Genomic DNA, 56,790 nt, shown 5'->3' on the forward strand with positions numbered 1-56,790 from the left:
ACCGAGGTCTGGTCACTGCTGCCGTTGGCGAGCAGCGCCTTGGTGGAGTCCTCGAACTGCTGGTTGAACGTGATGTTGAACTGGTCGACGTACTGGTGCCGCAGCGGGTCCGTCTTCGGGTCCCAGTTGGGGTTCTTGGTGAGCACCATCGACTTGCCGGACTTGAACGACTGGATCTTGTACGGGCCGCTCGTCACCGGCTTCTTGTCGTACTTCTCCTTGGTGTCGCCCTTCTGGGAGACCATCGCGTAGCCCACCATGCCGAGCGCGTAGGGCAGGTCGGGGTGCGCCGTCTTGAAGTGGAAGATGATGGTCTTGTCGTCGGGCGTCTCGAGGATGCTGTTGGGCAGGTGCTTGCCCTTGTAGGGGCCGTCCGGCAGCAGCTTGCGGTAGTCCGCGCCCGGCGTGTTCGCCAGCCACTGCTGCAGATAGGTCGGGCCGGTGTTGATGAAGGGCGCGAAGAGGCGCTCGACGGACTGCCGGACGTCCTTGGACGTGATCGGCGACCCGTCCTCCCACTTGATGTTGTCCTTCAGCGTGTACTTCCAGGTCTTGCCGCCGTCGGTGGTGGTGCCGGCATCGGTGGCGAGGTCACCGACGACCTCGTGCTGCTTGCCGTCGTTGCTGGTGGCTTTGAAGCCGGTGAGCCCTCTGTGGTAGAGCTGCGCTAGCTGGCTCTCGTTCGAGACGTAGATCTGGCCCGGGTCCAGGTGCGCGATGCTGTCGCGCTGCGGCACGGAGATCGTGCCGCCGCTCTTGGCGCCCGGCACCGCGGGCGCCGGCCCCTGGGAGTCGGCGGCGTCACCGAACTTGATGGTCGCCTGCTGCCGCTGGGCGTTCTCCTTGTCCTCTTTCTTGTTGCCGCCGGTGTCGCTGCCGCCCTTGCTGCAACCGGTCAGCACGAGTGCGCCGGCCGCAAGCACGGAGAGTGCGGCGTATGCGTGGCGTCCGCCCTTACTCATCACTCAGTTTCCACCCATCTGTGTGTCACCAGTGCGAAGGTGTGCCAGTCCGGTATCCGGGCGAGGACGCCCAATCCGTGGGTCAGCGCGCCGTCTTGGGGTCGAAGGCGTCCCTGACCGAGTCCCCGAGCAGGTTGAAGGCCACGATGAAGATGATCATCGAGATGCCCGGGAAGAACATGTAGGTGATGTCGTTCTGCATCACGAGTTCGGTCGACGCCTTGGAGAACATCTGGCCCCAGTCCGGCGTCGGTTCGACGATGCCCACGCCGAGGAAGGACAGACCGGCCTCCGCCGTCACGAAGTTGGGCAGCATGTAGGTGCCCTGGACGAGGATCGGCGTGACCACGTTCGGCAGGATCTCGCGGCGGATGATCCGCCAGGGGGGTGCGCCGCTGACCCGGGCCGCCTCGATGAACTCCCGTTCCCGCAGGGCGAGTGTGGTGCCGCGCAGAATGCGTCCGAGGCTCATCCAGCCCAGGAACCACTGCACCATGATCAGCGCGACCACCCGGACGTAGACCGGTGTCTCGTCCTTCGGGCTGACGAACAGTGAGACCACGACCGGCATGCTGGCGATGAAGAACAGCTGCGCCGGGAAGGCCAGCAGGAAGTCGATGACCCGGCTGATGAAGTAGTCCGCCCTGCCGCCGAGATAACCGGCCGTCACACCGAGCAGGATGCCGGTGAGCACGGTCGCGACCGTGACGGCAAGGGAGATCATCAGCGAGGTGCGGATGCCGTAGAGGAGCTTGGTGAACACGTCGTAGCCGTTGCCCGGTTCGAGGCCGAACCAGAAGTCGCCGCTGATGCCGCCGTTGGGCTGCACCGGCACGCCGGCACTGTCGAAGAGGTCGGGACGCTCGTCGGCGTAGACGGTGTACGGGTTCTTGCCGTACAGCTTCGCGATCAGCGGGGCGGCCGCGGCGATCAGGAAGAAGAAGATCACGATGCAGGCCGAAATCACGCCGGTGCGGTCGCGCTTGAAGCGGATCCACATCAACTGGCCGGGGGACCGGCCCTGAAGCTCCTTGGCCTCGGGTGTCGTCGTCGGCTGGATCGCACCGTCGACGACGACCGAGGTGCCACCGTCCTCGACGTCGATAGGACTTGTCACAGTTCGCCCATTTCACAGGTGTGGATGTGAGAGGTTCCCGGTACTGCGCCGGCGCGCGAACTCCCTGAGAGACGCGCGTAGCCAAAGGACCTGATCACACAGCTGGAAGCGGCGAGCCGAACCACCTTGTCTTCACGGCACCGCGCATGGGGCTCCTCCTCATGACTCCACGTGTTCACCAACAGGTGGGGGCACATGTCCGGCCTCCGACACCCCTGACGGATGGTCAGACACCCCCTGGCGCTCGCGATTCGGCGCTGTCCCCACAGCGCTGGACCCCGTTGACCCGAGCTACGCGGCTAACTATCTGCCATGAGCAGGGGGCCGACCACCCGCTGTAAATCTCAATTCAGTCACAGCTGACGCGTAGATCTTCCAAAACTCGGACAAACTGTTCGGGAGGAGAAGGCCACGAAACGGACGTGTTACATGGCTATCGGGCGTACCGGTCCGCATTCCGGACGACAACGGCCCGAAAACGGGTTGCAAAAAGCCCGGCCGCTCCCACACTTGGAGCGACCGGGCTTCAACCCGTTCGGGGTCAGCCGTGCTTGGCGCGGCTCGCGGCGCGGGCGCGCTCGCGCGCGTCCAGGTTGACCTTGCGGATCCGGACCGCCTCCGGGGTCACCTCGACGCACTCGTCGTCACGGCAGAACTCCAGCGACTGCTCCAGCGAAAGCCTGCGCGGCGGCACGATCGATTCGGCCACGTCGGCCGTCGAGGACCGCATGTTGGTGAGCTTCTTCTCCTTGGTGATGTTGACGTCCATGTCGTCGGCGCGGGAGTTCTCGCCGACGATCATGCCCTCGTACACCTCGGTGCCCGGCTCCACGAACAGCACGCCGCGCTCCTGCAGGTTCGTCATCGCGAACGCGGTGACCGAGCCCGAGCGGTCGGCCACGAGCGAGCCGTTGTTGCGCGTGGTCAGCGTGCCGAACCAGGGCTCGTGACCCTCGTGGATGGAGTGGCCGATGCCGGTGCCGCGGGTCTGCGTCAAAAACTCCGTACGGAAGCCGATCAGACCGCGCGAGGGCACCACGAACTCCATGCGCACCCAGCCCGAGCCGTGGTTGGACATGTTGTCCATCCGGCCCTTGCGCACGCCCATGAGCTGGGTGACCGCGCCCATGTGCTCCTCGGGCACGTCGATCGTCATGCGCTCGACCGGCTCGTAGACCTTGCCGTCGACGTCCTTGGTGACGACCTGGGGCTTGCCGACCGTGAGCTCGTAGCCCTCGCGGCGCATGGTCTCGACGAGGATGGCGAGCGCCAGCTCACCACGGCCCTGGACCTCCCAGGCGTCGGGACGCTCGGTGTCGAGGACACGCAGCGAGACGTTGCCGACCAGCTCGCGGTCGAGGCGGTCCTTGACCTGGCGGGCGGTGACCTTGCGGTCCTTGACGACCGCCTTCGCGTCGGCGCCCTTGCCGGAGCCGCCGCGGCCGACCATCGGGGAGGTGTTGGTGCCGATGACCATGGAGATGGCCGGCTCGTCCACCGTGATCAGCGGGAGCGGGATCGGGTTCTCGGTGTCGGCCAGGGTCTCGCCGATCATGATGTCCGGGATACCGGCGACGGCGCAGATGTCGCCCGGGCCTGCCTTCTCGGCGGGCTTGCGGGTCAGCGCCTCGGTCATCATCAGCTCGGAGATGCGCACGTTGGCGACGGTGCCGTCACGCTTGATCCAGGCCACGGTCTGGCCCTTGCGCAGCTCGCCCTGCTCGACACGCAGCAGCGCGATACGGCCGAGGAAGTTGTCCGCGTCCAGGTTGGTGACGTGGGCCTGCAGCGGCGCGCCCTCGTCGTAGGTCGGGGCCGGGATGTGCTGCAGGATCGTGGAGAAGAACGGCTCCAGGCTGCTGGAGTCGGCCGGGACCGTGCCGTCCTCCGGCTTGGTCAGCGAGGCGATGCCGTCACGGCCGCAGGCGTAGACGATCGGGAACTCGATCTGCTCCTCGTCCGCGTCCAGGTCGAGGAAGAGGTCGTAGGTCTCGTTGACCACCTCGTCGATGCGGGAGTCCGGGCGGTCCGTCTTGTTGATGCAGAGGATGACGGGCAGCCGCTGCTGGAGCGCCTTGCGCAGCACGAAGCGGGTCTGCGGCAGCGGGCCCTCGGAGGCGTCCACGAGCAGGACGACGCCGTCGACCATCGACAGACCGCGCTCGACCTCGCCGCCGAAGTCGGCGTGGCCGGGGGTGTCGATGATGTTGATCGTGATGACCTCCCCGCCGTCCTTGGGGTGGTACTTCACCGCCGTGTTCTTGGCGAGGATCGTGATGCCCTTCTCACGCTCCAGGTCGTTCGAGTCCATCATGCGGTCGTCGACGCCTTCGAGCTGGTGCGCGGCGAAGGCACCGGCCTGCTTCAGCATGCCGTCGACGATGGTCGTCTTCCCGTGGTCGACGTGGGCGACGATGGCGACGTTGCGGATGTCGTGGCGCGTGGCCATAGTGCGGCGTACTCCCGGAGCTTGAGGAAGGCCTGTGCGTGCGTCCGTGTGACGCGGGCCCTGCCGGGCTTGACACGCCACGGCCTTACCCCATGGTACGTGGCTCCGGGCGGGGCGGCCTCCGCAGGGCCGCCCGGCTCAGTCCCGGGAGGGGCTCGGCGAGGGCTTCGCGCCCTTCCTGAGGAAGCCCAGGTCCTCGTAGACCGGGGTCATGAGGCCGAACGACCCGGCGTTCACCAGGTTCTTCTTCGCGGCCGTCAGCTGGGGGCGCTGATAGAGCGGGATGGAGCCGGCGGTGGCCCAGATCCGGGAGTCGGCCTTGCGGATCAGGGAGCGGTTCTTGCCGCCGTCCAGGGTGGCGGATGCCTGGTCGAAGAGCTGGTCGATCCGGTCGGTGCCGACGCGGGTGTAGTTCTGCTGGACGTCGAGGGAGCCGTCCGCGGCCGGGACCGGCTTGGCGTAGACGGGCCGGGCGTCCGTGGCGGGGAAGGCGGAGGCGGGCCAGGAGTACAGGGCGAGGTCGAACTGCCCGGCCGCGATGTGGTCCTTGAAGTAGCTCTCGTCGGAGACCTTGGTGATCTGCGTGGTGATACCGACCCGCTCCAGCATGCGGCTGATCCGGTCGGCCACGGTGCGCAGCACGTCCGAGCCGGTTCCCGAGGGGAGCACGAAGCGCAGGGCGAGCGGTTTGCCGTCCTTGGCCAGCGCCCCGGCCCCGACGGCCGCCGGGGCGGCGGTGCCCTTGGGGGCGTAGGCGCCGGGGACACCGCGGTGCTGCTGCGCCTGGTCCTGCTTGCTCGTGTGGTCCCTGGCGTCCTTGCCGTCCCCGCGGCTGTCGCCGTTCTTGTCGTCCTTGTCGTCCGAGCCGACGATGTACGTCCCTTCGTCGCCGCCCTCGGACTCGTCGTCGGCCTTCCTGCCCTTGGCGCCGGCGGCCTTCTCGCCCTTCTTCTCCTGCTCCTTGACCGGTCCCCCGCGCACCCAGCCGGCGTCCGCGAGCAGCGCCTGCGCCTTCTCGGTGTCCTGGTGGCCGAGCGCGCCGCTGCTGTCGGCGTAGGCGGCCTGCCCGGACAGCGCGAGGTGGCTGCCGACGGGCACCGCGGGCAGCCCGAGCGGTTTGAGGACGGCCTGGGCGAGTGCCGTGCGGTCCAGGGCGCGGGCGACGGCCCGGCGTACGCGCTCGTCGGCGAGGGGGCCCGTGGAGCCGTTGAGGGCGAGCTGGGTGTAGGCGGGCTCCAGCGATCTGCGGACCGCGAAGTCCTGGAGGGCCTTGGCGGGGGTGCTCCGCCTGCCGGGGCCCATGAGCGGGGTGCTGGTGCCCTTGGCCCGGCCGGCCAGGGCGAAGCGGTCGGCGTCGGACGGGTCGATCTCGGCCAGGTCCAGCTTGCCGTCGGCCAGCGCCTCGGCCCGCTTGCCGAGCGGCACGGCCTTCAGGTCGATCTCGTCGAGCTTGGCGGGCCGGCCCCACCAGCGCCGGTTGCGGACCAGGACGACCTGGGCGTTCTTGGTGTCGACCTGCTTGAGGGCGAAGGGCCCGGCGGTGAGCTTGAGCTTCTTGCGCGCGCCGTCGTTGAAGGCGTCCGGCGTCCCCATGACCTCCTTGGGGTACAGCGGGGTGAACAGCGACTTCCAGTCGGCGTACGGCCGCGCGAAGGTGACCTTGACCTGGAGGTCGTTGGCGCCGCGCTCGACCTTCTCGATGCGGTCGTAGCCGGCGTTGCGGGCGGTCCAGTAGGAGCTGTCCTTGCCGGACAGGGCGCGCCACTGGGCGGCGAAGTCGGCGGCGCCGATCTCGCGGCCGTCGCTCCACACGGCCTGCTGGTTGAGCTTGTAGAGCACGACCTGCTTGGGCTTGGTGTCGACGACCTTGGCGGACTCCAGGTAGTCGGCGTTGCGCTGCGGCCGGCCCTTGGCGTCCATCCGGTACAGGGACGGCAGGACGGCCTGTGCGACGCGGCTCGTGACGGCGTCGGCGTCCGACTGGAAGGTGTTGAGGGTCTCCGGCACGTCGTCCACGGCCCACCGCAGCGTGCCGCCGTCGGCCATCTGGGCGCGGGCGGCGGGCGCGATGTCCGGCCCCGCGAGCGGCTTGCCCGCCGGGTCCTTCGAGCTGCACCCGGTCAGCGCGGACACCGCGAGCGCGCCCGCGACGAGGAAGGCGGCCGACCGCAGTGCAGCGCTGGGACGGACAGACATGGGTCCGACGCCGTCGTGGGACATCTCTTCCTACCTCCGAGCAGCCGCTCCGGCCGGAACACAAGTGGGGATCTGATCACATTTGGCGGTATTTTGGAGCTGATCAGATCTTTGGCCCCACTGAAGAGGAAAGGGTTCGCCTCTTTACGGCGACACGGCGGCGGGCGCGGGCAAGCTCACTCGTGTGGCGCAACGTACGCCGGGGGCGCATACAGAGCGCATGCGGGCGTGCACATGGAGGCTTGCAATCCGCCAATCGCTGCACATCCCTTCCCACCGGCAGGTGTGACGCGCAACACTCGCAGGCGCATGAACGTAGCCACCTGGGGCCCGACGGCCCATGGAAGTGAGGTCACGTCATGTCCGTGCAAGACGACCTGACGACAATGCAGCGCTGCCTGGACGAGCTGTCACGCTCCATGGGTCGCCTGGAGAAGCAGCTGGGCAGCGACGGGCTGGACATGCGCCGTGTCCGGACCGACGCGGATCACCTGCGGGAGAGTGTCGCGCTCCTGCGCACTGCGGCGGCGAGTCCGGCCGCGCCGCGCAAGCCCGAGCTGGTCACCATCCCCGACACCCCGTACGACCCCTCGTTGTGGATCGACACGGACGACGAAGGACTCGGCGCCCGCGACCGCCACGCCCCCTGAACCCGACCGGAGTCATGAGTTGGCCACTGGTACGGAACCACATCTGAACAGCGGCGGCGTACGGACCGGTACGCGCGCCGCGATCGACGCCCCGCATCTGCGCACCGACCGCTGGTGGCTGGCTCCCGCCGTCACCGCGGCCGGTCTGCTGGCCTTCATCGTGTATTCGACATGGCGGGCCTTCGCGAACGCGGACTACTACTCGGCGCCGTACGTCTCCCCGTTCTACTCGCCCTGTGTGGCGGAGAACTGCAAGAACATGCCCTCGGGCCCCAACGCCGACATCTTCGGCAGCTGGTGGGCGATCTCCCCGGCGATCATCATCCTGATCTTCCCGCTGGGCTTCCGCCTGACCTGCTACTACTACCGCAAGGCCTACTACCGGGGCTTCTGGGCCTCGCCCCCGGCCTGCGCGGTGGCCGAGCCGCACAAGAAGTACTCCGGTGAGACCCGCTTCCCGCTGATCCTGCAGAACATCCACCGGTACTTCTTCTACGCGGCGATCCTGGTCGCCCTGGTGCTGACGTACGACACGGTGCTGTCCTTCCGCGACACGGACGAGAACTGGGGCCACATGGGCCTCGGCACCGTCGTGTTTTTGATCAACATCGCGCTGATCTGGGCGTACACGATCTCCTGCCACTCCTGCCGGCACATCGTCGGCGGCAAGCTCAAGCACTTCTCCAAGCATCCTGTGCGCTACAAGGCATGGCAGTTCGTAGGGAAGCTGAATGCCCGTCACATGTTGCTCGCCTGGGCGTCGTTGGTGAGCGTCGCGGTCGCCGACTTCTACGTCTATCTGCTCGCCTCGGGCGCCTTCGACGATCCGCGGTTCTTCTGATGAGGGGTGCCAACTGATGTCCGTGGTCGACCGCCAGGAGTGGGACGTTGTCGTGGTCGGCGCCGGGGGCGCCGGACTGCGCGCGGCCATCGAGGCCCGCGAGCGAGGCGCCCGTACGGCAGTCATCTGCAAATCCCTGTTCGGCAAGGCCCACACCGTGATGGCCGAGGGCGGCATCGCGGCGTCGATGGGCAACGCCAACCCGCACGACAACTGGCAGGTCCACTTCCGCGACACCATGCGCGGCGGCAAGTTCCTCAACCAGTGGCGGATGGCCGAACTGCACGCCCAGGAGGCCCCGCAGCGGGTGTGGGAGCTGGAGACCTGGGGCGCCCTCTTCGACCGTACGAAGGACGGGAAGATCTCCCAGCGCAACTTCGGCGGCCACGAGTACCCGCGCCTCGCGCACGTCGGCGACCGCACGGGCCTGGAGTTGATCCGCACGCTGCAGCAGAAGATCGTCTCGCTGCAGCAGGAGGACAAGAAGGAGACCGGTGACTACGAGTCGCGCCTGAAGGTCTTTCAGGAGTGCACGGTCACAAGGATTTTGAAGGACGGCTCGCGCGTCTCGGGCGTCTTCGCCTACGAGCGTGAGACGGGCCGTTTCATGGTCCTGGAGGCCCCTTCCGTCGTCCTCGCGACCGGCGGCATCGGCAAGTCCTTCAAGGTGACGTCCAACTCGTGGGAGTACACCGGCGACGGGCACGCGCTCGCGCTGCTGGCCGGGGCGCCGCTGCTGAACATGGAGTTCGTGCAGTTCCACCCGACGGGCATGGTCTGGCCGCCGTCGGTGAAGGGCATCCTCGTCACGGAGTCCGTGCGCGGCGACGGAGGGGTGCTGCGCAACTCCGAGGACAAGCGGTTCATGTTCGACTACATCCCCGACGTCTTCAAGGAGAAGTACGCGGAGTCGGAGGAGGAGGCGGACCGCTGGTACGAGGACCCCGAGAACAACCGGCGTCCTCCCGAGCTGCTCCCCCGCGACGAGGTCGCCCGCGCGATCAACTCCGAGGTGAAGGCGGGCCGCGGTTCCCCGCACGGCGGGGTCTTCCTCGACGTGTCGACGCGTATGCCCGCCGAGATCATCAAGCGTCGACTGCCGTCCATGTACCACCAGTTCAAGGAGCTGGCGGACGTGGACATCACGGCGGAGGCGATGGAGGTCGGGCCGACCTGCCACTACGTGATGGGCGGCATCGCCGTCGACTCCGACTCGGCGGCGGCGCGCGGGGTGCCGGGGCTGTTCGCGGCCGGGGAGGTCGCGGGCGGCATGCACGGCTCCAACCGCCTGGGCGGCAACTCCCTTTCCGACCTGCTGGTGTTCGGACGCCGGGCGGGTTGGCACGCGGCCGAGTACGCGACCGGGCTGACGGACGCCCGCCCGCAGGTCGACGAGGTCGAGGTCGACACGGCCGCGGCGGAGGCCCTGCGGCCCTTCTCCGCGGAGGGACCGGCCCCCGGCGAGGACGACGCACGCCCGCCGGAGAACCCGTACAGCGTGCACCAGGAGCTCCAGCAGACCATGAACGACCTGGTCGGCATCATCCGCCGCGAGGGCGAGATGGAGCAGGCCCTGGAAAAGCTGGCGGACCTTCGCGTACGGGCGCGCAGGGCGGGCGTCGAGGGGCACCGGCAGTTCAACCCCGGCTGGCATCTCGCCCTCGACCTGCGCAACATGCTGCTGGTCAGCGAGTGTGTGGCGCGGGCCGCGCTGGAGCGCACCGAGTCGCGCGGCGGCCACACCCGCGAGGACCATCCGACGATGGAACGCAAGTGGCGCAACATCAACCTGCTGTGCCGGCTGACCGACCCCACGGGCGGGCTGGCGGCCACGGACCCGGTCCGCGGCCAGATCGCCCTGACCCGGGAGACCACCGAACCCATCCGCGCCGACCTGCTCGCTCTCTTCGAGAAGGAGGAGCTGGTCAAGTACCTCGCCGAAGAGGAGCTGTACGAGTGAGCAGCTACAAGGCCCGCTTCAAGGTGTGGCGGGGCGATGTCAAGGGCGGCGGCCTGGAGGACTTCGAAGTCGAGGTCAACGACGGTGAAGTGGTGCTGGACATCATCCACCGGCTCCAGGCCACCCAGGCCCCCGATCTCGCCGTGCGCTGGAACTGCAAGGCGGGCAAGTGCGGTTCGTGCTCGGCGGAGATCAACGGCCGCCCGCGGCTGATGTGCATGACGCGCATGTCGGTCTTCACGCGGGAGGAGACGATCACGGTCACCCCGCTGCGCGCCTTCCCGGTCGTGCGCGACCTCGTCACCGACGTCGGCTTCAACTACCAGAAGGCGCGCGAGGTCCCGGCCTTCGTGCCGCCGGCCGAACTCGCCCCGGGCGAGTACCGGATGATGCAGGAGGACGTGGACCGCTCGCAGGAGTTCCGCAAGTGCATCGAGTGCTTCCTGTGCCAGGACACCTGCCACGTGGTGCGCGACCACGAGGAGAACAAGCCGGCCTTCGCAGGGCCGCGCTTCCTCATGCGCGTCGCCGAACTCGACATGCACCCCCTGGACGCGGCCTCCGACAGCGGCCTCGACCGCAAGAAGACCGCCCAGGACGAACACGGCCTCGGCTACTGCAACATCACCAAGTGCTGCACCGAGGTCTGCCCCGAGGGCATCAAGATCACGGACAACGCCCTGATCCCGCTGAAGGAACGGGCGGTCGACCGGAAGTACGACCCGTTGGTGTGGTTGGGGTCGAAGATCAGGAGGAGGTCTTCATAGTTGGCCCTGGGCGTCTGCCGGCGGGCCGAGGTCGTCAGCGCACCCAGCCGTCCTGATAGGCCCGCCAGTCCTTCTCCGTGGCCGCGAAGTCGACGTACAGGGCGACGCCGAAGTGTGCGCGGCCGGGGTCGGTGCGGGACAGGCCGAGGCGGACTCCGTGGATTGCGGCGGAGGCCGTCTCGGCGTGGGCCCAGTGGCCGAAGCGGTTCTCGTGGAAGAAGGGCAGGCCCATCAGGAGGTCCGTGGACTTCGGGGTGACCTCCAGGGCGAGGCTGGTCTGCTCGGCGACGTACCCGCCGTAGAGGCTCTGCAGCGGCTGCATGGTGTCGTACGACATCACGGCGATCTGGTCGACCCGGCGGGCCACCTGGCCGAAGTATGCCTGGGACCACCACTTGGGGTGGCCCGTGAGCGTGCCCCAGACCGAGTGGAAGGCGGGCAGCGGGTCGATCTGGTAGGCGGCGACGGAGAGCGGGACGCCGGCGGCCGCGGTGACCTTGTGCAGGGCGTCCAGGAGCGCGAGGTAGTGACGGTCGCCCGAGTGAAGGGGTTCCAGGTCGAAGTGGGCGCCGTCGAAGCCCGCGGCGAGGATCTGGCGGGTGGAGGCGACCACGGCGGCCCTCGTCGCGGCCCGATCCAGACGCAGGCCCACGGGGCCCTCGGTGGCGAGCACGTCGCCCAGCCACGCCTGCACCCGGACGCCGGGGGCCGCACGGTGCACGGCGCCGATGAACCGGCGCGCCTTCGGATACGCCGACTTCGGAAGGGTCCCGTCGTGCTCCAACGGGCCCGCGTGCACGTACAGGTCGTGGATTCCGGTCTTCTTCAGCCGCTCGGCGAGCGCGGTGACGTCCGTGTCCGTCTTACGTCCGTCGATCCAGGCGTGGCCCAGCCAGATGGCGTCACGGTTCCTGGTGTACGTGCCCTTCGCCGGGTCGCCGGTGTAGTTCAGGCGCAGCGCGGTCTCGGCGGCGAGAAGGGGGACGAGGAGGACGAGGACCAGGGCCAGGGCGGTGCGTCTGAGGCGGCGGGGCCATCTGCGTCTCGCGGGCGAGCCGACGCTCGTGCCCTCGCCGGTCGCCGGCTCACCGGACTCCACGCCCTTCCCGTTCTCCGCGTTCTCCGCGTTCTCCGCATCCGTCACCGGTTCGGCGGTCGGCTGGTCCATGTGCGCTCCCCCTCGGCCTTCTTCGTCCGTGCCCATCCGACCCCCTGTGTCACCCCGGCCCCACGCGGGACGTATCCCGGTCGCGCGCCCGCATTCCTGCTCATACGCTCCGAAATGTGACGTCATCCTCGATCCGGAGCCGGCCGCGGCGGGCCACCTCCCACATATGGGTGCGATTGGCGCACACCCTGGTGGGTGCCGTCGCCGGCGTGGTGTGGCTGGTGCTGCCGTGGATGACGATCAACAACGACGTGCCGGTTCCGGCCACCCGTGCGACCCCGCAGGGCGCGAGCGCTGCCGCGGCGGCCCGGGACGAGACGTCGGCGAGCGATCTGGTGCTGCCGCTGGCGGTGGTGGTCGTGGTGGTGGTGCTCGCGGGATACGGCTATGTGCGGCGCACGCGGCGGGCCCGGACGCGTACGACGCCGGGCGGCACCGTCGCCCTCGCACCTCCGGCCGCGGGGCCGCTCTCCGAGGACGACGAGCGCGCGCGGGCGGCGCTGGTGGAGGCCGACGACTGTGTACGTACCAGCCGTGAGGAGCTGGGCTTCGCCGAGGCGCAGTGCGGGGCCGACGCCGTGGAGCCCTTCGCGCTGGCCGTGCGGGACGCCGCGTCCGAACTGTCGGCGGCTTTCCGGATGCGGCAGCAGTACGACGAGGGGGTACCCGCGGACGAGACGTCCCGTCGGCACGCGCTCGCGGGGATCGTCGGGCGGTGCCGGGAGGCGGGGCGACGGCTGGACACGGAGGCCCCGGCCTTCGACCTCCTGCGCACACCGCTGCACGGCAGTCTGAACGAGGCGCTGCAGCCGGCCGAGGCCCGCTTCCGTGACCTGACGGCACGCACCGCGGCGGCGCAGACAACGCTGGCCGACGCCGTCGAGCGATACGGCCACGCCGCAACCGCCGCCGTCACCGGCCACCTGGAACAGGCCAAGGACCGCCTGGTCTTCGCCACGGTCAACTTCAACCAGGCCCGCCAACGAGCCGACGCGGGCGACGCGGAGGGCGCGGCCCGTCACCTCCGCGCCGCCGAGGGCGCGACTGCCCAGGCGGGGGTGCTCGTGTCCTGCGTCGAACGACTCTCGGCAGATCTGACAGCGGCTGCCGAGCTGGTGCCGGATGTGCTGAGCGCTGCGGAGGGGGAGCTTGCGGGGGTGGAGGGGGTGGGTGTGCGGGGCGCGGGGGCGAGTGCGCAGGGGGTGGGTGCGCAGGGCGCGGGCGGGCAGGGCGCGGGTGCGAAGGCGACGGGCGGCCAGGGCTCGGGCGGGCAAGGCCCGGGAGTGCAGGAGGCCGGCACGCAAGGCCCGGGCGAGCAAGCCGCGGGCGCACAGGAGGCAGGCGGACAGGGCGCGGATGCGCAAGGCACGGGCTGGCGGGAGGCCGGCGCGCGGGGCTTGGGCGTGCAGGAGGCCGCTCAACACGCGGGCGCGCAGGGCGCGGGCGATCGAGGCGCGGACGCGCAGGGCTCGGGTGCGCAACGCGATGGGCAGGAGCCGGGCGCGCGAGGTTCGAGCGGGCAAGGGACGGGCTGGCAGGACTCGGGCGTACGGGACCTGGGCGCACCAGGCGCGGACGCACAAGACGCTGGCCGGCGGGCGGCTGCCGTTCAGGGCGCGGATGGGCAGGACGCTCAGGGGGCGGCCCCCGGTCTCACCCCCGGTGAGCTGCACTCCCTCGCTGCTCACGCCGGGATCGTCCTGGCCGCCGTGCGAGAGGAGGTGGCCCTTGGGGCGTACGACCCGCTCGACGCTGTGCGGAAGATCACGCAGGCGCTCGCGCCGGTGGCGGCGGGGCGGGGTGGAGCGCTGTCGGTGGGCGCGCTGCTGGCCGCGCGCAGTGCCGTTGCTCTCGCGGACGGCTTCGTCGCGGCGCACCGGGGCGCCCTGGGCAGTACCGCGCGCACCCGGCTGGCGGAGGCCGAGCGGCTGCTCGCCGCGGAGCCGCCCGATCCGCACACGGCCGACGCCCTGGCCCGCCAGGCCCTCGCGCTCGCCGAACAGGACGTCCGGATGTACGGCAACCCCATCGCCGGCGCAGCCGAGCACGCGAGCGGAGCCGCCGGAGCCGTCGTCGGCGGCATCCTCCTGGGCGGCGGCCCCGACGGCGGCCCGCCCGCCTCGTTCGGCGGCCCCCGCACCCGCGCCCGCCGCGGAAAACCACCAGGCTGAGGCCCGCCAAAGGCGCTCAGAACAGGCTGAGCAACGCCTCCGCCGGATCCGCCAGCCCCGTTTCCCCGTCCGGTAGGGGGAGTTCGAACCAGACTGTCTTGCCGCGTGGGGTGCGGCGGGAGCCCCAGGCTGCGCTGAGGAGGCCGACGAGTTGGAGGCCTCGGCCGCCCTCGTCGGTGTCGCGGGCGCGGCGGCGGCGGGGCTGTACGAGGCCGGAGTCCCAGACCTCGCAGACCAGGGTGCGGTCGAGGAGCAGGCGGAGCCTTATCTCGCCCTCGCCGTAGCGCAACGCGTTGGTGACCAGTTCGCTGACCAGCAACTCCGTGGTGTCGACCAGGGGTTCGAGGCCCCAGGAGAGCAACTGGCCGCGGGCGTACTCGCGGGCCCGCCCCACGCTGCGCGGTTCGCGCGGCAGCGTCCAGTCGCCGACGGAGTCGACGGGCAGGCCCTGGACGCGGGCCATCAGCAGCGCGATGTCGTCCTCGCCGTGATGGGTGTCGAGGGTGTTCAGGACGTGGTCGCAGACGTCCTCCAGTGGGAGGGTCGGGTCCGTGAGGGCTCCGACGAAGGCCTGCAAACCCTCGTCGAGGGGGTGATCGCGGCTTTCGACCAGTCCATCCGTGTAGAGCGCGAGCAGGGCGCCTTCGGGTAGTTCGACCTCCACCTCCTCGAAGGGCTCCCCGCCGACGCCGAGCGGCATCCCCGGCGGCACGTCCAGCATCAGCGCGTCCTCACCGGGTTCGACCAGGACGGGCGGCAGATGGCCCGCGTTGGCGAACGTACAGCGGCGCGTGACGGAGTCGTAGACCGCGTAGACGCAGGTCGCGAGGTACACCTCGGAGAGGTCCGCCTCGCGGGGGCGGCGGGCGGCGCGGGTCGCCTGCTGGACTCCTCCGGGGGCGCCGAGTCCGCGCGCGATCTCGTCCAACGCGCTGAGCACCTCGGCCGGTTCGAGGTCCAGGAGGGCAAGTGTCCTGACGGCCGAGCGCAGTTCACCCATCGCCACGGCCGCGCGCAGACCGCGGCCCATGACGTCCCCGACCACCAACGCCGTACGGTGTCCCGGCAGTTCGATGACGTCGAACCAGTCGCCGCCGACCTCGCTGGGGCGGTCGGCGGAGGAGTTGCCCGGCAGATAGCGGCAGGCGATGTCCAGGCCGGAGGCGACCGGGTCGCCGGGCGGCAGCAGCGATCGCTGCAGTATCAGGGCGCGTTCGTGCTCACGGCGGTACAGGCGCGCGTTGTCGATGCAGACAGCCGCCCGCGCCGCGAGCTCCACCGCCAGGTCCCGGTCCCGGTCCCCGAACGGCTCGCTGCCCTTGGTCCGGGCGAACTGCGCGAGTCCTACGACGGTGTCGTGCGCGACCATCGGCACGGCCAGCGTGGACTGGACGAGGCCGCCCTCCTCGGCGGGGACGAGCTGGGGGCGGGCGGTGCGCAGGGCGTCCGCACAGGGGGAGTTGAAGGGGTAGTGGTGGACGGCGCCCACGGCGACGGGCGCGCCGCCACCGACGAACGGCGCGTCGGAGACCGCGCTGGCGAAGGCGACCCGGCGGAGCTCCGCGCTGCCGTCGGCGAGCCCGGGCGGGGCCTCGTCGCCCGCGAGCAGGCCCCGGTAGAGGTCGACCGTGGCGAGGTCGCAGAAGCCGGGGACGACGACGTCGAGGAGTTCGCGGGCCGTGGTCTCCAGGTCGAGGGAGTTGCCGATCCGGGCGCCGGCCTCGTTGAGAAGGGCGAGATTGCGCCGCGCCGCGGCGGCCTCACGGGCGGCGGCGCGCCGGGACGTGATGTCGGTTCCCAGCCATGCGATGCCGATGGGGCGACCGGAGCCGCTGTGCACGCGGTAGAGGTTGATGGACCAGTGACGGCGCTCCTGCGAACCCGGCACGAAGCCCGTGACGTGCATGTCCGTGATGGAGTCGCCGGTCTCCAGGACCCGGCGCAGGGTCGCCGAGACCCGCTCGGCCTCGGGGCTGCGCAGATAGTCGTGGACGCCGCGGCCGCGATGGTCGTCGGGCGTGCCGCCGAAGGTGCTGGCGAACTGCTGGTTGGCGCGGCGGATCCGCAGTTCGGGGTCGATCAGCAGGAAGCCGAAAGGAGATTGACCGAAAATGGACTGCGAGGCGGCGAGGTCGGTCTCGATACGGCGCAGGGTGCGGACGTCGACGACGATGCAGACGGCGGCCTTCTCGCCCTCCTCGGTCCGCGTCGGCATGACGTAGACCTCGGCGAGGGCCTCGCTGCCGCCCTCCTCCTTCGCCGTCTCGGGCTTGCGGAAGGGGACGACGCCGGTCCACTCCCGGCCGTCGAGGATCTCGGCCATCTTGCGCTGGCCCTGCTCATGCAGGCCGGGGTCGACGAACGCCTCGATGGGGTCCATGCCGACCGCCCGCTCGGCGGGGATCCCGAGGAGCTGCTCGGCACGCAGGCTCCACTGGTCGACGAGCCCGTCGGGGCCGATGGAGAAGGACGCGACCTGGATGTAGTCGTACATGGAGCCGGGCGGGCTGCTCTGCCAGATGGCGTCACCGGCGGGCACGTCGTCGCCGAGGCCGGTGTCCCGGCTGCCCGCGCGCGCCGAGGAGAACTCCTCACGGGCGGACGGGTCCGCCCCCGTCGTCCCGCTCGTCGCGTCGGCCACGGCACCACCCGCGGCCTCCGCCCTCGCGCCGTCCGACGGGTCCTCGGACTCCGTGGCCTTCGCTGGTATCTCGCTCACGCGAACCGTCCCCTCCAGCTCACCGCGTCCGGCATCGGTCACCGGGGGCGGCTGCCCGCAGTATCCAGCACTACGGCGCCGCACAACACGGTGTTCACGATCACAGCACGGTCCCGACGGTTTTCGGTCCCGGCTGCGACAACACTTCCAGTCTTCTAACCAGCCAACACCTCGTCGAATCACGCCTGTCCCACACTTCCACTGGCCTGAACCAGCGGGTCGACAGTGCGGGAGCCCTCGTACAGGCTCCGCGGACAGATCCGAACCGGCCGTAAAGCACCCGGATCGCGCCGCCCCGGCTACCGCACTTGCCGGACCGGACCCGGGCCGGGTTCGCCCGGCACCGCGAGTTCGAACCACACCGTCTTGCCCGCCGCTCCGGGCCGGGTACCCCATCGGCGCGAGGAGAGGGCGACCAGTTGCAGTCCGCGTCCGCCCTCGTCCTCGGCACGGGCGATGCGTTCGCGCGGAGGGTCGGGGAGCGGATCGGATACCTCCACCAGCAGGACGTCGGCCAGGCCGTGGGGGCGTACGAGGCGTACGCCGATGGGTCCGGTGGCGTGCCGCAGGGAGTTGGTGACCAGTTCGCTGACCAGCAGGGCGGTGAGATCGCCGAGGACGTCGAGCTGCCAGTGGTGCAACTGGCCGCGGACGGCGGCGCGCGCGTTGCGGACGGCGCCCGGTTCCGCGGGAAAGCTCCACTCGGCGCAGTCGCCTTCGGAGTCGATCACGCCGATCACTTCCCAGGCCAGAAGCCCACCCATGTCCGGTTTCGTGGGGTTAATGGGCACATACCCGATATCCGGTTCCCAGTACCGTCCGCGGCGGCGCGCCGTGGCACGAACGGCGCAGGAGTGCTCAGCGGGTTTCGCTGCCGGGCAGTGCGCTCAACTCGCGCACCGCGGCCACGTCCTGGTCGAGCCAGTCGACCTCCCAGATCTCGTCCGCGGCCAGCCAGCGCAGTTCGTCGTGGTCCTGGAGGGGCTTGGGGTCGGCGGAGCCGGGGCGCAGCCGGGCGGTCCACGCCTGCAGAACGTACGGCGGCTTCAGGGGCCACTCCCCCGGTACGCGCGCCACGACCTCGGCGTCCACGCCGAGTTCCTCGCGCAGCTCGCGCACGAGCGCGGCCTCGGGGCCCTCGCCCGGCTCGACCTTGCCACCGGGGAGTTCCCAGCGGCCGGCCAGCTCGGGCGGTGCGCTGCGGCGCGCGGCGAGCAGGCGGCCGGCGTCGAACAGGGCGGCCCCCACCACCACGATCCGTTCCGTCATGGGCGGGAGACTACGGGACCTCGGGGGGCGGGTCGGATGCCGACCGTCAGTTGCGGACGGCGTCCCCGCTCTGCCCGAGTCGCTCGACCCAGTACAGCTGCTTGTGACCTCGGTCGCCGAGGCTGTCCGCGATCTTCTGGGCCTCCGCCCGGGTCGCGTACCGGCCCACGCGGTAGCGGTTGCCGTTGTCGTCCTGCCGTATGACGAGCCAGGGAAGAGTGATCGTGCCGTCGTTCATCACGCCCCACCCCTTCTTCCCGTCCCGGCCCGACCGCCATCCACCCGCGGTTCGTGCCCCGCCCAGCCCGCCAACGAAACCGCAATCCGCATATGCCCGAGCCTACGCCTAACCTTTACGCAGCGAATACGACTTTTCACAAAGAGGTACGCAACCGGCCAGGCCGAAGGGGGCGCATGACCTTGGATGCGCCCCGCGCGGGCAGCGACGCATCCGGTCAGCGGCCTGACGGACACCACTCATAGCGACCTGCGAGAACGGCCAGATTCAACCGGCGCGCGGGCCGGATCCGAGGGCGCACGACGGGGGCCGCTGCGCCGAGGCGCGGGCCCTGTCGTCGTAAAGGTGTGCGCTATTTCACTGGGAGGTGGTACGCAGCGCGGTAGCGGTCGGCGGGGATGACGACGTCGGCGGTCTCCACCGGGCGGCCGGACGCGAAGAACGTGCGCTGGATGACCAGGACGACATGGCCGGGGACGCCGCCCAGGGCCTGCAGTTCCTCCGCGAGGCCGGGGCGGGCGCCGACCTCCTCGGTGACGTTGTCCACGATCACGTCGATCGCCGCCATGCGCTCGACGACGCCCATGCCGCCGAGCGGGCCCTCCTCGGGGAGCATCACGGGGGTGCGGCCGGTGACCGCGAGGGGCTCCCAGGAGGTGGAGAGCATCATCGCCTCGCCGGCCTCCCTGAAGACGTACCGCGTGCACATCACGCGGTCGCCGGGCTTGATGGCGAGCCGCTCGGCGACGGAGGCACTCGCCCCGGTCTGTGCGCTGCTCGACTCCCAGGTGCCGCGGCCGTCGCCGTCGGCCTGCTCCTGGCGGAAGGGGGTGGCCCCGCCGATCGGGCGGAACCCGGAGCGGGCCACGCTGCGGGGCACCGCACGCTCGCGGACGTAGGTCCCCGACCCGGAACGGCCCTCGACCAGGCCCTCCGCCATCAGCACCTTGCGCGCCTCCAGGGCCACGGTGTCCGAGACGCCGTACTCCTCGCGGATCCTGGCCTGGGAGGGGAGGCGGGTGTGCGGGGGCAGCGAACCATTGATGATCTTCTGACGAAGATCACCCGCGACGCGCAGGTAGGCCGGCTGCTCACCGAAAGTCACGGGCCGCTCCCATCAGGTTGTACAGACAGCAACAGCCTGGCAACCGTGGGTTGGCCGGTGCAAGTAAAGGCCAGAGAATCACTCGATGTGATGACTTGTGCTGGTGGAAGCCTTTACGCAGGCACTTTCTCCCCGCTATGGCGGTCCTCACACCTCAATTCCGGAGTCAGCTCCTCCGCAGCCTCCTCGGTCCCTGCCGCCTCCCGGCCGTAGGTCGGTACGCGGCGGGGCCCAGAGCTTCGCGTGCGGTGACCGGGGGGCGGAGACTGGCCAGGACGCGGCCTAGTCGTCGATCGCGGTGGCCCGAGTGCGCTTCTCCCAGGCGGCGATCTCCGTGCGCACCTGGTCGAGCTTGCCGAGGACGGCCTCGACGCCGTCCTCGCCGAGCGGCAGGTGCAGGGGCGTCTGCTCGGCCTCCAGGGCGGCGAGGACCAGGGCCGCCGCCTTGGCCGGGTCGCCCGCCTGGGTGCCGTCGCCGCCCGCGACGGTCTCACGGGTCCGGCTGACACCGGCGTACACCCCGCTGTCCGCGCTGACTCCCGCGCGGCTGCTGTCGAACAGGGCCGTCCGGAAGGAACCCGGCTCCACGATCAGCACCTTGATGCCGAAGTCGCGCACCTCGTCGGCGAGGCCCTCGGACAGGCCCTCCAGTGCGAACTTGGTCCCGCTGTACGCCGAGAACCCCGCGAAGGACATCTGCCCGCCCATGCTGCTCATCTGCACGATCGCGCCCGAGCGCCGCTCACGCATGTGCGGCAGCACCGCGCGCGTGAGGGCGGCGGGGCCGAAGACATGCACGTCGAACAGTTCGCGCAGTTCGGCGTCGGTGGTCTCCTCGAAGGCGCCGACATGGGTACGGCCCGCGTTGTTGACGAGGACGTCGATCCGCCCGTGCCGTGCGATCACGTCCCGTACGGCCGGTTCGGCGGCGGTGACGTCGGAGACGTCCAGCCGCAGTGCCTCCACCTGGTCGGGGTGGGCGGCCACGAGGTCGTCCAGCCCCTCGGGCCGGCGCGCGGCACCCACCACGACATCGCCCGCGGCGACGGCCGCCTCCGCGATGGCCCGCCCGAATCCGCTGCTGGCACCGGTGATCAGCCACACCTTGTTCATGACACACCCTCCGTAAAGAGCACTCGAAGCACCGTTGCGGGCACTCGGAGCGGCTCTCCTCGTCCGCTCCTGGCGCTCGTCGACCAGGCTGCTCCCCTGGCCCGTGGCCCGTCCAAGACCTACGGTGACAACCGATGGCTATGACGACGGACGTCCATGTGCGGGACCTGCGCTACTTCGTGACGGTCGCCGAGGAACTGCACTTCACGCGCGCGGCGGAGCGGCTGTATGTCTCACAGCCCGCGCTGAGCAAGCAGATCCGGGCGCTGGAGCGGCAGTTGGGGGTCGAGCTGCTGCGCCGCGACCGGCACAGCGTGGCGCTCACCGCGGCGGGCACGGCGCTGCTGCCGCACGCCCGGCAAGTGCTGGAGGCGTGGGCACGGGGCGCGGCGGCGATGGAGCAGGCGCGGGCCGCGCAGCGCAGCACCCTGGTGGTGGGCATGAGCACCAGCCCCGGGCGCGGCGGACTGCTGCCCGCGATCCGCTCCCGCTTCACGTCCGCGCATCCCGAGGCAGCGGTCCGGCTGCGCCAGGTGAGCTGGGAGGACCCGAGCGCGGGTCTGGCGGACGGCGACGCGGACGTGGCCTACGTCTGGCTGCCGCTGCCGGACCAGGAGCGCTACGCCTGGATCGTGGTCGCCGAGGAACCCCGCCACGTCGCCCTCCCGGAGTCCCACCCGCTCGCCGCCCGCTCCGAGGTCGACTTCACGGACCTGGCCGACGAACCCTTCCTCGCCCTCCCCGAGAGCGCGGGACCCCTGCGCGACTACTGGCTCGCCCTCGACGAGCGCGCCGGCCGCCCGCCCCGGATCGGCGCAGAGATCGCGAGCACGGAGGAGACGTACGAGGCCCTCGTCGCGGGCCTCGGCGTCTGCCTGGTGGCCGCGGGCAACGTCCCGCTCCTCACCCTCGGCGGCGTGGTGACCCGCCCGGTCCACGGAGTCGACCCCAGCCGGTACGCCCTGGCCTGGCGCAAGGCTGACCACAGCCCCCTCGTGCGGGCCTACGCGCAGGCGTGCCGACCCGCGGCCGTGTGAGGGGCGCCTCGCGGAGGCCTGTCGGTGGCCCGCCGTCCTCCGGCCGGACCCTGTCGCCCCCGGCCGGTCCCAGTCGTACGCGGTCAGTGCCGGTCGTACACCAGAAGGCCGTCGTCGCGCAGCCGCGCGCCGGGCGCGGGCTCGTGTTCGGTGAGCCGCCCGTCGTGAGCCAGGTGCAGCACAGAGGTCCGGCGGGCGAGGACCGCGAAGTCGGCGATGATCCGCCGGTGGCAGCGCCACCACACCGTCTCGGCGCACATCACGGCGGTCCGTACGTCCGCGACCTGCCGCAGGAGGTCGTCCATCGCGGCCACGAACCGCGGGTCGCGGGTGTATCCGGCGTAGCCGCGGAAGGAGGCGTTCTCCCAGTACGTGTCGAGTGAGTCCGGTGCGGGCCTGCGGAAGCCTCCGAGCCGCTGTTCCCACCGGTAGGCGATGCCCTCACGGGGCAGCCATCGCGCCAGGGCGTCCTTGCCGGCGTCGGGGTTGCGGCGGCTTCCCGGGGCGGTGCGGACGTCGACCACGGCCAGCACACCGGCGCCGTGGAGGAGGGCGGCCAACTCCTTGCGGGCGGCGGTGCCGTGGCCGAAGGTGAGCAGTGGCGTGGAGCCGTCCGCGCGGGTCACCGCGGTCCCCGTCCGGGGTGCCGGCTGCTGCGGCTGTTCGTGGGCTGCACGTCAGGCCTGTTCGGCGACGGTGAGCAGTACGGCCGCGTCTGCGAGTGCCTGGAGGCTGTGGCGGGCCGGGGGATGGCGATGAAGTCACCGGTATGTCCGTCCCAGGGCGTGTCGCCGCTGATGAGCCGTACGCCTCCGCGCAGCACCAGCAGCGTCGCCTCGCCGGGACTGTCGTGTTCGGCCGGCGAGGCACCGGCGGTCAGGGCGAGGGGGGTCTGGCGCAGGGTGTGTTCGTGGCCGCCGTAGACGGTCGTGGCGCTGCGCCCGGTGGAGGCCGGCGCGGCGCGTTCCAGGTGCTCGCGGGCCTCGGCGTCGAGAGAGGGCTTCTGCATGGTTGCGGTCTCCGGGAAGGTGGGTGGCGGCCTGTGCCGCACCCTGCGGTCCGATCGGTAGCGCACGCCGATACTCGGGCGGGGCGAAGGGTTCCAGCCCCACCTTCCCGCGGCGGGCCCTCGGCGGCGAGCCTGCGCAGCATGTCCCGGTCGCGCAGTGCCTGGCGCAGCAGCTCAAGACCGGACTGGCAGCGCAGCAGGACCCGTCGGCCGGGTTCGGCCGCGAGCGAGGCAAGCTCCAGCGGCAGGAAGTCGGGCAGCGCGGACTCGGGCGGCTCGTGGCCTGTGACGGGTTCCACCGGCCGCGGTGCGTCGATGAGGGCCGGCTGAGCGTCGAGGTGGATCGTCCAGGCGGTACCGGTGGCCCGGCGGATGCCGCGGGAGGGGAAACGGTCCGGGGACTGACTCCGTGTAGTGCTCCCGGTCCGGGATCGCCGCGTGCATCCCGTGCCCGTCGCCCGGGCAGGCACAACCGGCCGCCCCGCTCTCAACCGCACCCATCCGTCCCGCAACCGGCCGGTCACGCAAATCCTGGCGCCGCAGATGGGCCTCATCCCACAGGGCCTCGCCCGCGACATCCCGCTCTCCCCCTTCGCCCGCAACGCCCGCCTCGCGGGGCTCCCGCTCGGCTTTGCCGGCCGTTCGGCGCTACGGATCGGCAAACGGCTTCTCGGCCGACCGGCCGACGCCGTCGCCGGGGAACTCCAGCGCCGCACACGGTGTGCGCCAGCCGCTCCTGCAGGGGCACCACCCAGGTCTCGTCCGTCTTTTCCAGGCACAGGACGTTGCGGGTCAGCAGCCGCAGCGCGTGCCGCGACTCGGCGAGCCGGGACAGGCCGAGGGAGTCCACGACGAGGTAGGGGTTCTCCAGGCGGGCGAAGCATTCGAGCAGTTCGCCGGTCTCCATGCCGAAGGAGAGCAGGGCGGGCAGCGCGCCGATCTTGCCGAGGCCGCACATCACACCCTCGACCTCGATGTGGTTGCGCTGGACCACGGCCACGACATCCCCGCGGCGGATCCCCGCCGCCCAGAAGCGGTCGGCGTAGTCGTCGACGGCCCGGGCGAAGTCGGCGAAGTCGCGGACCGGATGGTCGTAGGTGCGCCACGGCGTGTCCGACAGGAACGGGGTGTCGGGGTGCTTCTCCGCCGCGACGGCAGGCAGGACTCCGAGCGACGCGGTGGGCTCGGGTATCACGTCGAGATTGAGTGCGGACACGTCGGGCATGCGAATTCCCTCTGCTCGGCCTGGCGATTGCTGGGTCTGACAACTGCTGTGGGCAGCACAGTTCTGGGCGGCTGCTGTGGGCAGCACAAACGCGCCCTGCTGCGGGCAATGCGTGCGGGGGGAGTGGTGCGGATGCTCACGCCAATGACCGGAAGCATCCGACACCTAGGAAGAGGCGATATCCCGCCGGATCACTCCATCGAGTTTCAGGAATTCTTCGAGGCGCCCGTGAGTCCTCGGATGCGAGGGGCCGTCGAGGCCTTGGGCCCCTGCTTCAGCCGCCGCGGGCGAACAGCTCGCGCGCGGTCTTCGCCACCAGGTCGGGACGCTCCTCGTGCAGGTAGTGCCCGCAGTCGGCCACGACCTCCACGCTCAGGTCGTCCGCGTGGCCGCCTGCGCCGAAGAGCACGCCGGGCGGCAGCATGAAGTCACGCTCCCCCGCAAGGACCACGGTCGGCGTGGTGAGGCGCAGCTTCTTGTAGCGGCCCAGGAGCAGCTTGGCGATGTCCCGCAGCGCGAAGGCGCGGTGCAGTGCCTCCCCGGCCCGCGCCCGGTCGGGTTCCTGGCTGGAGCGGACGAATTCGTTCATGGCGGCCGGTGTCCACACCGCCTTCTCGACCACGCCCTTGCGCATCAGATAGCGGGTGAATCCGGGCCTGTTGCGCAGCAACCAGCGGCCGAGCAGGGGCTGTTCGAGCAGCGCGGTGTACCAGAAGCGCCAGGACTGCGGCATCAGCCGGCGGTGCAGCGGCCAGGGGTGCAGCATGTTCAGGGCCAGGAAGTGGGTGATCCGCTCGGGGGCCCGCAGGCACAGGTGGAACCCGGTCCAGGCGCCCCAGTCGTGCCCGATCAGCCGGGCTTTGTCCAGGCCGAGTCCGTCCATCAGCGCGAGGACGTCGGCCACCCTGCTGTCGGTGTCGTAGCCCTTGGCCGGTGCGTCGGACCATCCGAAGCCGCGCTGGTCCACACAGATCAGCCGGTATTCGCCGGACAGCAGCGGGAGGAGCCGCCGCCAGCCGTACCAGTGCTGGGGGAAGCCGTGCAGCAGCACCACCGGTTCCCCCTCCCCTGCCTCCGCGACGTGCAGCCGCATGCCTCGTACCTCGACGTAGCCGTGCCGTACGGCCTTCAGCTCGGGCATGGGCGGCGTGTGGTTCTCCACGAGAACTCCCGGGGCTCGACGTGTCTGTCGGCCTGTCAGGAGGAAGCCTTCGGCGCAAAGGTTCCGCGCAACTCGTCGGAACGTTTGCCGCACTCCCCTCCTCCTGACCCTGCGGCGGCTCTACGGAGCCGATCCGGGCCCGATCCAGAAGACGGGCCCTCGCCCTCACCGGAGGAGTAGACCGTGAAACGCAGGGATGGCCTCGCCGAGGCCGCTGGGCGCTGGAGCGCCACGCATCGAGGGGCGGCGGTGCTGCTCTGGCTGACGTTCGTCGTCGCCGCCACCGTCCTGGGCGGTTTCGTCACGCAAGCGGAGCCGACCCCGGCCGAGCTGACCAACGGCGAGGCCCGGCACGCGGAGCACATCCTGGAGCGGTCCGGGCTCGAACTCCCGGCGCACGAGGTGGTGTTCATCCGCGCCGACGCGTCCGCGGTGGACTCCGCGGCGTTCCGGGCGACCGTCACCGACACGGTGAAGCGGGTCAAGGCCACCGGGAAGGTACGGGACGTTGTCTCGCCGCTCGACCCGGCGGGCAGAGCGGCTGTCTCGGCGGACCGGCACGCGGTGCTGGTGCAGTTCGACATGGCGGGCGACGCCGTCGAGGCCAAGGGGGAGGTACAGCCGGTCCTCGACGCCGTCGCGAGGGCGGGCCGGGCCCATCCCGGCTTCCTGGTCGAGCAGTTCGGAGAGGCCTCCTTCGCGCACAAGTACGACGAGAAGCTGCACACCGACTACACGAACGCGGAGTACCTGTCCTTCCCGGTGACGCTCGGCATTCTGCTGGTGGCGTTCGGGGCACTGGTCGCTGCCCTGCTGCCGGTGGTGCTGGCGCTCACCGCCGTGGTCGCCGCGGGCGGACTGCTCACCCTGAGCAGCCATCTGGTGCACATCGACCAGAACGGCAGCTCCGTCATGTCGCTGATCGGCATCGCCGTAGGCGTCGACTACTCGCTGTTCTACCTCCGCCGGGTGCGCGAGGAACGGGCACGCGGCGCGACGACGCGGGCCGCCGTGAACGCCGCGGCCGCCACCTCCGGGCGGTCGGTCATCGTCTCCGGCATCACCGTGATCGTCTCGCTGGCCGGTCTCTACCTCTCGGGCAACGGGATCTTCCTCGGCATGGCGACCGCGACGATCATCGTGGTGGCGGTCGCGGTCCTCGGCTCGGTGACCGTGCTGCCCGCACTGCTCTCCCTGCTGGGCGACCGGACGGACAAGGGCCGGATACCGCTGCTGCCGCGTCCGCGCGCCGAGGAGCCCGGTGACCGGTCCCGCCGCGGCGCACTGGGAGCGCTCCTCGCCGCGGTGCTGCGCCGCCCCGCGATCTCGCTCGTGGTGTGCGCCGGAGCGCTGGTGGCGCTGGTCGTGCCGGCCTTCTCGCTGCACACCTCGGACCCCGGGGTGAGCGACCTGCCGTCCAGGAGTCTGCCGGTGCTTCAGACGTACGAGCGCATCCAGCAGACCTTCCCCGGTTCGTCCACCCCGGCCAAGGTCGTGGTCGCGGCCGACTCCCTGGACGGGCCCGCGGGCGAGGCCGCGCTGCGGGGTTTCCGCGCCGCGAGCACGTCCACGCCGGGGCTGAGCGGGCCGGTGACGTTCCGGGTGTCCAACGACGGCAAGGTCGGCGTCGCCACGATCGGCCTGGTCGGCACGGGCACGGACGAGCGGTCCGTGCAAGCGCTGCGGACGCTGCGCGAGAAGGTCGTACCGGAGACCTTCGGGCGCGTCCCCGGTGCCGACGTCGCCGTCGGCGGGGCCACCGCGGCGTCGGTCGACACCAACGGCCATCTGTCGGGCTCCGCCCCCTGGGTCGCGGGCTTCGTGCTGCTGTTCACCTTCCTGGTGATGCTGTTCTCGTTCCGCTCGCTCGTGATGGCCGGGCTCACGCTGGTGCTCAACCTGCTGTCGGTGGGAGCCGCCTACGGGATCGTGGTCCTCGTCTTCCAGCGCGGCTGGGGCGAGGGACCGCTCGGCTTCACCAGCACCGGTGGCATCGCGTCGTGGGTGCCGCTGTTCCTGTTCGTCTTCCTCTTCGGGCTCTCGATGGACTACCACGTCTTCGTCGTCAGCCGGATCCGCGAGGGCCACGACCGGGGGCTGTCCAACGGCCAGGCGGTCGAGCGCGGCATCAGGTCCACGGCGGGCGTGGTCACCAGCGCGGCCGTGGTGATGGTCGCGGTGGCCGGGGTGTTCGGCATGCTGCCCCAGTTGTCCATGAAGGAGTCGGGCGTCGGCATGGCGACGGCCGTCCTGGTCGACGCGACACTGGTCCGTGTGGTGCTGCTGCCGGCCGCGATGAAGCTGCTGGGCGAGCGGAACTGGTACGTACCCCGCTGGCTCTCCTGGCTCCCGGCCGGCTTCACGGAGTCCGCGCCCGGTTCCGCCACCGACGACGCCGCGGCCACGGACCAGCCGGACGGGACGGACAGGGAGATCGTCCGCAGCGGAGCCTGAAACCCGGCTCAGCCGTGGGGCCTGCACCCCCGCACGCCGATGCCGCCGAACCCCTCGGGTCCGGCGGCATCGGCATACTCGGGGCCGTGGCCGCGACCGGCTCTCAGCCCTGGGCGCACAATCCCGCGGTCAGCGAAGCGAGTTCGGCTGTCTGCGCCCCGTTCAGGCGCGGGTCGCAGGCCGTTTCGTAGCGCAGCGGCACATCGTCCTCGGCGATTCCCGCGAGACCCCCCACGCACTCGGTGACATCGGCCGGGGTGGCCTCCAGGTGGATGCCGCCGGGCCGGCCCCGGGCGGCGCGGACCGCCGCGAAGAAGCCGCGGATCTCGGCCGCCACCGTGTCGACGTGGCGGGTCTTGTGGCCGGTGGCGCCGGTGTACGTATTGCCGTGCACGGGATCGCAGAGCCACACCACCGGGTGGCCGAGCCGGGCCACCTTCTCGACCAGCGGAGGGAGCGCCTCCGCCACGTTGTCCGCCCCCATCCGGGAGATGAGGACCAGGCGCCCCGGCTGCTGGTCCGGGTCGAGCCGGGCGCACAGCTCGGCGAGGCGTTCCGTGTTCGTGCCGGGGCCGACCTTCACGCCGACCGGGTTGCTCACCCCGGAGAGGAACCGCACATGCGCCCCGTCCGGTTCGCAGGTGCGCGCGCCGATCCAGGGCAGGTGAGTGGACGTCAGACACACCGCCCCGCTCAGCGGATCGCGCCGGACCAGCGGCTCCTCGTAGTCGAGCAGCAGGGCCTCATGGCTGGTCCACAAGGCGGGGGCGCCGTCGGCAGTCGAGTCGGGCAGCGGCATGCCCGACTCGGCGAGTTCGCGCAGCAGGGCGAGTACGTCACGGGCGTGCGCGTGCCCTTCGAGCAGCCGCATGGCGTCGGGGACGCGGGCGGCGGCGTCGTGCTCCGGGCTGTTCACCAAGTGGCCGCGGAACGAAGGGAGAAGGACGCCGCCGACCCGCTCGGTGGGCGAGGAACGGGGCTTGGCGTACTGGCCCGCGATGCGCCCGATGGGGATCACGGGCCGCCCCAGGGCGCGGCCGATCGTCCTGGCCGTGCTGTGCAGCAGGTCGACGCGCGCCGCGATCCCGGCGAACGTCGGCATGTCGAACGTCTCGGCGCAGTCGCCGAGTTGGACGACGAACGCCTCGCCGTGCGCGGCCTGGGCGAGCGCCGGGCGCAGGTCGAGGATCTCGCGGGGCCGTACGAGCGGTGCGGTGCCCGCCAGCCGCGCGCGGACCCGGCGCAGCAGCGCGGGGTCCGGCCAGTCGGGCTGCTGCGCGGCCGGGTGACCGCGCCAGTCCGATGGCGTCCACCGCGCCGGCCGGGTCGGTGCGAGCAGAGGGGGTGAGTGCATGGCGAATCGGCCTCCGTCATGAGGTGTTCGGTGCAGAGGGAAGTGGGGGCGAGGGGGGGTGCGGGTGCGGTGCGCGTGCTCAGCCCTGCGGAACGGCCCAGCAGAGGACGCCCTGCGGCAGCTGCCGCGTACTCACGTGCAGGAGTGGTCCGGGCCGGCGCGTGGCTTGCGCGAGATAACCGTCTGCGGATGCCTCCAAGCGGATGTCGCGCAGCCCGAGCAGCTCGGGGCCGATGACCGGGCTGAGGGCCTTGAAGGCTGCCTCCTTGGCCGAGTACAGGGTGAGCAGGCGCTGCGCCGCGGCGTCGGGTGCCCCGCGCAGCAGCCGTGTCTCGGGCCCGCGCAGCACCAGATGGGCGGCTTCCTGAGGGAGGCCGCCCAGTTCGAGGTCGACGCCCAGAGTGCGGAACTGCTCGGAAGGGCCGGCCACGGCCACGGCGACCCCGCCGGAGTGGCTGATCGACGCCGAGATGCCCTCGGGCAGCAGCGGTCGGGGCCCGTCGCACAGTACGGCGCCCGCGGCGAGCCCGGCGACCCGCAGGGCACGGTGCAGCGCGCTGCGGCCGGTCAGGAAGTCGGCCCTGCGCCGTGGCGGCATCGTCAGGGACAGCCGGCGCTCCGCCTCCTCGACCGCGACCGGCGGTCCTTCGTGGACGGACGCGGTCGCAAAGCCGACGCCAGGTATCCGCGGCCCGGATCGGCAAAGAGCGCGCGGCAGCGTGAGAACTGTCCCACTGGAATGCACAGTGTTTCTTTCCCCGTTCATGAGTATTGCCGTTCGGCTATTCCCTCAGGGCGGCAGTCGGCGCCGACATCAAACCGTCGGCGGTTCCCGAGCCCGCCCCCCTCATGGATTTAGAGGCCCCGCGACAGTGCAACACTCCCCCGCGCACGGACGAGTCTTGCGTTCCCTTTCCAGACCCCGACTCGCCTTTCGCGAGTGGTCCCGCCATTTCCTTCACCGGCATTTGACCGGCGCTTGACTGCGCAAGGCAACGATGCAACTCTCTCCGCATCACACAGAGGGAGCACCAGCAATGACCGACGCTGCGAACCCCAGCTGGCCGACGGTCGAACTCGATCCCGTACGGCGGCTGAAGGTCATCGCGTCCGCCACGAAGCACCCGACCTTCGCCGAACGGCACTTCGGTGCGGCGTTCGATGAACTGTGGTCCGTCGCCTCGGATCTGGAGCACGAACTCCCCCATCTCGTCCCAGGGCTGCGCTCCTTCACCATCACGTCGTCCGAGGGCGACCGGCTGTCCGGACGGGCGGTCGGCGCCCTCGGCCGCCGCGAGCACTTCGACGTGGTGCTGCGCCCCGGCTGGTGCCTGATGCAGAGCAAGATCCTGACCAGCGGTATGGCCGCGATGCCCGACGGGGACGGAAGCCGCTTCGCCTTCTTCAGCAGCCTGCGCCTCCCCGGCGGCCGGGCGCTCGACCGGGTGCGCCGCACAAGGTCGGCACAGCGGCACGAGGAGCTTCTCGATCGTCTGGGGCAGCGGGTGGAGATCCGGTCGGTCCCGGACGACGCTGAATGACTGTCAGCACCCGGACGAGACCGAACGACCGTCGGTCCCCAGCGCCGCCGAACGACCGTCAGTCCCAGGCGGCGCGGAACGACCGTCGAGCCCGGAAGAGCCGGGACCTGACCGTCCCCACGGGTACCGCCAGAAGTCCGGCGACCTCCTGCTCGCTCATCCCCTCGACATGACGCAGGGTCAGCACGACCCGGTGCTCAGGCGCGAGCCTCTCCATCGCGTCGGCGATGTCGGAGGCGAGTTGCACATCCCCCGCGATGGGCTTGTCCTCCATTCCACGGGCACGGTGTTGCGCCGCTGACGCTGCTTGGCGAACTTCACCGCCTCACGGACCGCGATCGCCCGCACCCAACCGAGCAACGCCGCGGGCGTCTTCAGCTGGCGCAGGTTGCGAAAGACGGCGATGAGCGCCTCCTGTGCGGCATCCGCCCCGTCCTGCAGGGCCACGGGGCCGCAGATCCGGCCGACGTACGGGGCGAGGATGCCGAGCAGTTCGTCCATCGCCAGGGCGTCGCCAATCTGCGCCCCCTCCACCAGGCGGGCCAGCACCTCGGGATCCCATCTGGCCGCGCTCGCTCCGCCCGCCCCGGTCACCGCGCCTCCGACGCCGACGGGACCGTACGCAGAACGGAAACGGAATTACACCTTCCCATTTCGCGAGGAGAACCCTGAAACACGAATAACCGACCCCCGTCGATGTCGAATTGGATTCCCGCACGCCCGGCGCAACCCTAGCACCGCATGCAAAATTTCGGACAGCCGCGCGAGAAAACCCCATCGGGCACGACCTTCGCTTCTCCGTACCGGCGCGCATATGCACCTGTCAGCCCCCGTCACCTCCCGCTATTTTTCGTTGAATACCGAAAGACTTTGCGCGGGAAGAACTGACACCACCGCCGCAAGCCGTGCGAGACGGCTCGTCAGGAACGGGAAACTAAATCAGGTCGAGCACTCCGAATCGCCGCTTCTCCCAAAGCGCTCGGGATTCTGCCACCGGGTCCCCGAGCACGGCGTCCGCACTGTCGTAGACCTGCGTCCTCCTGGCGTCGAGACCGTAGGCGGGCCAGCCGGGATCGCCCGTCGCCGCGAAGGCCGTCCACGCCGAGCGCATGCGGACCGACAGCTCGACCGCCTCCCGCGGCGGTCGCTCCCCCAGCAGCTGCCGGGCGAGCGGGGCCTCCAGGGTGCCGAACACCAGCGGCACGTCGAGGCCGTGACAGGAGCCGAGGAGGCCCCCGGACACGGGCGTCGGCCAGCGCAGTTCATAGGCGTGGGCACTTCCGCCCGCCCGGGCCTGCGCGTCCAGCAGCTGCACGGTCGGGATCCGGCACAGCCAGTCGGACGCGACACGCTCGTAGAGCTGCTCCGTGCCGGCGTCCGGGTAGGCGCGGCCGTAGGCGCGCTCGCTGTCCGCGTCGGCGCCGAACACCCGGTGCGCCAGCGCCGCCCGCTCGGCGCTCACCGCACCGAACTCGCCGCGCTTCGCCATGAAGAGCCGGTACTCGTCCCGGTTGTGGCCGAGCAGCAGATCGACACCCCGGGCCGCGCCGCGCTCCACGGCGTCCCAGGGAGAGCAGGGCAGCGTCACACCGTCGACGACCGGGGAGAAAAGGGTTTCCGCGTACGCGACGACGCCCCACCGCTCCGCGCGCCGGACCATGGTCGCGGCGGTCCTGGCCGCCGCCCGAACGAGCGCATACGGATCACTGACGTGCAGCTCGTCCGCCGTGGCGGCCAGACCCAGGCGGCCCATGACGGCCGACGCGATGTCCGCGGCGAGCCCGGCCGAGAAGAACGAACCGGGCACGCTCTGCGCCACCGCACGCGTAAAGAGCCCGGCCGCCGCGTCCATGGCGAGCAGCGCCGCGATCGATCCGGCCCCCGCCGACTCGCCGAAGACGGTCACCCGCGACGGGTCGCCGCCGAACGCCGCGATGTTCTCCCGGACCCACCGCAGCGCGGCGACCTGATCGAGAAGCCCCCTGTTGGACGGCGCCCCGGCGATCTCGGCGAACCCCTCCATGCCCACCCGGTAGTTGAACGTCACGACGACAACACCCCGAGAGGCGAGCCGCGCTCCGTCGTAGACGGGATCGCCGGCCTGCCCGAAGGCGTAGGCACCACCGTGGAACCAGACCATGACCGGCAGCCGGGCCGCGCCCGGGTCCGGGGACCAGACGTTGACGGTCAGACAGTCCGGAGCCGCGTCGGCCCCGGGACCTGTGAAGACGGCCGGGTTCATGCGGTCGTGCTGCGGCGGTGGAGGCCCGAAGTCGAAGGCGGGACGGATCCCGTGCCAGACCTCGGCCGGCTCGGGGGCGGCGAAGCGCAGGGCCCCGAACGGCGGCTTCGCGAACGGGATCCCGCGGAACACGGCGATCGTCTCGTGCACACCCTCGGCCTGTCCACGCACCGTGCCTCGGTCGGTCCGCACATCGAGGCGCCTCTCCCTCTGCACGTGCTTCGCCCCCCATGTCCCGTGAGTGTCGCGGCGGCCCGATGGCAGACCGCCGCGACGGCATCGTCGACGTAGAGGAAGAGGCCGTTCGGGGCCGGAACACTCCCTGGAGTTCTCCATCGGTTCCGGCCAGTTGCGCAATCCCGGGAGTACGTGCCCGAAAGCGCCCCTCTGTCCCTGTGTAGCTCCACCGACGCAACCCCCGATGCGTGTGGAGCGTCGACCTGTGGGGGAGGAGAGCGGCGCATGAACAAAGCCAACACAGGCTTTCTGCGGCCCAGACTTGGTGCCCGGCAACCGGCGGAGGAGGACCCGTGGGCCAAGGCGGCCCTGCTCGTACGGGCCGCCCAGTCCGGTGACGCCCTGGCCCTCAACGACCTCCTGGACCTGCTGACGCCGTACGTCAGCCGCCTGTGCCGCCCGATCGCCCTGGCCGAGAGCCCCGATGCGGTCCAGGAGGCGCTCATCGCGGTCTTCCAGGGGTTGCCCAGGCTGAAGGACCCGCGCGCCCTGTACGCGTGGGTGCGCACGATCACCGTGCGCGAGGCCGTGCGCGTGGCGCGGCGCGCCGAACACGAGACCCCGGTGGGCGAGTTCGACGACGTCCCCTCGTCACACAGCGCCGAGGTGGCCGCGGACGTGCGTGACGTACTGCGCCGGATGTCGGCCGAACACCGCGCGGTCCTGGTGCTGCGTGAACTCGAAGGACTCGACGAGCGATCGGCGGGCCAACTCCTGAACATCTCCTGCGGCACGGTGAAGTCGCGTCTGCACCGGGCCCGACACAGCTTCCGAAAGGCGTGGGCGCGATGAGCGTTGACTGGCCGACCACCGAGCTCGACCCCGTGCGGCGGCTGCGCGTCATGGCCGCGGGCCTGAACGCCGTCATGTACGCGGACGCCCACCTCGACATCCCGTTCGCCGATGTCTGGGCGGTGGCGAGCGACCTGGAGGGCGAACTGCCGCACCTGGTACCGACGCTGCGGGCCTTCGTCACGTCGCCGGCCTCCGGCACCCGGCAACACGCCTGGGCCTACGGTCCCTTCGGGCATCGCGCCCGGTTCGACGTCGTGCTGCAACCGGGCTGGTGCCTCATGCAGAGCCGGTATGTGGTCGGCGGGATGGCAGCCGTCCCGGAGGGATGCGGGACACGGTTCGCGGTACTCGGCGGCCTCCGCCAGACATGGCCCGCCCAAACCCTGACGGCACTTCGCCCCCTCGGCCACACCCGAGGCCGGCGCATGATCGGCCGCGCCCGGCAGCGAGCCACCGCACGCCGCACGCCATAACTGCCCCCAGGGCCCGTGACCGGGGTCCGCGCGGACGACCTGGCTCGCCGACGCAAACCCACCCTGAGCGTCAGCGACCGACAAGACCCCCTCCGACCTGTACACACACAGATCGAAGGGGGTCTCCGGTCGACGGATTCACACGTTGAAGCGGAACTCCACCACGTCCCCGTCCTGCATGACGTAGTCCTTGCCCTCCATCCGCGCCTTGCCCTTCGCGCGGGCCTCGGCGACCGAGCCGGTCTCGACCAGGTCCTCGAAGGAGATGACCTCCGCCTTGATGAAGCCCTTCTGGAAGTCGGTGTGGATGACGCCGGCGGCCTCGGGGGCGGTGGCGCCCTTCTTGATGGTCCAGGCGCGGGATTCCTTGGGGCCTGCCGTGAGGTAGGTCTGCAGGCCGAGGGTGCGGAAGCCCACGTGGGCGAGGGTGGCGAGGCCGGGCTCGTCCTGGCCGACGGACTGGAGGAGCTCGAGCGCCTCGTCCTCGTCGAGTTCGGCGAGGTCGGCCTCCAGCTTGGCGTTGAGGAAGATCGCCTCGGCGGGGGCGACCAGGGCGCGCTGCTCGCTCTTGAAGTCGTCGTCGACCAGTTCGTCCTCGTCGACGTTGAAGACGTAGAGGAAAGGCTTCATGGTGAGCAGGTGCAGGTCGTGCAGGAGTTCCGCGCGCTCGCCGCCCTGGACGATGCCCGCGGAGAAGAGCGTGTCGCCCTTCTCCAAGATCTCCTTGGCCTCCTCGACCGCCTTGACCTTGGGCGCGATGTCCTTCTTGATCCGCGACTCCTTCTGCAGCCGCGGCAGGACCTTCTCGATGGTCTGCAGGTCGGCGAGGATCAGCTCGGTGTTGATCGTCTCGATGTCGTCCTTGGGTGAGACCTTGCCGTCGACGTGCACGACGTTCTCGTCCTTGAAGGCGCGGATGACCTGGCAGATCGCGTCGGACTCACGGATGTTCGCGAGGAACTTGTTGCCCAGGCCCTCGCCCTCGGAGGCGCCGCGCACGATGCCCGCGATGTCCACGAAGTCGACGGTCGCCGGGAGGATGCGCTGCGAGCCGAAGATTTCGGCCAACTTGGTGAGCCGGGGGTCGGGGACGCCGACCACGCCCACGTTGGGCTCGATCGTGGCGAACGGGTAGTTGGCCGCGAGCACGTCGTTCTTGGTCAGGGCGTTGAACAGGGTCGACTTGCCGACATTCGGCAGACCGACGATTCCGATCGTGAGCGACACGTTGCGACTTCCCGTACGTGAGAGACATCAGGGGACTGGGGGCTGCGGGCCCGGTCCTTCTGCGGTGCGGGGGCGGGCCGATCCACCAGTCTACGGCGTACCACCGCAGCTCCCCGCGCCCCGTCGAACGCATGGCCAAGCTCTTCCCATCGGCGTGTCCGAGGCGCGATCGGGCACATAAGCGCACCTAAGTTGGTCCGGTGGAGCAACACAGGACGCCACCCCCGCGCAACGGAACGCAACGCGGCAGGCCCCCGCTGCCCCCACAGGCGAAGCGCGGGGGCGGCAGCGGAGCGGCGGCCGGCGGCACCGGCGCGGTCGCGCGCCCCGCCGTACAGCGCTCCCAGGCCGCCCGCCCCGGCGACCGCCCGGCGGGCCTACGACCATCCGGTCCGCCGCTTGCCGAGGCGGTACGGCGGTTGCGCCGGGCGGTGCGGACGCGGCGGATGCCCGAGCCGCGGCTGACCGGGCTCGGCGGCGGCCTGTTCTGCGGGACGCTGATGTTCGTGCTCGGCTGCCTCGACCGGATGCTGTTCGAGGCCTCACCGACGGTGTACGGCGTGCTGTTCCTGCCCGTGTGCCTGCTGACCGCGCTCTGGGTGCGCGGAGGCGACCTGGCGGCGCCGCCCGTCGTCGTGCCGATCGCCTACGCCGTGGGCCTGCTGCCCGTGGCCGACGGCAGCGGCGGGCTGTCGGGCCGGCTGATGGGGATGGCGACGGCGCTCGCGACACAGGCCGGGTGGCTGTACGGGGGGACGCTCGTCGCCGGGGTGATCGCGACCGTGCGGAAGGTCGGCCTGATGCGCAGGCGGGCCGACAAGCGCCGCCCGCCCGCGCCCTGACCGGGAGAGTCAGCTCTCCGCCGCGTGCATCGCCGCCCCCACGATGCCCGCGTTGTTCTGCAGCTGTGCGGGGACGATCTCCGCCTGGATGCCCTCGATGAAGGGCAGGAACTTCTGGGCCTTGCGGCTGACACCGCCGCCGATGACGATCAGCTCCGGCGAGAACAGCATCTCGACATGGGCGAGGTACTTCTGCACGCGGTGCGCCCAGTGCTCCCACGTCAGCTCGCCGTCGTCCTTGGCCTTGCTGGAGGCGCGCTTCTCCGCGTCGTGGCCGTGCAGCTCCAGGTGGCCCAGCTCGGTGTTGGGGACGAGCTTGCCGTCGATGAACAGGGCGCTGCCGATGCCGGTGCCGAAGGTCAGCAGGATGACGGTGCCCATGCGGTCCTTGCCCGCACCGAAGCGCATCTCGGCGACGCCCGCCGCGTCCGCGTCGTTGACCACCGTCGCCGGCAGGCCGCCGAGGCGCTCGCTGAACAGGGCGCGCGCGTCTGTGTCGACCCAGTCCTTGTCCACGTTGGCCGCCGTGCGCACGGTGGAGCCGCCGGTGATCACACCGGGGAAGGTGAGGCCGACCGGGCCCGTCCAGCCGAAGTGCTCGACGACCTGCCGTACGCCGTCCGCCACGCTGTCGGGGGTCGACGGGTGCGGAGTGAGCACCTTGAAGCGCTCAGCGGCCAGATCGCCCTTGTCCAGGTCCACCGGGGCACCCTTGATCCCGGATCCACCGATGTCCACGCCGAAGATCTGCATGGCCCTACGTTACGACGGACGACTGACGGTCACTCCCGCGAGGAGCCCGTCCGCTCGGCGATCAGCGCCGCCGCCTCGTCGCGGAGGTCCCGGCGCAGCTCCTTGGGCAGCGAGAACGTGATGGACTCCTCGGCCGCCTTGACGATCTCGACGTCCTCGAAGCCGCGTCCGGCGAGCCACTCGAGCACCTGCTCGACCAGCACCTCCGGGACGGAGGCGCCGGAGGTGACGCCGACCGTGGTCACGCCCTCCAGCCAGGCCTCGTCGATCTCGTCGGCGAAGTCCACCAGATACGCCTCGCGCGCGCCCGCGAGCTTGGCGACCTCGACGAGCCGCTTGGAGTTGGAGGAGTTGCGGGAGCCGACGACGATCACCAGCTCCGCGTCGGCGCCCATCTGCTTGACCGCGAGCTGACGGTTCTGCGTGGCGTAGCAGATGTCGTCGCTGGGCGGGGAGATCAGCTGGGGGAACTTCTCCTTGAGGGCGTCCACGGTCTCCATGGTCTCGTCGACGGAGAGCGTGGTCTGCGACAGCCATACGACCTTGGAGGGGTCGCGGACCTCGACCTTGGCGGCGTCCTCGGGGCCGTCGACCAGCGTGATGTGCTCGGGGGCCTCGCCGGAGGTGCCGATGACCTCCTCGTGACCCTCGTGCCCGATCAGGAGGATGTCGTAGTCGTCGCCTGCGAACCGGACGGCTTCCTTGTGCACCTTGGTGACCAGCGGGCAGGTCGCGTCGATGGTGGCGAGGCGGCCGCGCTCGGCCTCCTCGTGGACGACGGGGGCGACGCCGTGCGCGGAGAACATCACGATGTTCCCCTCGGGGACCTCCTCGGTCCGCTCGACGAAGATCGCGCCCTTCTTCTCCAGGGTCTGCACGACGTACTTGTTGTGGACGATCTCGTGCCGGACGTAGATCGGAGCGCCGTACTGCTCCAGGGCTTTCTCGACGGCGATCACGGCGCGGTCCACACCCGCGCAGTAGCCCCGGGGGGCGGCGAGCAGGACACGGCGGCCAGACGAAGCAGTCATGGATCCATCGTAGGGCCACGTCCGGCGGGTCAGAGGTCGCGCTTCGGGTGACCGGCCCTGGAGCAACCATGACCAGCGTTGTCAGCGGCGGCCGTTACCCTCGCGGCATGGCTCTCAACACGTCCGCGCAAACCCCTCTGCCCGTCGGTGAGGTCTCGCGGCTCATCGGGGGGTGGATCGACCGGCTGGGAGCCGTGTGGGTCGAGGGGCAGATCACCCAGCTGTCGCGGCGGCCCGGTGCCGGGGTGGTCTTCCTGACGCTGCGCGACCCCTCGCACGACATCTCGATCAGCGTCACCTGCTATCGCCAGGTGTTCGACGCGGTGGCCGACGTCGTCAGCGAGGGCGCGCGGGTGGTCGTCCACGCGAAGCCGGAGTGGTACGCGCCGCGGGGCCAGCTCTCCCTGCGCGCCACCGAGATAAGGCCCGTGGGCATCGGTGAACTCCTCGCGCGCCTTGAGCAGTTGAAGAAGTCGCTGGCCGCCGAGGGGCTGTTCGCACCCGAGCGCAAGAAGGCCCTGCCGTTCCTGCCCCAGCTGATCGGCCTGGTCTGCGGGCGCGCGTCGGCCGCCGAGCGGGACGTGCTGGAGAACGCCCGGCACCGCTGGCCCGCCGTCCGCTTCGAGGTGCGCAACGTCGCCGTGCAGGGCGTGCACGCCGTCCCGCAGGTCGTGCAGGCCGTGAAGGAGCTGGACGAGCTCGGCGAGGTGGACGTGATCATCGTCGCGCGCGGCGGCGGCAGCGTGGAGGACTTGCTGCCCTTCTCCGACGAGCAGCTGGTGCGCGCCGTGGCCGAGTGCCGCACCCCGGTGGTCTCGGCGATCGGGCACGAGCCCGACAACCCCCTCCTCGACCATGTCGCCGACCTGCGCGCCTCCACCCCCACCGACGCCGCCAAAAAGGTCGTACCGGACGTGGGTGAGGAGTACGAGCGCGTGCGGTTGCTGCGGGACCGTGCCCGGCGGTGCGTGGAGGCGCTCGTCGAGCGGGAGGAGCGCGGGCTGGCCCATGCGCTCGCCCGGCCGTCGATAGAGGATCCGCACCGGATGATCGACGAGCGGGCCGATCATGTCGCCTCGCTGACCGACCGGTCGCGGCGCACGCTGAGGCATCTGCTCGACCGCGCCGACTCCGAATTGACGCACACGCACGCGCGCGTGGTGGCCCTCTCCCCCGCCGCCACCCTCAAGCGCGGGTACGCCGTGCTGCAGAAGGAGGACGGCCACGCGGTGCGGGACCCGGCCGAGGTCACGGCCCAGGAGACGCTGCGGGCACGGGTCTCCGAGGGCGAGTTCTCCGTACGAGTCGATGCATAGGGTGGGGCGATGACCAGCAAGGTGGCGGACAAGGTGGCCGAAGAGGCGCTCGGTTACGAGCAGGCGCGGGACGAGCTGATCGAGGTCGTACGACGTCTGGAGGCGGGCGGCACGACGCTCGAGGAGTCCCTCGCGCTCTGGGAGCGCGGCGAGGAGCTGGCCAAGGTGTGCCGGCGCTGGCTGGACGGGGCCCGCGCGCGGCTGGACGCGGCGCTGGCCGAGGAGGAAGAGGGCTCCGAAGCGGGCGGCGAGTAGCGCCCCGCAAAAGCCGCACCAGAACGTGGTTCGCTGTGAAGCGGATCACTACACCCCGGTTTTTGTTGAAGCTTGAACTTCATTGTCGTACGGTCATGCTCGTCAGCTTAACCGGACCGCGGTCCGGTTGGGGACCGGACACCGTTACCGAGGAAGTTCAGCCATGTCTCTCGTTCTTGACTCCGCCGCCCAGGACCTGCTGTTCCGCGAGGCCCGCACCGCCAACACCTTCACCGACGAGCCGGTGACCGACGAGCAGGTGCAGGCGATCTACGACCTCGTCAAGTACGGGCCGACCTCGATGAACCAGTCGCCGCTGCGCATCACGCTGGTCCGCTCGGCGGAGGCCCGTGAGCGCCTGGTGCAGCACATGGCCGAGGGCAACCAGAAGAAGACCGCCGCCGCCCCGCTGGTCGCGATCCTCTCCGCGGACAACGAGTTCCACGAGGAGCTGCCGGAGCTCTTCCCGCACTTCCCGCAGGCCAAGGACGCCGTCTTCGGCGACCGCGTGATCCGCGAGGGCAGCGCCGCCCTGAACGCCACCCTGCAGGCCGCGTACTTCATCATCGGCGTCCGCGCCGCCGGTCTCGCGGCCGGCCCGATGACCGGCCTCGACTTCGCGGGCGTCCAGAAGGAGTTCCTGGACGGCGACCACACCCCGCTGATGGTGGTCAACATCGGCAGGCCCGGCGAGGACGCCTGGTTCCCGCGCTCCCCGCGCCTGGGCTACGAGCAGGTCGTCACCACGGTCTGAGCAACCCCCGCGCACGCACGAGGGCCCCCGGCGATGTGCTGCCGGGGGCCCTCGTGCGTGCGCATACGGCTACGACATCTTCAGCGCCGCGGCCATCTCGGTCAGCTGCTTGAAGGAGCCGGTGCCCGCGACCACCGTGGTCGAGCCCTTGCCCGGCAGCACCAGGGCGTCGTAGCGGCCGCCGGTGTAGTGGGTCCAGGTGCGGCCGGCGATCTTCTGGGTGGCCTTGGTCGCGTCGGCGCCCTGGCTCGCCTCGTCGATGAACTCCGCGGGCTTCTGAGTCGACTGCTCGATCTGCACGTACTGGTCGTCGGGGGCGTGGAAGCCCAGGTGCCAGGCGTCGAACTTGTCGCCCTGGAAGCGGACCGAGGTCGCCTTCCAGCTCTTGGGCAGGCCCTCGGGGGCGGCGACCGGGTAGGCCGCGGCGCGACGTGCCGTGAGCAGCTCGACCCGGTAGTCGACCCGCTTGATGTCCGTATCCGAGTCGTCGTGCGGGATGAAGACGTAGATGACCGCCGCCGCGATCCCGATCAGGCCCAGGGAGAGGACCATGTCCCGGACCGACTTCTGCTTGCCGTTCGAACCTGCCACGCCCTCTATCGTCGCAGGTGCCCGGTCCGCTCATCCGTGGGGTCCCCTGCTCATTTTGTCGCACTGACGATAGAGTCGGGGCCGAACCCTCATCCGGCCGTCGTCGTATCAGAAAGGTGCGCCTCGATGACCGAGCATCATCATTTGCCGTCCGAACTCGAAGTCCCCAGTGAAGCCCCCGACCGCAACCTCGCCCTGGAACTCGTCCGGGTGACCGAAGCAGCCGCCATGGCCGCGGGCCGCTGGGTCGGGCGGGGCGACAAGAACGGCGCCGACGGCGCCGCGGTGCGCGCCATGCGAAGCCTCGTGTCCACCGTGTCCATGAACGGCGTGGTGGTCATCGGCGAGGGCGAGAAGGACGAGGCCCCGATGCTCTTCAACGGGGAGCGGATCGGTGACGGGACCGGGCCCGAGTGCGACATCGCCGTCGACCCGATCGACGGCACGACGCTGACCGCCAAGGGCATGCCGAACGCCATCGCCGTGCTGGCCGCCGCGGACCGCGGGTCGATGTTCGACCCGTCCGCCGTGTTCTACATGGACAAGCTGGTCACCGGGCCCGACGCGGCCGACTTCGTCGACATCAACGCCCCGGTGTCCGTGAACATCCGCCGCGTCGCCAAGGCCAAGCGCTCCACCCCGGAGGACGTGACCGTCGTCATCCTGGACCGCCCCCGGCACGAGGGCATCATCAAGGAGATCCGGGACGCGGGGGCGCGGATCAAGCTGATCTCCGACGGTGACGTGGCCGGTTCGATCTACGCGATGCGCGAGGGCACCGGCGTCGACATGCTGCTCGGCATCGGCGGTACGCCCGAGGGGATCATCTCGGCCTGTGCGGTGAAGTGCCTCGGCGGCACCATCCAGGGCAAGCTGTGGCCCAAGGACGACGAGGAGCGGCAGCGGGCGCTCGACGCCGGGCACGACCTGGACCGCGTCCTGATGACCGACGACCTGGTGTCCGGGGAGAACGTCTTTTTCGTGGCGACCGGCATCACCGACGGCGAACTGCTGCGGGGCGTGCGCTACCGCTCGGAGACCGCGACGACCGACTCGATCGTGATGCGGTCGAAGTCGGGCACCGTGCGCAGGATCGACTCCGAGCACCGGCTGAGCAAGCTGCGGGCCTACAGCGCGATCGACTTCGACCGCGCGAAGTAACCCGGTCCGGACCAAGAGAGCAATACGGCACGGAACGACGAGCGGGCGCCCCCTGGTCCGGAAGGGGGCGCCCGCCTCGTGTGTGCTGATGGGCAAGGGGGGCGGCTACCCCGCCTGCGGTATGCGCTCCACCCGCGCCGCCTTCTTCAGTTCGATGTCGCGACGGCGGCGCCGCGCCAGCACCACTCGGCGCTCGGCCGCCGTGAGGCCGCCCCAGACGCCGTAGGGCTCCGGCTGCAGGAGCGCGTGCTCACGGCATTCGACCATGACGGGACAGCGGGCGCAGACGCGCTTGGCCGCCTCCTCGCGGGAGAGCCTCGCGGCGGTGGGTTCTTTCGAAGGGGCGAAGAACAGGCCTGCCTCGTCGCGCCGGCACACCGCCTCGGTGTGCCATGGAGCGTCTTGGTCCCTGTCCCGCACTGGCACCCGCTGGGCCGGCACGGCAGCTACCTGCAGGGACGAATGCGGCGGTTGCAGCACGGTCTACTCCTGACGACGGCTTCGCGAGCGAGAGACGATGCGTCAAGGCCTACCCGCTGTGCGCGTGCCTATGCACTCAGTTCCGAACCGCCGGATTCACAACCGTCAACGATCTAGGTGCTTGCGCAAATTCTTGTCGACCTTGCGCTGAACACGGTCGAGAATGTCCGCAACGAGCTTGCCGCGCTTGGGCCTTGCCTCGACATTGCCCAGTACGGCCCACCCGTCGACGTAGACGACAGGGGCGTCCGGTTCGGTCGAATCCAGCGTGTCCACCTCGAAGTTGCCGAGCACTCCGCCGCCGGTGCCGCGCAGCGAGACGTTCTCCGGGACGCGGATCTCCACGTTGCCGAAGACCGAGATCGTCTTGACCACGACCTGCTGGTATTCGAAGAGGGCCTCGCTGAGGTCTATCTCCACGCTGCCGAAGATCGCGTACGCGTGGATGCGGCGTCCCGCGCGCCAGCGGCCCCTGCGAACGGCAGTACTGAACACCGCCACCACGTTCTCGTCGGGGTCGGCCGGGATGGCGCCGATGGTGGGGCGGTTGGGGGCCGCGGCGAAGGACGGCGCGGCTCGGCGCCGGTGCGCGGCCGGCAGGTCCTGGATGAAGACCTCCAGCTCGCCCACCGTCCTGGCGGCGAGCACGCCCTCCACGCGCTCGGCGTGCTCGTCGGCCGTCAGCCGGCCCTCCGCGAGGGCCTCGCGGAGGATGTCGGCGATGCGGTCACGTTCGGCGTCCGAGGCGCGCAGCTCGGCCACCGGCGGCGAGGGCTCGGACTGCGTCTGCGGCGACTGCTTCTGAAGGTCCACGACAGCAGCGTACCGAAACGCGATAGATCGCGACTACCCCCTGTGCACAACCCACCGAAGACCCACCGAGGACCCAGCGAAGACCCACCGAGAACCCATCGAGGACCCACTGAGGACAACCTCACAGGCCCGCCGCTCCGGGCAGGTTCTACGCTGGTGAGCGCCCGTCGATGCCGGCGGGCCGCCGTCCGTCGAGTGAGGAATGGGCAAGGATGCCTGAGTTCGCGTACACCGATCTGCTCCCCATGGGAGAGGACACCACCACCTACCGGCTGGTGACCTCCGAAGGTGTCTCCACCTTCGAGGCCGACGGGCGGACGTTCCTCAAGGTGGAGCCCGAGGCGCTGCGCAAGCTCGCCGAGGAGGCCATCCACGACATCCAGCACTATCTGCGGCCCGCGCACCTGTCCCAGCTGCGCCGCATCATCGACGACCCCGAGGCGTCGGCCAACGACAAGTTCGTCGCCCTCGACCTGCTGAAGAACGCCAACATCGCGGCGGCGGGCGTGCTGCCCATGTGCCAGGACACCGGCACGGCCATCGTGATGGGCAAGCGCGGCCAGAACGTGCTCACGCGGGGAGGCGACGAGGAGGCCCTGAGCCGGGGCATCTACGACGCCTACCACAACCTCAACTTGCGCTACTCGCAGATGGCTCCCCTCACCATGTGGGAGGAGAAGAACACCGGCTCCAACCTGCCGGCCCAGATCGAGCTGTACGCCACCGACGGCGGCGCCTACAAGTTCCTGTTCATGGCGAAGGGCGGCGGCTCCGCCAACAAGTCGTTCCTCTACCAGGAGACCAAGGCGGTCCTCAACGAGGGCTCCATGATGAAGTTCCTGGAGGAGAAGATCCGTTCGCTGGGCACGGCCGCCTGCCCGCCGTACCACCTGGCGATCGTGGTGGGCGGCACGTCCGCCGAGTACGCGCTGAAGACCGCCAAGTACGCCTCCGCGCACTACCTGGACGAGATCCCGGCCGAGGGCTCCGAGCTCGGTCACGGCTTCCGGGACAAGGAACTTGAGCAGAAGGTCTTCGAGCTGACGCAGAAGATCGGGATCGGCGCGCAGTTCGGCGGCAAGTACTTCTGCCACGACGTGCGCGTGGTGCGCCTGCCGCGGCACGGCGCGTCCTGCCCGGTCGCCATCGCCGTCTCCTGCTCCGCCGACCGCCAGGCGCTCGCGAAGATCACGCCCGAGGGCGTCTTCCTGGAGCAGCTGGAGACGGACCCGGCGCGGTTCCTGCCCGAGACGACGGACGAGCACCTCGACGAGTCCGACGTCGTGCGGATCGACCTGAACCAGCCGATGGACGACATCCTCGCCGAGCTGACCAAGTACCCGGTCAAGACCCGCCTCTCGCTCACCGGCCCGCTGGTCGTGGCCCGCGACATCGCGCACGCCAAGATCAAGGAGCGGCTCGACGCGGGCGAGGAGATGCCGCAGTACCTCAAGGACCACCCGGTGTACTACGCGGGCCCGGCGAAGACCCCCGAGGGCTACGCCTCCGGCTCCTTCGGCCCGACCACGGCCGGCCGCATGGACTCCTACGTCGAGCAGTTCCAGGCCGCGGGCGGCTCCAAGGTGATGCTGGCCAAGGGCAACCGCTCCAAGCAGGTCACCGACGCCTGCGACGCGCACGGCGGCTTCTACCTCGGCTCCATCGGCGGCCCGGCCGCGCGCCTGGCCCAGGACTGCATCAAGAAGGTCGAGGTCGTCGAGTACGAGGAGCTCGGCATGGAGGCCGTCTGGAAGATCGAGGTGGAGGACTTCCCGGCGTTCATCGTGGTCGACGACAAGGGCAACGACTTCTTCCAGGACCCGGCGCCCCAGCCGACGTTCACGACGATCCCGGTACGGGGCCCCGGGCTGGCGTAGCCCGCTGCTCCGATCAGGTACCGCCGCCGCGTCCGGGAACACCCCCGGGCGCGGCGGCGCTGTAACTGGCATGAGCGACTACCGCATCGAGCACGACTCCATGGGCGAGGTACGCGTTCCGGCGGACGCCAAGTGGCGGGCCCAGACGCAGCGTGCCGTCGAGAACTTCCCGATCTCCGGCATGCGCATCGAGCGCGCCCACATCGAGGCGCTCGCCCGCATCAAGGGCGCCGCGGCGAAGGTGAACGCGCGGCTCGGGGTGCTCGACAAGGACATCGCCGAGGCGATCCAGGAGGCGGCGGGCGAGGTGGCCCGCGGTGACTGGGACGAGCACTTCCCGATCGACGTCTTCCAGACCGGTTCGGGCACCTCGTCCAACATGAACACCAACGAGGTCGTCGCCACGCTCGCGAGCGAGCGGCTCGGCAGGGACGTACACCCCAACGACCATGTGAACGCCTCCCAGTCGTCCAACGACGTCTTCCCGTCCTCCATCCACGTCGCCGCCACCGCCGCCGTCACCCGGGACCTCATCCCCGCCCTGGAGCACCTCGCCGCCGCGCTGGAGCGCAAGTCCGAGGAGTTCGCCGACGTGGTGAAGTCGGGGCGTACGCATCTGATGGACGCCACGCCCGTGACGCTGGGGCAGGAGTTCGGCGGGTACGCGGCCCAGGTGCGGTACGGCATCGAACGGCTGTACGCGGCGCTCCCCCGGCTCGCGGAGCTGCCCCTCGGCGGGACCGCCGTCGGCACCGGCATCAACACCCCGCCCGGTTTCGCCGCCGCCGTCATCGAGGAGGTCGCCCGCGTCACCGGCCTGCCGCTGACCGAGGCCCGCAACCACTTCGAGGCGCAGGGCGCGCGGGACGGCATCGTCGAGACCAGCGGGCAGCTGCGGACCATCGCCGTGGGGCTGACGAAGATCGCCAACGATCTGCGCTGGATGTCGTCGGGGCCGCGCACCGGGCTCGCCGAGATCAACCTGCCCGATCTGCAACCCGGTTCGTCGATCATGCCGGGCAAGGTCAACCCGGTGATCCCCGAGGCGGTGCTGATGGTCGCCGCCCAGGTCACCGGCAACGACACCACGGTGGCCACCGCGGGCGCGGCCGGCAACTTCGAGCTCAACGTGATGCTGCCGGTGATCGCCAAGAACGTGCTGGAGTCGATCCGGCTGCTGGCGAACGTCTCCCGGCTGCTGGCCGACAGGACCGTGGACGGGATCACCGCGAACCGCGAGCGGGCCCGCGAGTACGCCGAGTCGTCGCCCTCGGTGGTCACCCCGCTCAACAAGTACATCGGCTACGAGGAGGCCGCGAAGGTCGCGAAGAAGGCGCTGGCCGAGCGTCGGACCATCCGCGAGGTCGTCCTGGACGGCGGGTACGTCGAGCGCGGCGACCTCACGGTGGAGCAGTTGGACGAGGCCCTCGATGTCCTGCGGATGACGCGTCCGTGACGTTTCGGCGCTGCGGCGCGAACCGTGACGCGCGCCGCAGCGTCGTATGCCCATGGCACCTAATATCTGTGCATGGCAGAGGGTGGAGCGGTGAGAGCGGACGCGGCGGCGGGCGGTGCGACGGCCTTCTGGGCCCCCGGGGCGCAGGTCCTGTGGCGGTACCGGGAGAACGGCGGCGCGCGCTTCCACATCGCGCGCCCCGTGACCGTCGTGCGCGACGACGCGGATCTGCTCGCCGTCTGGCTGGCCCCCGGTACCGAGTGCGTGCGGCCGGTGCTCGCCGACGGCACGCCCGTGCATGTCGAGCCGCTGGAGACCCGTTACACCAAGCCCCGCACCGTACAGCGCGACCGCTGGTTCGGCACCGGGGTGCTGAAGCTGGCCCGGCCGGGCGAGCCGTGGTCGGTGTGGCTGTTCTGGGAGCCGGGCTGGCGGTTCAAGAACTGGTACGTCAACCTCGAAGCCCCGCTGGTGCGTTGGGAGGGCGGGGTGGACTCCGAGGATCACTTCCTCGACATCTCCGTGCATCCGGACCGCAGTTGGCACTGGCGCGACGAGGACGAGTTCGCGCAGGCCCAGCGGGACGGTCTGATGGCCCCCGAGCCGGCCGAGCAGGTGCGTGCGGCGGGCCGGTCCGCGGTGGAGGTGATCCGCGCCTGGGGCCCGCCGTTCAGCGACGGCTGGCAGCACTGGCGCCCTGATCCGTCGTGGGCTGTACCGTCTTTGCCGGAGGACTGGGACCGTACGCCCGCGCACGTGTCCACATGAGACCCTTGATGCGCCCCCGGTCCGCAACCGTAGGATCGTCCTCCACATGAAGTCAGGCTTCGGTGCGCAGCACCGTCGTTGAGGGGCGGTGGTCGGGTGACGGGTGGGCGTGCAGTAGCAACTCCCGCAGCATGCGCTGGGCTTGACCGATCGTCACCGAGGGGCGGCAGGACGTGAGCGAGAGGTACGAGGGCAACATCGCCGGGGCGCGCCCCGCGACCCGCAGTCGGTGTGCCCGCGGCACAGGAACAGCCTCTGACCACGCGGGAATTCCGTTCCGGGGACATGTATTCCGGGTATCGGGATTCCTGCGGGACGAACTGCGCACGCCAGGCGCAGCCCCGGACGGACGGATTCGACACGCGTGACGGAGCACTCCATGTCCTTCGAGCGCCCGCAGCCGGGCGCCGACCCCGCGGATCCCCGCGGGGCGCTCCTGCACACCCCGGCGACGAAGTCCCCGGCGGCTGCCTTACCGGCACAGGCCCGCACCGGGGAGACGCCGCCCGGGCCCGGTACGGCCACGCCGTGCGGCAAGGGAAAGGATCCGGCCTCGCCTCCCTCCGACATCACCGGCCCCGAGCACTCGCAGCCCGCCGCCGTGGAACCAGGCACCCACCGCCCGCGCCCCGCACCGGAGGCCATCCCCGGCCAGCCGGGCGGCGACCAGGACCGCACCCAGGACGGCGGCGGTCCGGAACGCCGCAGCGGGCAGGGAGCGGTGCCCGGCCGGCCCACGCCCATGCGGCGCGACGGCGACCGGCTGCGCTTCGTGGGCGCCGCGACCCGGCGCATCGCCCGCGGCATCGACCTCGACGAGATCGTCATGGGGCTGTGCCGGGCGACCGTGCCGACCTTCTCCGACGCGATCCTCGTCTACCTGCGCGACCCGCTGCCCGTCGGCGACGAGCGGCCCACCGGCCCGCTCCTGCTGCGGCTGCGGCGCACCGACCGGATTCCGGCGGAGCGCGACACCGAGGGCAATTTCTCGCCGGCCCTGCAGCCGGAGCCGCCGGAGATGAACGGGCTCGACGCGGTCGGCGCCGAGATCTGCGAGGTACGGCCGGGCAGCGCGCTCGCCGAGGTGCTGCGCGGGGTGCGCCCGGTCTTCACGGACGCGCCCGCCGCGCGGGCTGCCCTGCCCGAACTCCTCGGTGACACGGGCGAGTTCCTGGTGCCCGGCGGCCAGCGCGCGATCCTCGCGCCGCTGCGCGGCCGGCGCCGGGTGATCGGCGCGGCGCTGTTCCTGCGCCGCCCGGAGCGGCTCCCCTTCGAGGCGGACGATCTCCTGGTCGCCGCCCAGCTCGCCACGCACAGCGCGCTCGGCATCGACAAGGCGGTGCTGTACGGCCGCGAGGCGTACATCGCCGACGAGCTGCAGCGCACCATGCTCCCGGAGACGTTGCCGCGGCCCACGGGCGTACGGCTGGCCTCCCGCTATCTGCCGGCCGCCGAGACGGCCCGAGTGGGCGGCGACTGGTACGACGCCATCCCGTTGCCCGGCAGCCGGGTCGCCCTCGTCGTGGGCGACGTGATGGGCCACTCCATGACGTCGGCGGCCATCATGGGCCAGCTGCGCACGACCGCGCAGACCCTGGCCGGTCTCGACCTGCCGCCGCAGGAGGTCCTGCACCACCTCGACGAACAGGCCCAGCGGCTGGGCACCGACCGCATGGCGACCTGCCTCTACGCCGTCTACGACCCGGTCTCGCACCGCATCACCATCGCCAACGCCGGCCATCCGCCGCCGGTCCTGCTGCATCTGGGCGGCCGCGCCGAGGTGCTGCGGGTGCCGCCGGGGGCGCCGATCGGCGTGGGCGGCGTCGACTTCGAGGCCGTGGAGCTGGACGCGCCCGCGGGCGCGACCCTGCTGCTCTACACCGACGGCCTGGTCGAGTCGCGCCTGCGGGATGTGTGGACCGGCATAGAGCAGCTGCGCGAGAAGCTCGCCGCGACCGCGCAGCTGACCGGCCCGGACCATCCGCCGCCGCTGGAAGCCCTGTGCGACGAGGTCCTCGACATGCTCGGCCCGGGCGACCGGGACGACGACATCGCGCTGCTCGCCGCCCGCTTCGACGGGATCGCGCCGAGCGACGTGGCGTACTGGTTCCTGGAGCCCGAGGACGCCGCCCCCGGCCGCGCCCGCAGGCTCGCCCGGCGCGCGCTGTCCCGCTGGGGCATGGAGGACCTCAGCGACTCCGTCGAGCTGCTCGTCAGCGAGGTCGTGACGAACGCCGTGCGCTACGCCTCCCGTCCCGTCACGCTACGGCTGCTGCGCACCGACGTGCTGCGCTGCGAGGTCGGCGACGACGTGCCCCAACTGCCGCGCCTGCGGCAGGCCCGCGCCACCGACGAGGGCGGACGCGGCCTGTACCTGGTGAACAAGATGGCCAGACGCTGGGGCGCGACGCGGCTGAGCACCGGGAAGGTGGTCTGGTTCGAGCTGAACCAGAGCTAGCCGTCCCGGCGGCTGTGCGCGGCATGGTCGTACGCAGCACGGCCGTACACGAACGAAAGGGCGCCCGGCGACATGCCGGGCGCCCTTCGTCGTCCGTCCGCTACTGATCCCGGTTGTTCGGGTCCAGCGGGTTCTCGAGGCCGCCCGACGGGCTCTGCGTGGGCGATTGCGTCGGGGTCTGGGTCGGGGTCTGGGTGGGTGTCTGGGTCGGGCTCTTGCTCGGCGTCTCGGAGGGCGACTGGGACGTCGGTGCCTCGCTCGATGGCGTCTCGGAGGGCGTCTCGCTCGCCGACTGGGTGGGGCTGGACGAGTAGGTCGGCTGGACCGCCGCGCCCTGCGTGGTGTCCAGGTCGAACTTCAGGCCCTTGCTGGAGACGCCGAAGGTGTACGTCGCCCAGATCTGCGCCGGGAAGCCACCGCCGTTGACGCGCGGGAAGCCGCCCGCCTTGTGCATCGAGACCTGGGCGCCGTTCTTCTTGGACTCGCCGAACAGGCCGACCGAGGTGACCAGGTCGGGCGTGTAGCCGCTGAACCAGGCCGAGCGGTTCTCGTCCGACGTACCGGTCTTGCCGGCGACCTTGCGGCCGTCCCGGCTGGTGTTGTCCCGCACCGACACCTTGGCCGTACCGTCGTCGACCACGCCCGTCAGCACCGAGGTGACCGAGTCGGCGGCCTCGCGGCTGACGACCTGGTCGCCGATCGGATTCGGCAGGGTGACCTGGTGTTGGCTGTTCTCGACCGACTTGATGATGGTCGGCGTGACCTTCTTGCCGTGGTTGTCGAGGGTCGCGTAGACGCCTGCCATCTGCAGCGGGCTCGCGCCCATGGTGCCGAGGGTCTGGGCGGGTACGGACTTGAGGTCGGCGGTGTCCATGCCCATCTGGCTCGCGACCTTGAGCACCTTGTCCATGCCGACGTCGACACCCATCTGCGCGAAGACGGAGTTGACGGACTCGTTCATCGCCTTCTGGACGGTGATGTTGCCGTAGGACGCGTCGTCCTCGTTCTCGGGTGCGAACCCGACCTTGCTGCCGTGGTCCACGACCTGGCGCTTGCTGGTGCCGTCGTAGATCGTGTTCGCGCTGATCGGCTTGCCGCTCTGCGTCTGGGCGTTCTCGTCCAGGGCGGCGGCGAGGATCACCGGCTTGAAGGTCGAGGCGGGCTGGTAGTCCGTGCGGGTCGCGTTGTTGCGGTAGTGCTTGTAGTAGTCCTGGCCGCCGTACATCGCGACGACCGCGCCCGTCTTCGGGTTCACGGAGGCCGCGCCGGCCTGCACGTCCGCGTCGACCGGGCGCTTCTTCGGGTCGAGCTTGCTGGTCAGCTGCGACTTGGCGGCCTTCTCCAGCGCCGCCTGCTTCTTCTTGTCGATGTTGAGCGTGATCGTCCAGCCGCCCCGGTTGACCAGCGTCAGGGCGTCCTTCACGTTGTCGGCCGTGCCCTGCGCCACCAGCTGCTGGGCCAGCTGGTTGTTGGCCGCGTCCACCAGATAACCGGTCTGACCGCCCATGCCGGCCGCCGCCTTGGGCGTTTTCGGGATCGGGAACGTCATCTGGTCGCGCTTGGCCTTGTCCAGCCAGCCCTGCTTGACCATGTTGTCGAGGACGTAGTTCCAGCGTGCCTGGACGAGCTTCTTGCCGGTGTCCGTGGCGATCGCCCAGTCGTACTGGTTCGGGGCCTGCAGCAGGGCGGCGAGGTACGCGCCCTGCTCGACCGTGAGCTTCTGGGCGTCGACGCGGTAGTAGGCCTGCGCGGCGGCCTGGATGCCGTAGGCGCCGCGGCCGTAGTAGCTGGTGTTGATGTAGCCGGCGAGGATGTAGTCCTTGGACTTCTCCCGGTCCAGCTTCAGCGAGATGACCAGTTCCTTCAGCTTGCGCGAGACGGTCTGGTTCTGCGTCAGGTAGTAGTTCTTGACGTACTGCTGGGTGATCGTCGAACCGCCCTGTGCGCCCTTGCCGGAGAGGGTGTTGAGCAGACCGCGGGCGGTGCCCTTCAGATCGACGCCGTTGTCCTTGTAGAAGGTCTTGTTCTCGGCGGCGACGAAGGTCCGCTGCACGTCCTTGGGCACCTTGGACAGGTCCACGATCTCGCGGTTGCGCTGGCCGTCGCGGGTCAGCAGCGAGCCGTCGCTGTACTTGTAGACGTTGCTCTGGAGTTCGGCGTCGGCGTTGCCCTTGGGTATGCCGATCATCATGTACAGCGCGATGAACGCGCCCATGCCGAGCAGGCACACCCCGAAGACGGTCCCGACGACCTTCTTCCAGGTGAACATCCGGCGTATGAAGCTCCGGCCGTCCTTGCCCGCCTTGCCCTTGGCCCGGCCCCTGCCCTGAGCCGCCCGGCGCGCGGCGGCCCGGCCGCCGACGACGGTGACCGACTCCTCCGGGGAAGCCGCCGATTCCGCTGCCGCGGACGAGCGCCTGGGCGCCGCGCGGCGGCCACCGCGCTGTCGCGCTCGTCTGTCTTCCGCCCGTCCCATTGGTCCGTTCCGCTCCGCTTCGGTCGTGTGTGCTCACACGTCACACAGGTTCGCCGCTCAAGTCAGCTCAAGAAGCTAACACCGTGACATGTGACGAAGGTCCGTCGATCCGGCCTTTGACGGACGTGAGAATCAGCACCCGCCCCAAAGGAACCGACGGCTGGGAGGGGTTGAAGGTTGCTTGACGAGGGTAAAGTGATAACACTTTGATAAGCAGGCGTTAGCACTCAGCCGCGCCGCGACAACGGGGGCCAACCATGTCCGCACAAGACTCCACACCCACCGCCGACCTCCCGGAAATGCCCGCACCGCGCGTGCGCGAGTTCACGGCGCACAGCATCGGCGGCGCGCTCGCGCTGTTGCTCGGGCTGCTGGGCGTGCTGGTGGCGATCGGCCTGTTCGCGGCGTCCTCGGTGAACCCCGGCTTCGCCGTCGGCGGGGTCTTCGTCCTGATCGCCGCGATCATCTCGCTGCGCGGGCTGAACACCGTGGCGCCGGGCGAGGCCCGGGTGGTGCAGCTCTTCGGGCGCTACCGGGGCACGATCCGCCAGGACGGCCTGCGCTGGGTGAACCCCTTCACCTCGCGCACCAAGATCTCCACCCGCGTACGCAACCACGAGACCGCCGTCCTCAAGGTCAACGACGCCTACGGCAATCCGATCGAACTCGCCGCGGTGGTGGTCTGGAAGGTGCGGGACACCGCGCAGGCGACCTTCGAGGTGGACAACTACCTGGAGTTCGTGGCCACGCAGACGGAGGCCGCGGTCCGGCACATCGCCATCGAGTACCCCTACGACGCCCACGACGAGGGCGGGCTCTCGCTGCGCGGCAACGCCGAGGAGATCACCGAGAAGCTCGCCGTCGAGCTGCACGCGCGCGTGGAGGCGGCCGGTGTGCAGATCATCGAGTCGCGCTTCACCCACCTCGCCTACGCTCCCGAGATCGCCTCGGCGATGCTCCAGCGCCAGCAGGCCGGAGCGGTCGTGGCGGCCCGTCGGCAGATCGTGGACGGGGCGGTGGGCATGGTCGAGGCGGCGCTCGCGCGCATCACCGAGCAGGACATCGTGGAGCTGGACAACGAGCGCAAGGCGGCGATGGTGTCCAACCTGATGGTGGTGCTGTGCGGGGACCGGGCGCCGCAGCCCGTCCTCAACACCGGGACCCTCTACCAGTGATGGCCGCCTCCGAGGGGGCCACGCCCGAGCGCCGGCCGCAGCAGCGCAAGCAGGTGCTGCTGCGGCTGGACCCGCTGGTGTACGAGGCCCTGGCCCGGTGGGCCTCGGACGAGCTGCGGTCCGCCAACGCCCAGATCGAGTTCCTGCTGCGGCGGGCGCTCGCGGAGGCGGGGCGGCTGCCCGGGGAGGCGCGGCCGATCCCGCGCCGGGGGCGGCCGCCCGCAGGTCCGGAAACCGGAACGCCCTGAGTTTCCTGAGGCTCCGCGTTCCTGCGTTTCCTGTGACAGAGCTGTGACAATCGGCCCCCACCTGCGGGGCCGTACACCTCGCCATGATCTACACACTCCGCGTATACATCCGGCGTATACACCGTGTGTAGAGTGCTCCGCATGTCCATCGGTCACACCCTTCTGGGACTCCTGGAGTCCGGGCCCCGCCACGGCTACGACCTCAAGCGGGCCTTCGACGAGAAGTTCGGTCACGACCGGCCGCTGCACTACGGCCAGGTCTATTCGACGATGTCGCGCCTGCTGAAGAACGGACTCGTCGAGGTCGACGGGATCGAGGCGGGCGGCGGCCCCGAGCGCAAGCGGTACGCGATCACCGACGCCGGCATCACCGACGTCGAGCGCTGGCTCGCGACGCCGGAGCCGCCCGAGCCGTATCTGCAGTCGACGCTGTACACCAAGGTCGTCCTCGCCCTGCTCACCCACCGTGAAGCGGCCGACATCCTCGACACGCAGCGCTCGGAGCATCTGCGCATGATGCGGATCCTGACCGACCGCAAGCGCCGGGGCGACCTCGCCGACCAGCTCATCTGCGACCACGCCCTGTTCCATCTCGAGGCCGACCTGCGCTGGCTGGAACTGACCGCCGCGCGCCTCGACAAGCTCGCCGAGGTGGTGACCAAGTGACCCCTCCCCCCGGCTCCCTGCTCGCGGCCGAGAACCTGCACAAGGTGTACGGGCCGACCACGGCGCTCGACGGCGCCGAGTTCTCCATCCACCCCGGTGAGGTCGTCGCCGTGATGGGCCCCTCCGGGTCCGGCAAGTCGACCCTGCTGCACTGTCTCGCGGGGATCGTGACGCCCGACTCGGGCTCGATCACCTACGGCGGCCGTGAGATGGCGACCATGGGCGACGGCGAGCGCAGTGCGCTGCGGCGCTCGGAGTTCGGCTTCGTGTTCCAGTTCGGGCAGCTCGTACCGGAGTTGACCTGCGTGGAGAACGTCGCCCTGCCGCTTCGGCTGAACGGCACCGCCCGCAAGGAGGCCGAGCGGACCGCGCTGACCTGGATGGAGCGGCTCGAGGTCGACGACCTCAGGAAGAAGCGCCCCGGTGAGGTCTCCGGCGGTCAGGGCCAGCGCGTCGCCGTCGCCCGGGCCCTGGTCACCAGCCCCCGGGTGCTGTTCGCCGACGAGCCGACCGGCGCGCTCGACTCGCTCAACGGCGAGCGCGTGATGGATCTGCTCACGGACGCGGCCCGGTCCACCAACGCCGCCGTCGTCCTGGTCACGCACGAGGCACGGGTGGCCGCGTACTCGGACCGCGAGATCGTCGTACGGGACGGCAAGTCCCGGGACATGGAGCGCATCGTATGAAGGCGGGGCACTGGGCCAGGGATCTGGCCCTGGGGGTGCGGTTCGCCTTCAGCGGTGGCCGTGAGGGGTGGATACGGGCCGTACTGACGGCCGTCGGCGTCGGGCTCGGGGTGGCGCTGCTGCTGCTGACGACCGCCATTCCGAGCGCGCTGTCCGAGCGGGACAAGCGGGAGAGCGCCCGGGACGACTTCACGTACACCGGGAAGGTGCTGCCGAAGGCCGGCGACACGCTGATCGTCGCCTCCACCGACACGACCTTCCACGGGGCGGACGTGCGCGGCCGGCTGCTGCAGCAGGAGGGGGCGCGGGCGCCGCTGCCGCCGGGCGTCGCGACGTTCCCGGCCAAGGGCGAGATGTTCGTCTCGCCCGCGCTGAAGAAGCTGCTCGCGTCCGGATCCGGCAAGCTGCTGCGCGAACGCATCCCCTACCGCGCCGTGGGCACCATTGCCGACCGCGGGCTCGTCGGGCCCGCCGAACTCGCCTACTACGCGGGCGCCTCGGGCCTGGAGCGGCATCTGGCCGGCGGCAGCGTCGAGCGCATCCACTACTTCGGGCCCTCCCCCGGGCAGCAGCAGGACGGCCTGGACCCGATCCTGCTGCTGCTCGTCACGATCATCTTCGTGGTGCTGCTGCTGCCCGTCGGCGTGTTCATAGCCGCGGCCGTCCGCTTCGGCGGCGAGCGCCGCGACCGCCGTCTCGCGGCGCTGAGGCTGGTCGGCGCCGACGGCCGGATGGCCCGCAGGATCGCGGGCGGCGAGGCCCTGGCCGGGGCGCTGCTCGGGCTCGTTCTCGGCACCGCCTTCTTCCTCACGGGACGTCAACTGGTGGCGCTGCTGGAGGTGCGGGACATCAGCGTCTTCCCGAGCGACCTCAATCCGTCGCCGGCGCTCGTCCTGCTCGTGGCCGTCGCGGTGCCCGCCTCCGCCGTCCTGGTCACGCTGTTCGCGCTGCGCAGGGTCGTCATCGAGCCGCTCGGCGTGGTCCGTACGGCGCGCCCGCCGCGGCGCCGGCTGTGGTGGCGGCTGCTGCTGCCGCTGGCCGGGCTCGGGCTGCTGTACCCGATGATCGGCCAGGGCAACGACAACGGGAACTTCAACCAGTGGATGGTGATCGGCGGCACCGTGCTGCTGCTGGTCGGTGTCACCGCGCTGCTGCCGTGGATCGTCGAGGCCGTGGTGGCCCGGCTGGACTCCGGTCCGGTCTCCTGGCAACTGGCGGTGCGCAGGCTGCAGTTGAGCAGCGGCTCGGCCGCCCGGATGGTCAACGGCATCGCGGTCGCGGTGGCCGGTGCGGTCGCCCTGCAGATGCTGTTCGCCGGGGTCCAGCACGACTACACCAAGGACACGAAGAACGACCTCAGCCGGGCGCAGATGGAGATCTCCGTGCGCGGTGACGTCCCGCTGTCCGAGGTGGACCACAAGCTCGCCGGGACCGAGGGCGTGCGCAAGGTGACGGCGCTCTCGCTGGGCTCGGTCGGGGACGGGCCGAAGAACCCGGCGACCG

50 protein-coding genes and 1 pseudogene (2 of these 51 running past the window's edge) are annotated in these 56,790 nt (G+C 70.6%); 24 read left to right on the top strand and 27 right to left on the bottom strand.

Annotated features, from left to right (window positions below; translation table 11 throughout):
• The 4 genes from JYK17_RS15295 to JYK17_RS15310 form a co-directional block, all read right to left on the bottom strand.
• Positions 1-962 carry the 5' portion of an ABC transporter substrate-binding protein gene (locus JYK17_RS15295; protein WP_108013932.1) on the bottom strand. It extends 847 nt beyond the left edge of the window, so the window shows 962 of its 1,809 coding nt (coding positions 1-962); its start codon is at positions 960-962; its stop codon lies beyond the left edge, outside the window.
• An 82-nt stretch (positions 963-1,044) separates the two neighbouring features.
• Positions 1,045-2,079, bottom strand: coding sequence for an ABC transporter permease (locus JYK17_RS15300; protein WP_108013931.1), 1,035 nt, complete (start codon positions 2,077-2,079; stop codon positions 1,045-1,047).
• Between the two features lie 541 nt (positions 2,080-2,620).
• The gene (typA, locus tag JYK17_RS15305) at positions 2,621-4,528 is read right to left on the bottom strand and encodes a translational GTPase TypA (RefSeq protein WP_108013930.1); all 1,908 of its coding nucleotides are present in this window, start codon (positions 4,526-4,528) and stop codon (positions 2,621-2,623) included.
• 138 nt (positions 4,529-4,666) lie between these two features.
• A complete protein-coding gene (locus JYK17_RS15310) occupies positions 4,667-6,748 on the bottom strand; it encodes an ABC transporter family substrate-binding protein (protein ID WP_222810547.1) in 2,082 nt (693 codons plus the stop codon).
• A gap of 335 nt (positions 6,749-7,083) precedes the next feature.
• On the opposite strand from JYK17_RS15310, the gene JYK17_RS15315 reads away from it, so the two are divergent.
• Genes JYK17_RS15315 through JYK17_RS15330 form a run of 4 tightly spaced genes read left to right on the top strand, consistent with a single transcriptional unit; the run spans position 7,084 to position 10,942 of the window.
• Entirely contained in the window at positions 7,084-7,374 is a 291-nt protein-coding gene (locus JYK17_RS15315; RefSeq protein ID WP_108013928.1) for an Rv0250c family protein, read from the top strand.
• 19 nt (positions 7,375-7,393) lie between these two features.
• Positions 7,394-8,215 carry a succinate dehydrogenase subunit SdhC gene (gene sdhC / locus JYK17_RS15320; protein ID WP_108013927.1) on the top strand — a complete coding sequence of 274 codons (822 nt, stop codon included), beginning with the start codon at positions 7,394-7,396 and terminating at the stop codon, positions 8,213-8,215.
• Between the two features lie 16 nt (positions 8,216-8,231).
• On the top strand, positions 8,232-10,175 hold the full coding sequence (locus JYK17_RS15325) for a fumarate reductase/succinate dehydrogenase flavoprotein subunit (protein ID WP_108013926.1): 1,944 nt from the start codon (positions 8,232-8,234) through the stop codon (positions 10,173-10,175).
• Entirely contained in the window at positions 10,172-10,942 is a 771-nt protein-coding gene (locus tag JYK17_RS15330) for a succinate dehydrogenase/fumarate reductase iron-sulfur subunit (protein WP_108013925.1), read from the top strand. The genes JYK17_RS15325 and JYK17_RS15330 overlap by 4 nt, the downstream gene beginning before the upstream one ends.
• Positions 10,943-10,976: 34 nt before the next feature.
• Here the strand turns inward: JYK17_RS15330 and JYK17_RS15335 are convergent, their stop codons facing one another.
• Positions 10,977-12,110 (bottom strand): glycoside hydrolase family 18 protein, encoded by a 1,134-nt coding sequence (locus tag JYK17_RS15335; protein ID WP_222810548.1) that lies wholly within the window; start codon positions 12,108-12,110, stop codon positions 10,977-10,979.
• Positions 12,111-12,226: 116 nt separating this feature from the next.
• Here JYK17_RS15335 and JYK17_RS15340 point away from each other — a divergent pair, with 116 nt between their 5' ends.
• On the top strand, positions 12,227-14,281 hold the full coding sequence (locus tag JYK17_RS15340; RefSeq protein ID WP_222810549.1) for a hypothetical protein: 2,055 nt from the start codon (positions 12,227-12,229) through the stop codon (positions 14,279-14,281).
• 16 nt (positions 14,282-14,297) lie between these two features.
• Here JYK17_RS15340 and JYK17_RS15345 read toward each other — a convergent pair whose 3' ends face one another.
• The 6 genes from JYK17_RS15345 to JYK17_RS15370 all read right to left on the bottom strand — a co-directional run bounded on the left by JYK17_RS15345 (position 14,298) and on the right by JYK17_RS15370 (position 20,725).
• Positions 14,298-17,000: a SpoIIE family protein phosphatase gene (locus tag JYK17_RS15345; protein ID WP_222810550.1), complete on the bottom strand. Its 2,703-nt coding sequence runs from the start codon at positions 16,998-17,000 to the stop codon at positions 14,298-14,300.
• A 299-nt stretch (positions 17,001-17,299) separates the two neighbouring features.
• Positions 17,300-17,764, bottom strand: coding sequence for an ATP-binding protein (locus JYK17_RS15350; protein WP_128802006.1), 465 nt, complete (start codon positions 17,762-17,764; stop codon positions 17,300-17,302).
• Positions 17,765-17,858: 94 nt separating this feature from the next.
• A complete protein-coding gene (locus JYK17_RS15355; protein ID WP_128802007.1) occupies positions 17,859-18,269 on the bottom strand; it encodes a (deoxy)nucleoside triphosphate pyrophosphohydrolase in 411 nt (136 codons plus the stop codon).
• A 46-nt stretch (positions 18,270-18,315) separates the two neighbouring features.
• On the bottom strand, positions 18,316-18,507 hold the full coding sequence (locus JYK17_RS15360) for an SPOR domain-containing protein (protein WP_108013919.1): 192 nt from the start codon (positions 18,505-18,507) through the stop codon (positions 18,316-18,318).
• A gap of 352 nt (positions 18,508-18,859) precedes the next feature.
• Positions 18,860-19,612, bottom strand: coding sequence for a GntR family transcriptional regulator (locus JYK17_RS15365; RefSeq protein WP_128802008.1), 753 nt, complete (start codon positions 19,610-19,612; stop codon positions 18,860-18,862).
• A 282-nt stretch (positions 19,613-19,894) separates the two neighbouring features.
• Positions 19,895-20,725, bottom strand: coding sequence for an oxidoreductase (locus JYK17_RS15370; RefSeq protein ID WP_222810551.1), 831 nt, complete (start codon positions 20,723-20,725; stop codon positions 19,895-19,897).
• A 140-nt stretch (positions 20,726-20,865) separates the two neighbouring features.
• Between JYK17_RS15370 and JYK17_RS15375 the strand changes: the two genes are divergently transcribed.
• Positions 20,866-21,762: a LysR family transcriptional regulator gene (locus tag JYK17_RS15375; protein ID WP_222810567.1), complete on the top strand. Its 897-nt coding sequence runs from the start codon at positions 20,866-20,868 to the stop codon at positions 21,760-21,762.
• Positions 21,763-21,845: 83 nt separating this feature from the next.
• Here JYK17_RS15375 and JYK17_RS15380 read toward each other — a convergent pair whose 3' ends face one another.
• The 4 genes and pseudogenes from JYK17_RS15380 to JYK17_RS15395 all read right to left on the bottom strand — a co-directional run bounded on the left by JYK17_RS15380 (position 21,846) and on the right by JYK17_RS15395 (position 25,158).
• The gene (locus JYK17_RS15380; protein WP_222810552.1) at positions 21,846-22,388 is read right to left on the bottom strand and encodes a DUF488 domain-containing protein; all 543 of its coding nucleotides are present in this window, start codon (positions 22,386-22,388) and stop codon (positions 21,846-21,848) included.
• 51 nt (positions 22,389-22,439) lie between these two features.
• Positions 22,440-22,771: pseudogene (locus JYK17_RS15385) on the bottom strand (cupin domain-containing protein).
• 550 nt (positions 22,772-23,321) lie between these two features.
• Complete coding sequence (locus tag JYK17_RS41195; protein ID WP_222810553.1) at positions 23,322-23,996, bottom strand: acyl-CoA synthetase family protein; 675 nt, start codon at positions 23,994-23,996, stop codon at positions 23,322-23,324.
• Between the two features lie 274 nt (positions 23,997-24,270).
• Positions 24,271-25,158, bottom strand: a complete 888-nt coding sequence (locus JYK17_RS15395; RefSeq protein WP_128802013.1) for an alpha/beta fold hydrolase — start codon at positions 25,156-25,158, stop codon at positions 24,271-24,273.
• Positions 25,159-25,341: 183 nt separating this feature from the next.
• Here JYK17_RS15395 and JYK17_RS15400 point away from each other — a divergent pair, with 183 nt between their 5' ends.
• Positions 25,342-27,612, top strand: a complete 2,271-nt coding sequence (locus JYK17_RS15400; RefSeq protein WP_222810554.1) for an MMPL family transporter — start codon at positions 25,342-25,344, stop codon at positions 27,610-27,612.
• A gap of 103 nt (positions 27,613-27,715) precedes the next feature.
• Here the strand turns inward: JYK17_RS15400 and JYK17_RS15405 are convergent, their stop codons facing one another.
• Positions 27,716-28,966 (bottom strand): 3-deoxy-7-phosphoheptulonate synthase, encoded by a 1,251-nt coding sequence (locus tag JYK17_RS15405; RefSeq protein WP_222810555.1) that lies wholly within the window; start codon positions 28,964-28,966, stop codon positions 27,716-27,718.
• 79 nt (positions 28,967-29,045) lie between these two features.
• Positions 29,046-29,564 (bottom strand): 4'-phosphopantetheinyl transferase family protein, encoded by a 519-nt coding sequence (locus JYK17_RS15410; protein ID WP_222810556.1) that lies wholly within the window; start codon positions 29,562-29,564, stop codon positions 29,046-29,048.
• A 439-nt stretch (positions 29,565-30,003) separates the two neighbouring features.
• Between JYK17_RS15410 and JYK17_RS15415 the strand changes: the two genes are divergently transcribed.
• Positions 30,004-30,507, top strand: a complete 504-nt coding sequence (locus JYK17_RS15415; RefSeq protein ID WP_128802017.1) for a hypothetical protein — start codon at positions 30,004-30,006, stop codon at positions 30,505-30,507.
• A 58-nt stretch (positions 30,508-30,565) separates the two neighbouring features.
• Here JYK17_RS15415 and JYK17_RS40535 read toward each other — a convergent pair whose 3' ends face one another.
• From JYK17_RS40535 to JYK17_RS15425, 3 genes are all read right to left on the bottom strand, one after another.
• Positions 30,566-30,781 carry a sigma factor-like helix-turn-helix DNA-binding protein gene (locus tag JYK17_RS40535; protein ID WP_308011686.1) on the bottom strand — a complete coding sequence of 72 codons (216 nt, stop codon included), beginning with the start codon at positions 30,779-30,781 and terminating at the stop codon, positions 30,566-30,568.
• The gene (locus tag JYK17_RS40540; protein WP_261995789.1) at positions 30,688-31,056 is read right to left on the bottom strand and encodes an RNA polymerase sigma factor; all 369 of its coding nucleotides are present in this window, start codon (positions 31,054-31,056) and stop codon (positions 30,688-30,690) included. Before JYK17_RS40540 ends, JYK17_RS40535 begins: the two co-directional genes overlap by 94 nt.
• Before the next feature lie 385 nt (positions 31,057-31,441).
• On the bottom strand, positions 31,442-32,941 hold the full coding sequence (locus JYK17_RS15425) for a carboxylesterase/lipase family protein (protein WP_308011687.1): 1,500 nt from the start codon (positions 32,939-32,941) through the stop codon (positions 31,442-31,444).
• Between the two features lie 270 nt (positions 32,942-33,211).
• Here JYK17_RS15425 and JYK17_RS15430 point away from each other — a divergent pair, with 270 nt between their 5' ends.
• Both JYK17_RS15430 and JYK17_RS15435 read left to right on the top strand, forming a co-directional pair.
• The gene (locus JYK17_RS15430) at positions 33,212-33,778 is read left to right on the top strand and encodes an RNA polymerase sigma factor (RefSeq protein WP_222810558.1); all 567 of its coding nucleotides are present in this window, start codon (positions 33,212-33,214) and stop codon (positions 33,776-33,778) included.
• Positions 33,775-34,254: a hypothetical protein gene (locus JYK17_RS15435; protein ID WP_128802020.1), complete on the top strand. Its 480-nt coding sequence runs from the start codon at positions 33,775-33,777 to the stop codon at positions 34,252-34,254. Before JYK17_RS15430 ends, JYK17_RS15435 begins: the two co-directional genes overlap by 4 nt.
• 138 nt (positions 34,255-34,392) lie before the next feature.
• Here the strand turns inward: JYK17_RS15435 and ychF are convergent, their stop codons facing one another.
• On the bottom strand, positions 34,393-35,481 hold the full coding sequence (ychF, locus tag JYK17_RS15440; RefSeq protein ID WP_108013915.1) for a redox-regulated ATPase YchF: 1,089 nt from the start codon (positions 35,479-35,481) through the stop codon (positions 34,393-34,395).
• Between the two features lie 200 nt (positions 35,482-35,681).
• Between ychF and JYK17_RS15445 the strand changes: the two genes are divergently transcribed.
• Complete coding sequence (locus JYK17_RS15445; RefSeq protein ID WP_222810559.1) at positions 35,682-36,323, top strand: DUF6542 domain-containing protein; 642 nt, start codon at positions 35,682-35,684, stop codon at positions 36,321-36,323.
• 9 nt (positions 36,324-36,332) lie between these two features.
• On the opposite strand, the gene ppgK is transcribed toward JYK17_RS15445, so the two are convergent.
• Together ppgK and JYK17_RS15455 are read right to left on the bottom strand one after the other, a co-directional pair.
• Complete coding sequence (gene ppgK, locus JYK17_RS15450) at positions 36,333-37,076, bottom strand: polyphosphate--glucose phosphotransferase (protein WP_128802021.1); 744 nt, start codon at positions 37,074-37,076, stop codon at positions 36,333-36,335.
• Between the two features lie 29 nt (positions 37,077-37,105).
• On the bottom strand, positions 37,106-38,107 hold the full coding sequence (locus JYK17_RS15455; protein WP_108013912.1) for a 4-hydroxy-3-methylbut-2-enyl diphosphate reductase: 1,002 nt from the start codon (positions 38,105-38,107) through the stop codon (positions 37,106-37,108).
• 107 nt (positions 38,108-38,214) lie between these two features.
• On the opposite strand from JYK17_RS15455, the gene xseA reads away from it, so the two are divergent.
• From xseA to JYK17_RS15470, 3 genes are all read left to right on the top strand, one after another.
• Positions 38,215-39,423, top strand: a complete 1,209-nt coding sequence (xseA, locus tag JYK17_RS15460; protein ID WP_108013911.1) for an exodeoxyribonuclease VII large subunit — start codon at positions 38,215-38,217, stop codon at positions 39,421-39,423.
• Positions 39,424-39,432: 9 nt separating this feature from the next.
• Complete coding sequence (locus JYK17_RS15465) at positions 39,433-39,678, top strand: exodeoxyribonuclease VII small subunit (RefSeq protein ID WP_181362542.1); 246 nt, start codon at positions 39,433-39,435, stop codon at positions 39,676-39,678.
• Positions 39,679-39,841: 163 nt separating this feature from the next.
• Positions 39,842-40,432, top strand: coding sequence for a malonic semialdehyde reductase (locus tag JYK17_RS15470; protein WP_108013910.1), 591 nt, complete (start codon positions 39,842-39,844; stop codon positions 40,430-40,432).
• Between the two features lie 69 nt (positions 40,433-40,501).
• Here JYK17_RS15470 and JYK17_RS15475 read toward each other — a convergent pair whose 3' ends face one another.
• Positions 40,502-41,023 carry a DUF4245 domain-containing protein gene (locus JYK17_RS15475; protein WP_108013909.1) on the bottom strand — a complete coding sequence of 174 codons (522 nt, stop codon included), beginning with the start codon at positions 41,021-41,023 and terminating at the stop codon, positions 40,502-40,504.
• A gap of 126 nt (positions 41,024-41,149) precedes the next feature.
• Between JYK17_RS15475 and glpX the strand changes: the two genes are divergently transcribed.
• On the top strand, positions 41,150-42,184 hold the full coding sequence (glpX, locus tag JYK17_RS15480; RefSeq protein WP_108013908.1) for a class II fructose-bisphosphatase: 1,035 nt from the start codon (positions 41,150-41,152) through the stop codon (positions 42,182-42,184).
• A 105-nt stretch (positions 42,185-42,289) separates the two neighbouring features.
• Here the strand turns inward: glpX and JYK17_RS15485 are convergent, their stop codons facing one another.
• Positions 42,290-42,664: a WhiB family transcriptional regulator gene (locus tag JYK17_RS15485; RefSeq protein ID WP_108013907.1), complete on the bottom strand. Its 375-nt coding sequence runs from the start codon at positions 42,662-42,664 to the stop codon at positions 42,290-42,292.
• A gap of 105 nt (positions 42,665-42,769) precedes the next feature.
• Positions 42,770-43,477 carry a DUF1707 SHOCT-like domain-containing protein gene (locus JYK17_RS15490; RefSeq protein ID WP_128802023.1) on the bottom strand — a complete coding sequence of 236 codons (708 nt, stop codon included), beginning with the start codon at positions 43,475-43,477 and terminating at the stop codon, positions 42,770-42,772.
• A 212-nt stretch (positions 43,478-43,689) separates the two neighbouring features.
• On the opposite strand from JYK17_RS15490, the gene JYK17_RS15495 reads away from it, so the two are divergent.
• From JYK17_RS15495 to JYK17_RS15510, 4 genes are all read left to right on the top strand, one after another.
• Positions 43,690-45,354, top strand: coding sequence for a fumarate hydratase (locus JYK17_RS15495; RefSeq protein WP_128802024.1), 1,665 nt, complete (start codon positions 43,690-43,692; stop codon positions 45,352-45,354).
• Between the two features lie 70 nt (positions 45,355-45,424).
• Positions 45,425-46,810 carry a class II fumarate hydratase gene (locus JYK17_RS15500; protein WP_222810560.1) on the top strand — a complete coding sequence of 462 codons (1,386 nt, stop codon included), beginning with the start codon at positions 45,425-45,427 and terminating at the stop codon, positions 46,808-46,810.
• 72 nt (positions 46,811-46,882) lie between these two features.
• Positions 46,883-47,578, top strand: a complete 696-nt coding sequence (gene fomD / locus JYK17_RS15505) for a cytidylyl-2-hydroxypropylphosphonate hydrolase (RefSeq protein WP_108013903.1) — start codon at positions 46,883-46,885, stop codon at positions 47,576-47,578.
• A 379-nt stretch (positions 47,579-47,957) separates the two neighbouring features.
• On the top strand, positions 47,958-50,036 hold the full coding sequence (locus JYK17_RS15510; protein WP_241662317.1) for a SpoIIE family protein phosphatase: 2,079 nt from the start codon (positions 47,958-47,960) through the stop codon (positions 50,034-50,036).
• 100 nt (positions 50,037-50,136) lie between these two features.
• Here the strand turns inward: JYK17_RS15510 and JYK17_RS15515 are convergent, their stop codons facing one another.
• Complete coding sequence (locus JYK17_RS15515) at positions 50,137-52,512, bottom strand: transglycosylase domain-containing protein (RefSeq protein WP_108013901.1); 2,376 nt, start codon at positions 52,510-52,512, stop codon at positions 50,137-50,139.
• Between the two features lie 257 nt (positions 52,513-52,769).
• Here JYK17_RS15515 and JYK17_RS15520 point away from each other — a divergent pair, with 257 nt between their 5' ends.
• The 5 genes from JYK17_RS15520 to JYK17_RS15540 form a co-directional block, all read left to right on the top strand.
• Complete coding sequence (locus tag JYK17_RS15520) at positions 52,770-53,687, top strand: SPFH domain-containing protein (protein WP_128802028.1); 918 nt, start codon at positions 52,770-52,772, stop codon at positions 53,685-53,687.
• On the top strand, positions 53,687-53,935 hold the full coding sequence (locus JYK17_RS15525; protein WP_108013899.1) for a type II toxin-antitoxin system antitoxin: 249 nt from the start codon (positions 53,687-53,689) through the stop codon (positions 53,933-53,935). Before JYK17_RS15520 ends, JYK17_RS15525 begins: the two co-directional genes overlap by 1 nt.
• Before the next feature lie 141 nt (positions 53,936-54,076).
• Positions 54,077-54,601: a PadR family transcriptional regulator gene (locus tag JYK17_RS15530; protein WP_108013898.1), complete on the top strand. Its 525-nt coding sequence runs from the start codon at positions 54,077-54,079 to the stop codon at positions 54,599-54,601.
• Positions 54,598-55,287 carry an ABC transporter ATP-binding protein gene (locus JYK17_RS15535; protein ID WP_108013897.1) on the top strand — a complete coding sequence of 230 codons (690 nt, stop codon included), beginning with the start codon at positions 54,598-54,600 and terminating at the stop codon, positions 55,285-55,287. The genes JYK17_RS15530 and JYK17_RS15535 overlap by 4 nt, the downstream gene beginning before the upstream one ends.
• A protein-coding gene (locus JYK17_RS15540; RefSeq protein ID WP_222810561.1) for an ABC transporter permease crosses the window boundary here: on the top strand, positions 55,284-56,790 show its 5' portion. The gene runs 827 nt beyond the window's last position; 1,507 of the gene's 2,334 nt are visible here — the first part of the coding sequence; the start codon lies at positions 55,284-55,286; its stop codon lies beyond the right edge, outside the window. Before JYK17_RS15535 ends, JYK17_RS15540 begins: the two co-directional genes overlap by 4 nt.

The sequence above is a fragment of the Streptomyces plumbidurans genome (assembly GCF_019857225.1).
GTDB lineage: Bacteria > Actinomycetota > Actinomycetes > Streptomycetales > Streptomycetaceae > Streptomyces > Streptomyces plumbidurans.

What these genes read in the sequence shown, in the direction of transcription:
- JYK17_RS15470 (WP_108013910.1), top strand. Translation starts at nt 39,842, where the DNA reads ATGTCTCTCGTTCTTGACTCCGCCGCCCAGGACCTGCTGTTCCGCGAG.
- fomD (WP_108013903.1), top strand. Translation starts at nt 46,883, where the DNA reads ATGGCAGAGGGTGGAGCGGTGAGAGCGGACGCGGCGGCGGGCGGTGCG.
- JYK17_RS15510 (WP_241662317.1), top strand. Translation starts at nt 47,958, where the DNA reads ATGTCCTTCGAGCGCCCGCAGCCGGGCGCCGACCCCGCGGATCCCCGC.
- JYK17_RS15525 (WP_108013899.1), top strand. Translation starts at nt 53,687, where the DNA reads ATGGCCGCCTCCGAGGGGGCCACGCCCGAGCGCCGGCCGCAGCAGCGC.
- JYK17_RS15350 (WP_128802006.1), bottom strand. Translation starts at nt 17,764, where the DNA reads ATGGGTGGGCTTCTGGCCTGGGAAGTGATCGGCGTGATCGACTCCGAA.
- JYK17_RS15430 (WP_222810558.1), top strand. Translation starts at nt 33,212, where the DNA reads ATGAACAAAGCCAACACAGGCTTTCTGCGGCCCAGACTTGGTGCCCGG.
- JYK17_RS15360 (WP_108013919.1), bottom strand. Translation starts at nt 18,507, where the DNA reads ATGAACGACGGCACGATCACTCTTCCCTGGCTCGTCATACGGCAGGAC.
- JYK17_RS15375 (WP_222810567.1), top strand. Translation starts at nt 20,866, where the DNA reads ATGACGACGGACGTCCATGTGCGGGACCTGCGCTACTTCGTGACGGTC.
- JYK17_RS15405 (WP_222810555.1), bottom strand. Translation starts at nt 28,966, where the DNA reads ATGCACTCACCCCCTCTGCTCGCACCGACCCGGCCGGCGCGGTGGACG.
- JYK17_RS41195 (WP_222810553.1), bottom strand. Translation starts at nt 23,996, where the DNA reads ATGCCCGACGTGTCCGCACTCAATCTCGACGTGATACCCGAGCCCACC.
- JYK17_RS15515 (WP_108013901.1), bottom strand. Translation starts at nt 52,512, where the DNA reads ATGGGACGGGCGGAAGACAGACGAGCGCGACAGCGCGGTGGCCGCCGC.
- JYK17_RS15500 (WP_222810560.1), top strand. Translation starts at nt 45,425, where the DNA reads ATGAGCGACTACCGCATCGAGCACGACTCCATGGGCGAGGTACGCGTT.
- JYK17_RS15325 (WP_108013926.1), top strand. Translation starts at nt 8,232, where the DNA reads ATGTCCGTGGTCGACCGCCAGGAGTGGGACGTTGTCGTGGTCGGCGCC.
- JYK17_RS15415 (WP_128802017.1), top strand. Translation starts at nt 30,004, where the DNA reads ATGACCGACGCTGCGAACCCCAGCTGGCCGACGGTCGAACTCGATCCC.
- JYK17_RS15370 (WP_222810551.1), bottom strand. Translation starts at nt 20,725, where the DNA reads ATGAACAAGGTGTGGCTGATCACCGGTGCCAGCAGCGGATTCGGGCGG.
- xseA (WP_108013911.1), top strand. Translation starts at nt 38,215, where the DNA reads ATGGCTCTCAACACGTCCGCGCAAACCCCTCTGCCCGTCGGTGAGGTC.
- JYK17_RS15520 (WP_128802028.1), top strand. Translation starts at nt 52,770, where the DNA reads ATGTCCGCACAAGACTCCACACCCACCGCCGACCTCCCGGAAATGCCC.
- glpX (WP_108013908.1), top strand. Translation starts at nt 41,150, where the DNA reads ATGACCGAGCATCATCATTTGCCGTCCGAACTCGAAGTCCCCAGTGAA.
- JYK17_RS15410 (WP_222810556.1), bottom strand. Translation starts at nt 29,564, where the DNA reads ATGCCGCCACGGCGCAGGGCCGACTTCCTGACCGGCCGCAGCGCGCTG.
- typA (WP_108013930.1), bottom strand. Translation starts at nt 4,528, where the DNA reads ATGGCCACGCGCCACGACATCCGCAACGTCGCCATCGTCGCCCACGTC.
- JYK17_RS15355 (WP_128802007.1), bottom strand. Translation starts at nt 18,269, where the DNA reads ATGACGGAACGGATCGTGGTGGTGGGGGCCGCCCTGTTCGACGCCGGC.
- JYK17_RS15465 (WP_181362542.1), top strand. Translation starts at nt 39,433, where the DNA reads ATGACCAGCAAGGTGGCGGACAAGGTGGCCGAAGAGGCGCTCGGTTAC.
- JYK17_RS40535 (WP_308011686.1), bottom strand. Translation starts at nt 30,781, where the DNA reads ATGGAGGACAAGCCCATCGCGGGGGATGTGCAACTCGCCTCCGACATC.
- ppgK (WP_128802021.1), bottom strand. Translation starts at nt 37,076, where the DNA reads ATGCAGATCTTCGGCGTGGACATCGGTGGATCCGGGATCAAGGGTGCC.
- JYK17_RS15495 (WP_128802024.1), top strand. Translation starts at nt 43,690, where the DNA reads ATGCCTGAGTTCGCGTACACCGATCTGCTCCCCATGGGAGAGGACACC.
- JYK17_RS15315 (WP_108013928.1), top strand. Translation starts at nt 7,084, where the DNA reads ATGTCCGTGCAAGACGACCTGACGACAATGCAGCGCTGCCTGGACGAG.
- JYK17_RS15335 (WP_222810548.1), bottom strand. Translation starts at nt 12,110, where the DNA reads ATGGACCAGCCGACCGCCGAACCGGTGACGGATGCGGAGAACGCGGAG.
- JYK17_RS15435 (WP_128802020.1), top strand. Translation starts at nt 33,775, where the DNA reads ATGAGCGTTGACTGGCCGACCACCGAGCTCGACCCCGTGCGGCGGCTG.
- JYK17_RS15530 (WP_108013898.1), top strand. Translation starts at nt 54,077, where the DNA reads ATGTCCATCGGTCACACCCTTCTGGGACTCCTGGAGTCCGGGCCCCGC.
- JYK17_RS15310 (WP_222810547.1), bottom strand. Translation starts at nt 6,748, where the DNA reads ATGTCCCACGACGGCGTCGGACCCATGTCTGTCCGTCCCAGCGCTGCA.
- JYK17_RS15455 (WP_108013912.1), bottom strand. Translation starts at nt 38,107, where the DNA reads ATGACTGCTTCGTCTGGCCGCCGTGTCCTGCTCGCCGCCCCCCGGGGC.